At 59.8% G+C, this 57,671-nt stretch carries 52 protein-coding genes, 1 tRNA gene and 1 pseudogene (1 of these 54 only partly in view); 21 read left to right on the top strand and 33 right to left on the bottom strand.

Annotated elements, in window-relative coordinates; translation table 11 throughout:
• Positions 1–70 precede the first annotated feature (70 nt).
• A complete protein-coding gene (locus tag QP904_RS06035; RefSeq protein ID WP_524811225.1) occupies positions 71–3,790 on the top strand; it encodes a multifunctional oxoglutarate decarboxylase/oxoglutarate dehydrogenase thiamine pyrophosphate-binding subunit/dihydrolipoyllysine-residue succinyltransferase subunit in 3,720 nt (1,239 codons plus the stop codon).
• A gap of 419 nt (positions 3,791–4,209) precedes the next feature.
• On the opposite strand, the gene QP904_RS06030 is transcribed toward QP904_RS06035, so the two are convergent.
• Positions 4,210–4,953, bottom strand: a complete 744-nt coding sequence (locus tag QP904_RS06030) for a hypothetical protein (protein ID WP_284835707.1) — start codon at positions 4,951–4,953, stop codon at positions 4,210–4,212.
• Between the two features lie 105 nt (positions 4,954–5,058).
• Between QP904_RS06030 and QP904_RS06025 the strand changes: the two genes are divergently transcribed.
• Positions 5,059–6,189, top strand: coding sequence for an Mrp/NBP35 family ATP-binding protein (locus QP904_RS06025; protein WP_023021827.1), 1,131 nt, complete (start codon positions 5,059–5,061; stop codon positions 6,187–6,189).
• A 3-nt stretch (positions 6,190–6,192) separates the two neighbouring features.
• On the opposite strand, the gene QP904_RS06020 is transcribed toward QP904_RS06025, so the two are convergent.
• The 3 genes from QP904_RS06020 to sigE form a co-directional block, all read right to left on the bottom strand.
• Positions 6,193–6,738, bottom strand: a complete 546-nt coding sequence (locus tag QP904_RS06020; protein WP_239206840.1) for a twin-arginine translocase TatA/TatE family subunit — start codon at positions 6,736–6,738, stop codon at positions 6,193–6,195.
• A gap of 23 nt (positions 6,739–6,761) precedes the next feature.
• Entirely contained in the window at positions 6,762–7,211 is a 450-nt protein-coding gene (locus QP904_RS06015; protein ID WP_284835732.1) for an anti-sigma factor family protein, read from the bottom strand.
• Between the two features lie 84 nt (positions 7,212–7,295).
• Complete coding sequence (gene sigE, locus QP904_RS06010) at positions 7,296–7,925, bottom strand: RNA polymerase sigma factor SigE (protein ID WP_034656442.1); 630 nt, start codon at positions 7,923–7,925, stop codon at positions 7,296–7,298.
• A 151-nt stretch (positions 7,926–8,076) separates the two neighbouring features.
• On the opposite strand from sigE, the gene QP904_RS06005 reads away from it, so the two are divergent.
• Entirely contained in the window at positions 8,077–8,724 is a 648-nt protein-coding gene (locus QP904_RS06005) for an O-methyltransferase (RefSeq protein ID WP_239206838.1), read from the top strand.
• Here the strand turns inward: QP904_RS06005 and glgC are convergent.
• The gene (glgC, locus tag QP904_RS06000; protein ID WP_086588169.1) at positions 8,721–9,938 is read right to left on the bottom strand and encodes a glucose-1-phosphate adenylyltransferase; all 1,218 of its coding nucleotides are present in this window, start codon (positions 9,936–9,938) and stop codon (positions 8,721–8,723) included. The genes QP904_RS06005 and glgC overlap by 4 nt on opposite strands.
• A 109-nt stretch (positions 9,939–10,047) precedes the next feature.
• Between glgC and glgA the strand changes: the two genes are divergently transcribed.
• Together glgA and QP904_RS05990 are read left to right on the top strand one after the other, a co-directional pair.
• Positions 10,048–11,202, top strand: coding sequence for a glycogen synthase (glgA, locus tag QP904_RS05995; protein ID WP_200287766.1), 1,155 nt, complete (start codon positions 10,048–10,050; stop codon positions 11,200–11,202).
• Between the two features lie 12 nt (positions 11,203–11,214).
• Positions 11,215–12,657: a GH32 C-terminal domain-containing protein gene (locus QP904_RS05990; protein WP_284835706.1), complete on the top strand. Its 1,443-nt coding sequence runs from the start codon at positions 11,215–11,217 to the stop codon at positions 12,655–12,657.
• Positions 12,658–12,993: 336 nt separating this feature from the next.
• Here the strand turns inward: QP904_RS05990 and QP904_RS05985 are convergent, their stop codons facing one another.
• Genes QP904_RS05985 through dapE form a run of 7 tightly spaced genes read right to left on the bottom strand, consistent with a single transcriptional unit; the run spans position 12,994 to position 17,749 of the window.
• Positions 12,994–13,860 (bottom strand): methyltransferase domain-containing protein, encoded by an 867-nt coding sequence (locus QP904_RS05985; protein ID WP_284835705.1) that lies wholly within the window; start codon positions 13,858–13,860, stop codon positions 12,994–12,996.
• Positions 13,861–13,869: 9 nt separating this feature from the next.
• Positions 13,870–14,037 (bottom strand): DUF3117 domain-containing protein, encoded by a 168-nt coding sequence (locus QP904_RS05980; RefSeq protein WP_284835704.1) that lies wholly within the window; start codon positions 14,035–14,037, stop codon positions 13,870–13,872.
• A 12-nt stretch (positions 14,038–14,049) separates the two neighbouring features.
• Positions 14,050–14,343: a DivIVA domain-containing protein gene (locus QP904_RS05975; RefSeq protein WP_086588081.1), complete on the bottom strand. Its 294-nt coding sequence runs from the start codon at positions 14,341–14,343 to the stop codon at positions 14,050–14,052.
• Positions 14,344–14,346: 3 nt separating this feature from the next.
• A complete protein-coding gene (locus QP904_RS05970; RefSeq protein ID WP_239206834.1) occupies positions 14,347–15,069 on the bottom strand; it encodes a glucosyl-3-phosphoglycerate synthase in 723 nt (240 codons plus the stop codon).
• Positions 15,066–15,878, bottom strand: a complete 813-nt coding sequence (folP, locus tag QP904_RS05965; protein ID WP_239206844.1) for a dihydropteroate synthase — start codon at positions 15,876–15,878, stop codon at positions 15,066–15,068. The genes QP904_RS05970 and folP overlap by 4 nt, the downstream gene beginning before the upstream one ends.
• Before the next feature lie 14 nt (positions 15,879–15,892).
• Positions 15,893–16,657: an LOG family protein gene (locus QP904_RS05960; RefSeq protein WP_198492838.1), complete on the bottom strand. Its 765-nt coding sequence runs from the start codon at positions 16,655–16,657 to the stop codon at positions 15,893–15,895.
• A gap of 3 nt (positions 16,658–16,660) precedes the next feature.
• Complete coding sequence (gene dapE, locus QP904_RS05955) at positions 16,661–17,749, bottom strand: succinyl-diaminopimelate desuccinylase (RefSeq protein WP_034656440.1); 1,089 nt, start codon at positions 17,747–17,749, stop codon at positions 16,661–16,663.
• A gap of 89 nt (positions 17,750–17,838) precedes the next feature.
• On the opposite strand from dapE, the gene QP904_RS05950 reads away from it, so the two are divergent.
• From QP904_RS05950 to QP904_RS05920, 7 genes and pseudogenes are all read left to right on the top strand, one after another.
• Positions 17,839–19,197 carry an amino acid permease gene (locus QP904_RS05950; RefSeq protein ID WP_200287774.1) on the top strand — a complete coding sequence of 453 codons (1,359 nt, stop codon included), beginning with the start codon at positions 17,839–17,841 and terminating at the stop codon, positions 19,195–19,197.
• Positions 19,198–19,214: 17 nt separating this feature from the next.
• Positions 19,215–20,186: a 2,3,4,5-tetrahydropyridine-2,6-dicarboxylate N-succinyltransferase gene (gene dapD, locus QP904_RS05945; RefSeq protein ID WP_200287775.1), complete on the top strand. Its 972-nt coding sequence runs from the start codon at positions 19,215–19,217 to the stop codon at positions 20,184–20,186.
• Positions 20,187–20,285: 99 nt separating this feature from the next.
• Positions 20,286–21,617, top strand: coding sequence for an amino acid permease (locus QP904_RS05940; protein ID WP_234288193.1), 1,332 nt, complete (start codon positions 20,286–20,288; stop codon positions 21,615–21,617).
• A 376-nt stretch (positions 21,618–21,993) separates the two neighbouring features.
• Positions 21,994–22,089: pseudogene (locus tag QP904_RS05935) on the top strand (type IV toxin-antitoxin system AbiEi family antitoxin domain-containing protein); the annotation flags it as partial.
• Between the two features lie 276 nt (positions 22,090–22,365).
• A complete protein-coding gene (locus QP904_RS05930) occupies positions 22,366–22,839 on the top strand; it encodes an endonuclease domain-containing protein (RefSeq protein WP_284835731.1) in 474 nt (157 codons plus the stop codon).
• Positions 22,840–22,908: 69 nt separating this feature from the next.
• On the top strand, positions 22,909–23,118 hold the full coding sequence (locus QP904_RS05925; protein ID WP_023021845.1) for a helix-turn-helix transcriptional regulator: 210 nt from the start codon (positions 22,909–22,911) through the stop codon (positions 23,116–23,118).
• Positions 23,111–23,593 carry a SoxR reducing system RseC family protein gene (locus tag QP904_RS05920; RefSeq protein WP_023021846.1) on the top strand — a complete coding sequence of 161 codons (483 nt, stop codon included), beginning with the start codon at positions 23,111–23,113 and terminating at the stop codon, positions 23,591–23,593. Before QP904_RS05925 ends, QP904_RS05920 begins: the two co-directional genes overlap by 8 nt.
• Positions 23,594–23,776: 183 nt before the next feature.
• Here QP904_RS05920 and QP904_RS05915 read toward each other — a convergent pair whose 3' ends face one another.
• The 7 genes from QP904_RS05915 to QP904_RS05885 are packed head-to-tail and all read right to left on the bottom strand — an operon-like array spanning position 23,777 to position 29,539.
• A complete protein-coding gene (locus tag QP904_RS05915; protein ID WP_005323549.1) occupies positions 23,777–24,340 on the bottom strand; it encodes a GtrA family protein in 564 nt (187 codons plus the stop codon).
• 30 nt (positions 24,341–24,370) lie between these two features.
• A complete protein-coding gene (locus QP904_RS05910) occupies positions 24,371–25,210 on the bottom strand; it encodes a pseudouridine synthase (protein ID WP_284799327.1) in 840 nt (279 codons plus the stop codon).
• Positions 25,203–26,291, bottom strand: coding sequence for a succinyldiaminopimelate transaminase (dapC, locus tag QP904_RS05905; RefSeq protein WP_259824394.1), 1,089 nt, complete (start codon positions 26,289–26,291; stop codon positions 25,203–25,205). The genes QP904_RS05910 and dapC overlap by 8 nt, the downstream gene beginning before the upstream one ends.
• A 3-nt stretch (positions 26,292–26,294) precedes the next feature.
• The gene (gene fdxA / locus QP904_RS05900; RefSeq protein WP_005323553.1) at positions 26,295–26,618 is read right to left on the bottom strand and encodes a ferredoxin; all 324 of its coding nucleotides are present in this window, start codon (positions 26,616–26,618) and stop codon (positions 26,295–26,297) included.
• Between the two features lie 53 nt (positions 26,619–26,671).
• Complete coding sequence (locus tag QP904_RS05895) at positions 26,672–27,049, bottom strand: hypothetical protein (RefSeq protein ID WP_259824481.1); 378 nt, start codon at positions 27,047–27,049, stop codon at positions 26,672–26,674.
• On the bottom strand, positions 27,049–27,918 hold the full coding sequence (locus QP904_RS05890; RefSeq protein WP_284835703.1) for a PIG-L family deacetylase: 870 nt from the start codon (positions 27,916–27,918) through the stop codon (positions 27,049–27,051). Before QP904_RS05890 ends, QP904_RS05895 begins: the two co-directional genes overlap by 1 nt.
• A complete protein-coding gene (locus QP904_RS05885) occupies positions 27,908–29,539 on the bottom strand; it encodes an ABC transporter family substrate-binding protein (protein ID WP_034656438.1) in 1,632 nt (543 codons plus the stop codon). Before QP904_RS05885 ends, QP904_RS05890 begins: the two co-directional genes overlap by 11 nt.
• Before the next feature lie 88 nt (positions 29,540–29,627).
• Between QP904_RS05885 and QP904_RS05880 the strand changes: the two genes are divergently transcribed.
• Entirely contained in the window at positions 29,628–30,290 is a 663-nt protein-coding gene (locus QP904_RS05880; protein WP_259824397.1) for a GOLPH3/VPS74 family protein, read from the top strand.
• An 11-nt stretch (positions 30,291–30,301) separates the two neighbouring features.
• On the opposite strand, the gene typA is transcribed toward QP904_RS05880, so the two are convergent.
• Positions 30,302–32,212 carry a translational GTPase TypA gene (typA, locus tag QP904_RS05875; protein WP_086588097.1) on the bottom strand — a complete coding sequence of 637 codons (1,911 nt, stop codon included), beginning with the start codon at positions 32,210–32,212 and terminating at the stop codon, positions 30,302–30,304.
• Between the two features lie 275 nt (positions 32,213–32,487).
• Here typA and QP904_RS05870 point away from each other — a divergent pair, with 275 nt between their 5' ends.
• The 3 genes from QP904_RS05870 to QP904_RS05860 are packed head-to-tail and all read left to right on the top strand — an operon-like array spanning position 32,488 to position 34,704.
• Entirely contained in the window at positions 32,488–33,216 is a 729-nt protein-coding gene (locus QP904_RS05870; RefSeq protein ID WP_239208040.1) for an Rv1157c family protein, read from the top strand.
• Positions 33,217–33,753, top strand: a complete 537-nt coding sequence (locus tag QP904_RS05865) for a ribonuclease FAU-1 family protein (RefSeq protein ID WP_284835702.1) — start codon at positions 33,217–33,219, stop codon at positions 33,751–33,753. It begins immediately after the preceding gene.
• Between the two features lie 3 nt (positions 33,754–33,756).
• Positions 33,757–34,704: a DUF808 domain-containing protein gene (locus QP904_RS05860; protein ID WP_284835701.1), complete on the top strand. Its 948-nt coding sequence runs from the start codon at positions 33,757–33,759 to the stop codon at positions 34,702–34,704.
• Positions 34,705–34,728: 24 nt separating this feature from the next.
• Here the strand turns inward: QP904_RS05860 and zupT are convergent, their stop codons facing one another.
• Positions 34,729–35,526 (bottom strand): zinc transporter ZupT, encoded by a 798-nt coding sequence (zupT, locus tag QP904_RS05855; protein ID WP_259824401.1) that lies wholly within the window; start codon positions 35,524–35,526, stop codon positions 34,729–34,731.
• Positions 35,527–35,560: 34 nt separating this feature from the next.
• Positions 35,561–37,498, bottom strand: coding sequence for a BCCT family transporter (locus QP904_RS05850; RefSeq protein WP_200287796.1), 1,938 nt, complete (start codon positions 37,496–37,498; stop codon positions 35,561–35,563).
• Positions 37,499–37,689: 191 nt separating this feature from the next.
• Here QP904_RS05850 and QP904_RS05845 point away from each other — a divergent pair, with 191 nt between their 5' ends.
• Positions 37,690–38,781: a hypothetical protein gene (locus QP904_RS05845; protein WP_284835700.1), complete on the top strand. Its 1,092-nt coding sequence runs from the start codon at positions 37,690–37,692 to the stop codon at positions 38,779–38,781.
• 26 nt (positions 38,782–38,807) lie between these two features.
• On the opposite strand, the gene selB is transcribed toward QP904_RS05845, so the two are convergent.
• The 3 genes from selB to QP904_RS05830 form a co-directional block, all read right to left on the bottom strand.
• Positions 38,808–40,580, bottom strand: a complete 1,773-nt coding sequence (selB, locus tag QP904_RS05840) for a selenocysteine-specific translation elongation factor (RefSeq protein WP_284835699.1) — start codon at positions 40,578–40,580, stop codon at positions 38,808–38,810.
• Complete coding sequence (selA, locus tag QP904_RS05835; RefSeq protein ID WP_051138347.1) at positions 40,581–41,843, bottom strand: L-seryl-tRNA(Sec) selenium transferase; 1,263 nt, start codon at positions 41,841–41,843, stop codon at positions 40,581–40,583. It abuts the gene before it with no gap.
• 79 nt (positions 41,844–41,922) lie between these two features.
• Positions 41,923–42,017: transfer RNA gene (locus QP904_RS05830), tRNA-Sec, on the bottom strand.
• Positions 42,018–42,195: 178 nt separating this feature from the next.
• Between QP904_RS05830 and selD the strand changes: the two genes are divergently transcribed.
• Positions 42,196–43,179, top strand: a complete 984-nt coding sequence (selD, locus tag QP904_RS05825; protein ID WP_023021862.1) for a selenide, water dikinase SelD — start codon at positions 42,196–42,198, stop codon at positions 43,177–43,179.
• Positions 43,180–43,365: 186 nt separating this feature from the next.
• Here selD and nrfD read toward each other — a convergent pair whose 3' ends face one another.
• Genes nrfD through pcp form a run of 4 tightly spaced genes read right to left on the bottom strand, consistent with a single transcriptional unit; the run spans position 43,366 to position 49,438 of the window.
• Positions 43,366–44,481: an NrfD/PsrC family molybdoenzyme membrane anchor subunit gene (nrfD, locus tag QP904_RS05820; protein ID WP_259824407.1), complete on the bottom strand. Its 1,116-nt coding sequence runs from the start codon at positions 44,479–44,481 to the stop codon at positions 43,366–43,368.
• On the bottom strand, positions 44,478–45,536 hold the full coding sequence (locus tag QP904_RS05815; protein WP_023021864.1) for a 4Fe-4S dicluster domain-containing protein: 1,059 nt from the start codon (positions 45,534–45,536) through the stop codon (positions 44,478–44,480). Before QP904_RS05815 ends, nrfD begins: the two co-directional genes overlap by 4 nt.
• On the bottom strand, positions 45,537–48,803 hold the full coding sequence (gene fdnG / locus QP904_RS05810) for a formate dehydrogenase-N subunit alpha (RefSeq protein ID WP_232212583.1): 3,267 nt from the start codon (positions 48,801–48,803) through the stop codon (positions 45,537–45,539).
• 47 nt (positions 48,804–48,850) lie between these two features.
• Complete coding sequence (pcp, locus tag QP904_RS05805; protein ID WP_200287811.1) at positions 48,851–49,438, bottom strand: pyroglutamyl-peptidase I; 588 nt, start codon at positions 49,436–49,438, stop codon at positions 48,851–48,853.
• A 355-nt stretch (positions 49,439–49,793) separates the two neighbouring features.
• Here pcp and QP904_RS05800 point away from each other — a divergent pair, with 355 nt between their 5' ends.
• Positions 49,794–51,155 carry a dicarboxylate/amino acid:cation symporter gene (locus QP904_RS05800; RefSeq protein ID WP_284835698.1) on the top strand — a complete coding sequence of 454 codons (1,362 nt, stop codon included), beginning with the start codon at positions 49,794–49,796 and terminating at the stop codon, positions 51,153–51,155.
• Positions 51,156–51,218: 63 nt separating this feature from the next.
• On the opposite strand, the gene QP904_RS05795 is transcribed toward QP904_RS05800, so the two are convergent.
• The 4 genes from QP904_RS05795 to ychF form a co-directional block, all read right to left on the bottom strand.
• On the bottom strand, positions 51,219–52,148 hold the full coding sequence (locus QP904_RS05795; protein ID WP_023021869.1) for a PRC and DUF2382 domain-containing protein: 930 nt from the start codon (positions 52,146–52,148) through the stop codon (positions 51,219–51,221).
• 512 nt (positions 52,149–52,660) lie between these two features.
• Complete coding sequence (locus QP904_RS05790; RefSeq protein WP_284835697.1) at positions 52,661–53,572, bottom strand: cation diffusion facilitator family transporter; 912 nt, start codon at positions 53,570–53,572, stop codon at positions 52,661–52,663.
• 226 nt (positions 53,573–53,798) lie between these two features.
• Positions 53,799–54,332 (bottom strand): type 1 glutamine amidotransferase domain-containing protein, encoded by a 534-nt coding sequence (locus tag QP904_RS05785; RefSeq protein WP_259824413.1) that lies wholly within the window; start codon positions 54,330–54,332, stop codon positions 53,799–53,801.
• Between the two features lie 128 nt (positions 54,333–54,460).
• Positions 54,461–55,546 (bottom strand): redox-regulated ATPase YchF, encoded by a 1,086-nt coding sequence (gene ychF, locus QP904_RS05780; RefSeq protein WP_200287819.1) that lies wholly within the window; start codon positions 55,544–55,546, stop codon positions 54,461–54,463.
• A gap of 47 nt (positions 55,547–55,593) precedes the next feature.
• Here ychF and QP904_RS05775 point away from each other — a divergent pair, with 47 nt between their 5' ends.
• Together QP904_RS05775 and QP904_RS05770 are read left to right on the top strand one after the other, a co-directional pair.
• Positions 55,594–57,063, top strand: a complete 1,470-nt coding sequence (locus QP904_RS05775; protein ID WP_023021873.1) for an AI-2E family transporter — start codon at positions 55,594–55,596, stop codon at positions 57,061–57,063.
• Between the two features lie 36 nt (positions 57,064–57,099).
• Positions 57,100–57,671: the 5' portion of a DNA recombination protein RmuC gene (locus QP904_RS05770; RefSeq protein ID WP_034656472.1), read on the top strand. It continues 499 nt past the right edge of the window; only the first 572 of its 1,071 coding nucleotides appear in the window; it begins with the start codon at positions 57,100–57,102; the stop codon falls past the right edge of the window.

The raw sequence follows: 57,671 nt of genomic DNA, 5'->3' as shown, positions 1-57,671 counted from the left end.
TCGTACAAAGGCCGCACTAAAGTCGAATAAACGACCATTTTAAAGCAGAGAAATGAGGCGAATACCTGCCGTGAGCACATCGAATATCTTCGGCCCCAATGCGTGGCTGATAGACGAGCAGTTCCAGCAGTACTCCAAGGACCCGAGCTCCGTAGATAAGGAGTGGCGCGACTACTTCGAGGCAAACGGCGCGCCTAAGTCTAAGGCCCCAGCCAAGGAGGCCGCGAAGCCGTCTAAGCCAGCCGCGAAGAAGACTGAGGGTACTACTACCGCCCGCAAGCAGGAGGTCCGCGAGACCAACGTGGATAAGTCCGTGTCCAAGGCACAGGAGAAGTCCGCTAAGGCACAGCAGTCCGTAAAGAAGTCTGAGTCCCCGCTGGACCATATTGCGGACTACAAGGGCGGCGAAGAGCGCCAGCTCAAGGGCATGTTCAAGGCCATTGCTAAGAACATGGAAGAATCCCTGGAAATTCCTACCGCTACCACCGTGCGCGATATGCCGGTCAAGCTCATGTGGGAAAACCGCTCCATGATCAATGACCACCTCAAGCGCACCCGCGGTGGCAAGATCTCCTTTACCCACATCATCGGCTACGCCATGGTCAAGGCCGTGCAGCTGCACCCAGATATGAACGTGCGCTACGAGCTCAAGGATGGCAAGCCTTATGTCATCCAGCCCGAGCACATCAACCTGGGCCTAGCCATTGACCTCCCGCAGAAGGATGGCTCCCGCGCGCTGGTCGTTGCCGCCATTAAGGAGTGCGAGACCAAGTCCTTCTCCGAGTTTGTTGCGGCATATGAGGACATTGTTACCCGTTCCCGCAAGAACAAGCTCACCATGGATGACTTCTCTGGTGTGACCATTAACCTCACCAACCCGGGCGGCATCGGCACCCGCCACTCCATCGCCCGCCTGACTAAGGGCGCGGGCTCCATCATCGGCGTGGGCTCCATGGATTACCCGGCCGAGTTCGCTGGCGCTTCCGCGGACCGCTTGGCAGACTTGGGCGTCGGCCGCCTGGTTACCCTGACCTCCACCTATGACCACCGCGTCATCCAGGGTGCAGAGTCCGGTGAATTCTTGCGCACCATTGGCCAGCTGCTTGTCGACGGCGCGTTCTGGGACGACCTCTTCTCCTCCATGGGCGTGCCTTATGAGCCATTCCGTTGGGCACAGGACGTGCCGAACTCCGGCGTGGACAAGAACACCCGCGTCATGCAGCTCATCGAGTCCTACCGCTCCCGCGGCCACCTGCTGGCCGATACCAACCCGCTGGGCTGGGTACAGCCGGGCCTGCCTAACCCGGATCACCGCGACCTCGACATTGCGACCCACGGCCTCACCATTTGGGATCTGGACCGCACCTTCAACGTCGGTGGCTTTGGCGGCAAGGAGCAGATGACTCTGCGCGAGGTGCTGTCTCGCCTGCGCGCCGCCTATACCTTGAAGGTCGGCTCCGAGTACACCCACATCTTGGACCGCGATGAGCGCGGCTGGCTACAGGACCGCCTCGAGGCTGGCATGCCGAAGCCCACCAACGCGGAGCAGAAGTACATCCTGCAGAAGGTTAATGCCGCCGAGGCATTCGAGAACTTCTTGCAGACCAAGTACGTGGGCCAGAAGCGCTTCTCCCTCGAAGGCGCTGAGACCCTCATTCCGCTGCTGGATTCCATCATCGATACTGCCGCTGGCCAAGATTTGGACGAGGTCGTCATCGGTATGCCGCACCGCGGCCGCCTGAACGTTCTCTTCAATATCGTGGGCAAGCCGCTGGCCGATATCTTCGACGAGTTCGACGGCAACTACAAGGGCGGCCAGCTCGGCGGCTCCGGTGACGTTAAGTACCACTTGGGTTCCGAGGGCCACCACCTCCAGATGTTCGGCGATGGCGAAATCAAGGTCACCCTTGCCGCCAACCCGTCCCACCTCGAGGCCGTGGACCCGGTCATGGAAGGCATCGCGCGCGCTAAGCAGGACATTTTGGACAAGGGCCCAGAGGGCCACACCGTTGTTCCGGTCATGCTCCACGGCGATGCATCCTTCACCGGCCTGGGTATTGTCCAGGAGACCATCAACCTGTCTCAGCTGCGCGGATACACCAACGGCGGCACCGTCCACATCGTGGTTAATAACCAGGTGGGCTTCACCACTACCCCGGATTCCGGCCGTTCCACCCACTACGCCACCGATTTGGCCAAGGGCTTCGACTGCCCGGTCTTCCACGTCAACGGCGACGACCCAGAGGCAGTTGTCTGGGTGGGCCAGATGGCTGCCGAGTACCGCCGCCAGTTTGGCAAGGATGTCTTCATCGACCTCATGGTCTACCGCCTGCGCGGTCACAATGAGGCCGATGACCCATCCATGACCCAGCCAGAGCTTTACTCTGTCATCGACGAGCACAAGGCAGTGCGCGAGCACTACACTAACGACCTCATCGGCCGTGGTGACCTCTCCGCCGAAGACGCCGAAGCAGCCGCACGCGACTTCCATGACCAGATGGAGTCCGTCTTTGCCGAGCACAAGGAAGCTGGCAAGGCTCGCCCGAAGGAGCAGACTGGCATCACCTCCTCCCAGGAGCTCACCCGCGGCCTGGATACCTCCATCACCGCCGAGGAACTCGCCGAGCTGGGTGCCGCCTATGGCAACCCACCAGAGGATTTCGAGTACCACAAGCGCGTGGGCAAGGTAGCCAAGGATCGCGAGAAGTCCTCTCGTGAGGGCGGCATCGACTGGGGCTGGGGCGAACTCATCGCCTTCGGTTCCCTGGCCGGCGAGGGCAAGGTCGTCCGCCTGGCTGGTGAAGATTCCCGCCGCGGTACCTTCACCCAGCGCCACGCCGTTACATTCGACCCACGCAACGGCAATGAGTACAACCCGATGAACTCCGTCGCCGCTTCTAAGGGCAACGGTGGCAAGTTCATGGTCTACAACTCCGCGCTGACCGAGTACGCTGGCATGGGCTTCGAATACGGCTACACCGTGGGCAACCCAGACGCCTTGGTGGCGTGGGAGGCGCAGTTCGGTGACTTCGCCAACGGTGCCCAGACCATTATCGATGAGTACATCTCCTCCGGTGAGGCCAAGTGGGGCCAGCTGTCCAGCCTGGTACTCCTGCTGCCGCACGGCTACGAGGGCCAGGGTCCGGACCACTCCTCCGCCCGCATTGAGCGCTACCTCCAGCTGTGCGCTGAGGGCTCGATGACCGTGGCTCAGCCTTCCACCCCGGCTAACCACTTCCACCTGCTGCGCCGCCAGGCACTCGGTGAAATGAAGCGTCCATTGGTCGTCTTCACCCCGAAGTCCATGCTGCGCAACAAGGCGGCCACCTCCGCCGTGGAGGACTTCACCGAGGTCAAGCGCTTCCAGTCCGTTATCAATGATCCGAACTACGTTGACGTTGACGGTAAGAAGGTCGGCGATACCGATAAGGTCAAGACCATCATGCTGGTCTCCGGCAAGCTGTACTGGGATCTGGAGAAGAAGCGCGAGGCCGACGGCCGCGATGACATCGCCATCGTCCGCGTGGAGATGCTCCACCCGATTCCGTTCAACCGCCTGCGCGAGGCATTTGAGGCTTACCCGAATGCCACCCAGATTCGCTTCGTACAGGACGAGCCGGCCAACCAGGGTCCATGGCCGTTCTACAATGAGCACCTGCGCACCCTGATCCCAGATATGCCTGAGATGGTTCGCGTTTCCCGCCGTGCCCAGTCCTCGACTGCCACCGGCAATGCCAAGGTGCACCAGATTGAGCAGAAGAACCTGCTGGAAGAGGCTTTTGACATCTAGAGCTCTTCGAAATGTTTAAACCCCAGTGAGGACTCCTCACTGGGGTTTACTCATGCGGGCCAACGTTCCTCAGGAACTACGGACTCGGCTCGCTTCTCAACTAGAACTTTCTTCTGACTCGACTCTCCTTGCCTCTCACGTTCTTAGCGCACACTTCACTCCTTTCGCGCTCACGGGGAGTGACCGCTGCGAGAAAGGTGCGTTACCGGTGAGCGCGAAGGGAGGGAGTGAGGGTATTGCTGTGCTATGGCCGACCGCGTTCGCAACAGCACCGTTGATCGGACCTGCTGAATTGTTCGGGAATTGGCATCTAGCGCCGTTCAGATAATCACGAGCTGTCGGGCCCGTTGGTTTTAGTTGACTTGGTGGTTTCCGAGTTGTCGACGCCTGGAAACTTTCGCCTACCTGCCAAAGAAAAACTATTTGGAGCCTCCGGTGAGATCAGACCCACCGGAAGAATCTGAGTCGCCTTCCTCATCGAGCATTTTCGTGCCGGAGCCGTGCAGCCACGTGCGAACCACTTTTGCCACGTCGCCTTTTTGCTCTGCCTCTTGCGCCAATTCAGAGATGTCTTTTCGCGTGATGAACTTCGTCAATGAAGCTATAGATTGACGTTCCTCGCGGTCCAAGAGATCATCCTGGTAGAGCGCCACAAAATTCTCGGGGAGCTTTGGCTCTGCGTCCTCACAGCCAGTGGCGCTGGATGGTTCCACTGCGGCTAGGTCGCCTGGAAGTGCAGACATTAAAGCGATGTGAGTACGCGCCAGGTAGTCCTCGCCGCCGGGTTGGGAGGATTGCTGAGCTTTTCTATAGTCCTTGGATACTTCCCGCGCCTCACCGGGATTGAGAACGCTGAGAAAAGCCCCCGTGCAGCCGACATAAAAATTACCATTGGGGTTCAAATAGCGACCGGACTTAGACTCTTGGAAAATATCCTCCCTAACAAGGGAGGCCTCACGCCCCTGTCTGATCAGCTCTTGGCGAAAGATCTCCGCCAGCACTACTTGGTCGGTCTCACCAGCATCTACCATGATGCCAACGGGGGCACGCTTAACATTATCCGCATAAGGATCTCCATCAAACTGGGAGGAGCAGCCGGTAAGCAGCATGGCAGAGAGCACCACGCCAGCAATGGCGTGGGCAGGGCGGGCACAGCTGCGCATGGCGATACTATTCTCCTTCAGATTGGCGGCGCTCGAGCGTCTAGATGATTCTACACCGAGGGCGTGTTTACCTCCTGTTGCGGCCCGACTAAGATGGCAAGGGTTATGTCTAGCGTTATTACTGAATCCGCCGTACGCGAGGCACTTTCCCGCGTTGAAGATCCCGAAATCGGGCGCCCTATCACCGAGCTCAACATGGTGAAATCAGTTTCTGTCACCGGAAACGATGTAGCCGTAGAAATTTACCTCACCATCGCTGGCTGCCCCATGAAATCCACCATCGAGTCCAATACTCGCGCAGCAGTAGAGGATATCGAGGGCGTAGGAAACGTCACCGTGACGATGGAAGCCATGAGTGATGAGCAGCGCCGCGAGCTGAAAAAGAAGCTTCGTGGCGGCCAAGCTGAGCCGGAAATCCCGTTTGCCAAGCCAGAATCCACCACGCGTGTCTTTGCGGTGGCTTCTGGCAAGGGCGGCGTCGGCAAGTCCTCGATGACGGTAAATCTCGCCGCGGCGCTGGTGCACAAGGGGCTTAAAGTCGGCATCGTCGATGCCGATATTTACGGCCACTCTGTTCCTAATTTGCTGGGCTGCACCGATGGCCCGACCGTTCTCGATGATGAGATGCTTTTGCCCCCGATTTCCCACGGCATTAAGCACATCTCCATCGGGCAATTCGTCGAAGGCAACGCCCCTGTGGTCTGGCGCGGACCTATGCTCCACCGTGCATTGCAGCAGTTCTTGGCCGACGTTTTCTGGGGTGACCTAGACGTTCTCCTGCTGGATCTTCCTCCAGGCACGGGCGATATCGCCCTGTCCGTGGCCCAGCTCATCCCTAATGCGGAGCTACTTATCGTAACCACCCCGCAGGCCGCGGCCGCCGAGGTGGCAGAGCGTGCCGGGTCCATCTCCCAGCAGACGCGCCAGCGCGTGGCCGGCGTGATTGAGAATATGGGCGCTATGGTCATGCCGGATGGCTCCACCATGGATGTCTTTGGTACCGGCGGCGGACAGATTGTGGCCGATCGCCTCGGCGTCATTCTTGGCCATGAGGTTCCACTGCTGGCTTCGGTGCCTCTGGATCCCACCCTGCGCAGCGGTGGCGATGCCGGCACTCCGATCGTTATAGATGCCCCCGAGTCCCCCGCCGCCCAACAGATCCAGGCGGTGGCCGATAAACTGGCCATCCGCTCCGATTCCCTAGTGGGCAAAAACCTGAACTTGGGCGTGAACTAGCCCCTAGGTTACATCTTCCCACATGCCGCCGCCGGTGGATTCTTCCCCACCGCGCGGCGGTTTCTTCTCGGGCGCAGGCTGCTCCGTCGATTGCGGTTGCGAAGCTGCGGCGCGCTGCTGCGGCTGTGGCTGCTGCGGCTGCTCGGCATAAACCTGGGAATAGTCGAAGCTTGGGCGCTGTTGCGGTTTCTGCTGTTCCGGCTCCTTGGGAGCGGTATTGCTCTTAATATCTTCTGCCATCTTCTGGGGATTGAAGTCATCCCAGGCGGATTCGTCGCCGTCAAAAAGCGCCTTGGTGATTGCGCCCTTCGGCCCCAGACGCGTCCACTGCGCGGCTTGGGTAAGCGGGCCACGGATATCATCAAATTCCGAGGTAATAGAGCCCATCTCCCCATTGAGCTCCGCCTTGGCATTATTGATGGCCTTCCGCGCCGCATAGATGGCTGCGCGCACGTCCTTAATCACCTCAGGCATGCGTTCTGGGCCGATGACTATGATGCCCAAGAGCACAATGACGAAAATCTCGGGCCAACCAATGGAAGAAAACACGCTTAAATACTAGTCCCTCGCTCTTAGCCGCGCTGATTGTGCTTGATTGCGCGAACCACCATCTCCACCTTGTCCAAGAAGTCCTGCTGGGGCCGGTGCGCTGGCGTTGCTGCATCGGGCCCCGGGGTTACCTCCTCCGAGGCAATGCCTGCGAGCTTCGCGAGCAAGGACTGCGGCGCCTTGACCGTTGCGGACTCCGCACAGTGGCGCACCCATTCCGAGGCACGACGCTGCTGATGCACATCCGCGCGGCATTCAGCGCAGTGCACCAGGTGAATGCGCACACGGTGCATAAATTTTGGCTCCATCTCACCGTCCACAAAGGCAACAACCGCCTCTGGGCCCAAATGCCCGATGGTATCGCTACGCCGCGCCTTGGCCTTCGCCCTATCGCGAGCCTTGGCTTGGGCGGCATCAAATCCGCCGTTCACGCTCAGCGTGGACAAGGTTCGGCGTCCCCGCAGCGAGTCCATCGATCCCTCCTCCACTAGTTGCTCGGCCTTCATTGACGCGGAAAGTCCCCGCCGGCAGCGGGGACTATGCAGTTTCTCTAAAGTTTAGCGCGTACGCAGCAGCATGCGCGTTTCCGCATTGGTTTGCGCCTCTTTTTCTAGCGCCGCGCGTAACTGGGAACGGCCGCGGTGGATGCGCGAGCGCACCGTACCCATCTTGACACCAAGGGTCTCTGCAATCTCGTCATAGCTCATCCCAACGACATCGCACAGGACCACGGCCACGCGGAAATCGGGAGCCAGCCCGTCGAGCGCGGACTGCAAAGCTGGATCCAGGTTAGCCACGGAATAAGCCTGCTCCGGGGTCATATCCGTACCAGGAACGCGTTCATAATCCTCTGGCAGGGCCTCCATGCGGATCTTGGAACGGTGACGCACCATATCCAAAAAGAGGTTAGTGGTAATACGGTGCAACCAGCCTTCAAACGTTCCGGCTTGATACTTGTCCAAGGAGCGAAAGACGCGCATGAAGGTTTCCTGGGTGAGGTCCTCGGCGTCATGCTGATTGCCAGACAGGCGATAAGCCAAGCGGTAGACCCCATCGGCGTGCTCGGCCACGAGGTCACCCCAAGCGGGCATGTCGCCCGTGCCAGCATCGAATGCTGCGGTACCGGTCAACTCTGCCTCAGAGGTTGCAGGTTGAAGGGATTCGGCATCGCGCTTCATCTTTGTCATGCATGTCATCTTTCTACACTCAGCACAGAAACTCCAGCCATAGTGCTGATAATATCCTGTGAACCCGTCACATTATCCCCACCGACCACAACCTTGCTGGCTAAGCGCGTTTTTGCCACATTGGCGGACACTTTTCCCTATGGTTTATTACGTGACTAATACCGCATACGAAGCACTGCGTTCTTATATCGAGACCACCAGCGAAGCATCCCCGGCCCTAAGTGGCGCACGCGACCACGCCGCAGAGTACGGCTTGCCAGTCCCGGATGAATCCACCGGCCAGCTGCTCACCACCCTGACGGCCGCCTCCACTGGTTCCACCGAGCGTCCCCAAGCTGTGGCCATTACCCCGGCCGCCAATGTAGCGGGCCTCTATGTGCTCGCCGGCATGCCCGATAACGGCATTTTGACCTGCATCGACCCCGAGGCGGAGCACCAGCGCAGCGCCAAGACCGCATTCCGCGAGGCCGGCTATGCGCCATCCCGCGGCCGTTTTTTGCCATCGCGCCCGCTCGAGGTCATGGGTCGCCTCGCCAACGATGCTTATCAGGTCATCTACGCCGACGTCGCCGCGCTCGAGTTACCTGCCATCATCAAGGCCGCGTGGCCACTGCTGCACCAGCGCGGCACCCTAGTCTTGGCTAATTCTTTGCTCGATGGCACGCTTGCCGACGCCTCCCGGACCGACCGCGACACCGCCGCCGCCCGCGAAGCAGACGAGTACCTGCGCGAGCTCGAGGGGGCAAGCGTAACCCGCTTGCCGCTGGGTTCTGGGCTCACCCTCGTGACGAAGCTCTAGACCTTCTGGTTTTTGCCGACGACGACCACGCCGCCGTCAGAAACCTTAAAGCGCTCCTCATCACGCTCGCGGTCCACTCCGATAATCGCGCCATCGCTAACAACGACGTTCTTATCTAGGATCGCGCGGCGCACCACTGCACCGCGCCCGATACGCACGCCAGGCAGGATCACTGATCCCTCAACCGTAGCTCCGTCGGCCACATGGACATCGGACGCCAGCACTGAATTGCGCACAGTGCCGCCAGAGACGATGCAGCCTGGGGCCACCATCGACGACTGCGCGATGCCGTTTTGCACGAACTTGGCCGGTGGGAAATTGGAATCATCCGTCGAGTGGATCGGCCAATTCTGGTTATAAAGGTTGAAAATCGGGTGCACCGAAATCATGTCCATGTGCGCCTCGTAGAAGGAATCGATGGTGCCGACGTCGCGCCAGTAGCCGTGGTCACGCTCAGTAGCCCCTGGCACTTCATTGGCCATGAAATCGTACACATGCGCCTGTCCCCGCTCCACAAAGTACGGGATAATATCACCGCCCATATCGTGGGCGGAGTCCTCGTTCTTTTCGTCCTCCAAAAGGGCGTCGATAAGCGCCTGCGCTGTAAAGACATAATTGCCCATCGAGGCATAGCTCATATTCGGATCATCCGGAGTAGCCGGCGGGTCCGCGGGCTTTTCCACGAATTGCGTAATCGTGCCCATGCCATCGGCTTGGATGCAGCCAAAGGCCGTCGCTTCCGAGCGCGGTACGCGAATACCTGCCACCGAACAATCCAATCCGGTGGCGATATGCTCTTCTACCATCTGTGCCGGATCCATGCGGTATACGTGGTCTGCACCAAAGACGATGACATAATCCGGATTCTCGTCATAGATGAGGTTCAGCGACTGCACAATTGCATCTGCCGAGCCGTTGTACCAGCGCTTGCCGCGGCGCTGCTGGGCGGGCACCGAGGCAATATACTGCGGGGTCGGCCCCGCCAAGTTCCACGCCTGGGAAATGTGGCGGTCCAGAGAATGGGACTTGTACTGGGTCAGCACCGCAATCTTGAGATAACCGGCATTGACCAGATTGGACAAAACGAAATCAACGAGGCGGTAGGAACCACCGAAGGGTACGGCGGGCTTGGCGCGGTCTTCGGTCAGGGGGAAAAGGCGCTTTCCCTCACCGCCGGCGAGGACAATGGCTAGGACATTCGGCAGGCTTCTCACGTTTTCAAACCTATCCGCAAATCCCACATTCCGCAGCAGAACTTTGCACATTTTTACCCCCATATCGGAATTCTGCACATGACAGCAGAGATACGTATTCTGGGTGGGCATGAGAGCCGGAATCTTTTCCAAAGAATACCCGCCGGAAATATACGGCGGAGCCGGAGTTCACGTAGCTGAGCTCACCCGTTTCATGCGCGATATCATCGATGTCTCCGTGCACTGCATGGGCTCCCCGCGCGAAGAAAAAGACGTCTTTGTCCACGGCGTAGATCCCGCACTCGAGGGTGCCAACGGCGCGCTGCAGACCTTGTCCACTGGGCTGCGCATGGCCGATGCCGCCTCCGATATCGACATCGCCCACTCCCACACGTGGTATACGGGCCTTGCTGGCCACCTCTCCGCCCGGCTTTATGATATTCCGCATGTGGTCACCGCCCACTCTCTCGAGCCGCACCGCCCTTGGAAGCGCGAGCAGCTTGGCGGCGGCTATGACATCTCCTCATGGTCCGAAAAGAACGCCATGGAATATGCCGATGCCGTAATCGCCGTCTCTGCCGGTATGAAGGACTCCATCCTCGATGCCTATCCGCGCATCGATGCCTCCAAGGTCCACGTCGTCCTCAACGGCATCGACACCGAGCTATGGCAGCCGCGAGAGGGCGATGTTTTGGACAAGCTGGGCGTCGATAAGCAGCGCCCCATCGCTGCCTTCGTCGGACGCATCACCCGGCAAAAGGGCGTAAAGCACCTGCTGCAGGCGGCGCAGAAATTCGATCCAGACATCCAGCTGGTCTTGTGTGCCGGCGCCCCTGATACGCCCGAAATCGCGGCCGAGACCGAGGCACTGGTCGATGAGTTGCGCGCCCAGCGCGATGGCATTTTCTGGGTCAAGGATATGCTCCCGCGCAACGAGGTCCAGCAGATTTACACCGGTGCCGATGTTTTTGTCTGCCCGTCCATCTACGAACCGCTGGGCATCGTGAACTTGGAAGCAATGGCCTGTGGCACGGCCGTTGTTGCCTCCAACGTGGGCGGCATTCCCGAGGTAGTAGTCGATGGTGAGACCGGCGTGCTAGTGCATTACGACGCCACCGATACCGCAGCCTTCGAGGCCGACCTCGCCGCTGCAGTCAATGACGTCGCCGCCGATAAAAAGCGCGCTGCCGAATTTGGGCGCGCCGGCCGCGAGCGTGCCATTCGTGATTTTTCTTGGGCTACGATTGCCGCCCAGACCGTCGATATTTACCGCAGTCTGATTTAAGGAAGGATAGCCGTGACAACCCACCGCCCCGAACTGCATTTTGTCCCTGAAGACGGCGTCCTCGACGCCCCCGCCGGAATCCTGCGCGATGGCGATACTTGGCATCTGTTCTACCAGTACCGCCCCACCGCGGACTCCCCGGCGCGCTGGGGACACACCTACTCCGAAGAGTCTCCCTTTGACTGGTTGGACTGTGACGATGCCCTCGCCCCCGTCGGCGGCGAGCTCTCCCTGCGCGCAGGTTCCGTAGCCCAAGGCCCAGACGATATCCATCTCTACTTCACCTCCGTGACCGCCGCCGGAATCGCCGTTCACCTCGCCCGCTACGCCAACGTGGACGAGATCTGCGAGGTCTCCGATGACCCACAGGCGCTCGACCCCAATGTCGTTCGTTTTGGCGAAGTCGTGGGCAATACCCGCAACTTCGATCATTTCCGCTCCCCCTCCGTGGTGCCCGACTGGGCCTCAGAGGACCGCGATGACGGCCACGACGGTTGGCTCATGTTGGCTCTCACCGGCCACTCCGACGCCCCGGTTCCCGTCATCCTCGAATCCGCCGACGGCGTGTCTTGGCGCCTGCGCGGCAGCCTCAAGTTCGACGGCGACCCTGGCTTCCTAGAGGGCGAGGTCCCCGCTACCTCGCCCATTCCGCCGGTCGTCTCCCCGCGCCTAGTCCGACTGCGCGATGAGGTTGACGGCAATGTCTACGACGTCCTCTTTGTCACCTTGGAGCGTGGCGGCCGCGACGTCTCCGGCTACCTCGTCGGCCGGCTGGAGAGCACCACCTTTACCGTGGTCTCCGGCTTCCGCCGCGTAGACTTCGGCCACGATTTCTCCCGCCCACGCAGTACCAACACCACCACCGGCACGCTCACCCCCGAGCAGCGCTATGAGCGCGCCGTTATCGTTGGCCTCCTCAACGGCAACGGCCGCGGCGATGACGCCACCAAGCACGCCTCGTGGGAAGCCGAAGGCTGGGCCAATGCCCTTTCCTTACCCCGCCGAGTCACCCTCGAGGGCGGCGTCCTCTACCAAGCCCCCGCCCGGGGCTTGCCCGATGCCGTCAAGCTTTCCGATTACGCCCGCTCGTGGACCGGCGTCATGGAGGTGCCTTCCGGTTCCTGCGTCACCGTCACGCTTCTCGACGGCGCCGGTGACCCCGCCGCCACCATCCGCCACTCCGGCGATGATATCAGCCTCGATCGCTCAATGAACAAGGCTTTCAATCATTGCTTTGCCGATTCTGAGCCCGCCACCGCCACGCTTGCCGAGGGTGACTCCGACACCCTCACCATTATCCAAGACGGTTCCACCGTCGAGGTATTCGTCGATGGTGGCCTCATCGCCATGGCCTCCCGCGTCTACTTCGAGGGCGGTTGCTCTGGGCTGCGCGTCGAAACCTCCGGCGATGCCGTCATCGAGCAGGACTGGCAGCGCTCCGGCTCCAAGCTCTAAACATCACCCGACGCCCCGCTCGGTTCTCCACCCCGCCCTTCGCGCTCACCGGCACGGCCGCCCGCCGCGGTTCCGCCGCTCCCGGTGAGCGGCAAGGGCGGGGTTGTGCGTTTCCGGACCCGCGGCACCCGCGGCACCCGCGCCACCCGCGGTACGGGGCGATGTCACGCCGCGCGCCCTTCGCGCTCACGGGGAGACGCTGGGGCGTCGGAAAGCGTGTGCTGGTGAGCGGCAAGGGCGAGGAACCACCCCTCGCGCTCACCGGAACAACGAAAAGAACCGCCCCACGCGCTGCTGGTGAGCGCGAAGGGCGGGGATGAGGCAGAAGGGCCGGGGCTAAACGGCGCGGAGGCGGTCCAGTCGAGCGCGGGCGGTAACCGTAAGTGTCGGAGGAAGAGCGGCCATGCGCTCGGCGAGTTCTCCGGCGCTAATGTGACGCGCGGACGGGCTCATCCCAACCTGCGCGGCAACGGAGGCCTTATCGAGCTCAATGGGGAACGAAATATCGACTGGATCGGCCGCCTGCTCGAGGCATCCCTCGGCCTGCTCGTACATGCGCTCCACCTTGCCGTCTTCCACGCCGAGGATGCCCAATGGCTCCCGCAGCTCGTCCAAGTGGCCGGCATCAGGGGTCAAGACGATGACCTGGCCGCCTGGGGCGAGCACGCGCTGGAATTCGGCCGGATTGCGTGGGGCGAAGACGACGGAAATAGCGTCGACGGACTCATCACGAATAGGTAGGCGCTCCCACACATCGGCCACGACGGCACCAACGCGCGGGTGGCACTTAGCCAAGTGCTTCGCAGCGTGCGGAGAAATATCGAGGCCAACGCCGCGGGCCTCAGCGATGGAGTCGAGGGTGTGGGCCAAGTAGTAGCCCGTACCAGCGCCCACCTCAAGCAGAGAGGCGGGCGTAGATTCGGCCAACGATGCGGAATCCAGCGCACCTTGGACTGCCCCAGTCACGGCCTCCACGAAGGGCGCGAAATGCCCCATGGCCAAATAGGTCTCGCGGGCGTTGACCATGTCCATGTCATCGCCTTTGTGCTTGAGTCCAGCGCCGGCCGCGAGGGTGACGTAGCCCTGCTTGGCCACATCAAAAGAGTGGCCGGATTCCGAGACGAGGCGAGAGAAATCATCGGCACCAGAAAGCGCGGTGCCATCATTGGGATCAGCCAGAATGTCGACGATATGAGAAAGCATATACCTAGACTAGCTAGAAACCTCGGTCAACAGAGAACCAAGCTCGGCGGCCTCGTCCTTGCTCAGCTCGATGACGATGCGCCCGCCGCCATCGGAGGGGATGCGCATGACAATTTTGCGGGACTCCTCTACTGCTTCCATTTCTCCGCTCGTGGTGCGCGGCTTCATTGCTGCCATAGTGAGTCTCCTTTAGTTAACTTCTTTTCCTTCCAGCTTAGACCTTTTCGGCGTGGAAGATAGTTGCTCTTCTAGTTGTGCGAGGAGATCATCTACTTGGTCCTGGCGGTACCCGCGGGGAACAACCTCGAATTTCACCTGGTCAAGGCGTCCTTCGCGGGCAGCGGCGCGGTTATTTTCGCGCACCTTCTCCGGCTCATCGAGCGGGTGCATAACCTCGCCGCGGCCAAAAATCGACCCCCATACCCAGGTGCCGATGACGGTCAGAGAGAAAAGGACGAGGAGGAGCATAATCCAAGACAGCATGGCTTAAACCTTACCTTTTAGCGGCGGGCGTTGAGCAACGGGCGCAGTAACCCCGGCGCGGGAGAGCAGTGTGCGCGCGACTACCTCGGCCATCGGCGCGAGTTCATGCAGCGGCCGGTTACGGTGCACCCGCGTTCCCAAGTCCACCTGCGCTATTGTGCCCCGCTTGCCGACGTCCACCAATAGCCCTGCTTCCACCCCGTAGCCTTCTACAAAGGGCAGCTCGACGGCGGTGGCGCGGCGCAGAGAGTATTCGCCTCCGAGCGGCTGGTCGATATGAGCGAGCTCTGGGAAAAATTGCTTAATGAGCGGTTTGGCTGTCAGCTCGGTGACGCGGCCGCCGCCGGTGGGCTGGCCGTTGAGGCTGCGGCGGTAGCGGGCCTTGACCATTTCTACCGCGGGGTCGGCAAAGGGATCGGCCAGCGCGGTGACCATGCCGGGCGCAGCGGATTCAAGATCCGCATCGACGAAGACGACTATGTCTCCCTTCGCCGCGGCGACCCCGCGCCAGAGGGATTCGCCCTTGCCGGGGCGCGGTTCTTCTGGCAGGATATCGCGCCAATTGCGTACCTCCGCCCCGGCTGCGGCAGCACGAGAGGCGGTGGCGTCGGTGGAATCGGCATCGATGACCAGCACCTCAAGCGGATTATCGGCAAGGCAGGCACGCACGACGTTCGCGACAGTGTCTTCCTCGTTGAGGGCCGGGATGACAACGGAGACACTCATGCTAGGCCTCGCGTGGTTGCCAATGGTGCCGCCTCGCCTTGGATGGCAGCAGTTATGCGAATGACGTCTGCGGTCTCAGCTACCTCGTGGACGCGGAAAGCGGCCACTCCGCGGGCAGCGGACCACGCGGTGGCGGCTAGGGTACCCGCAACGCGCTCTCCTACCCCGCGGTCTAGCGTCTCGCCCACAAAATCTTTGTTTGATAGCGCCATGAGCACCGGCCAGCCGGTGGCCACGACCTCGTCTATGCGCCGCAAAAGCTCGAGACCGTGGAAGGTGTTCTTGCCAAAGTCATGGGTCGGATCGATGAAGGTCAGGTCCTCCGGGCAACCGAGAGCGGCGGCGCGCTCGGCCAGCTGGGTGGTTTCCGCGATGACATCGGCCACCACGTCATCAAAATGGACACGGTGCGGCCGGGTGCGCGGGGTGATACCACCGGTGTGAGAGCAGACATAGCCCACGCGGTGGTGTCCGGCGACCTCGATGAGCTCGGGATCCCAACCCGCCCAGGTGTCATTTATGAGCCCGGCACCGGCTGCAATGGCTGCCTCTGCCACCTCGCTGCGCCACGTATCGACGGAAATGAGGACATCCGGGTGGCGCTGATGCACCTTCTCGATAGTTGGTACCACGCGCTCGATTTCTTCCGCTGTATCGACGGCCTTACCAGGGCCGGCCTTAACGCCGCCGATATCGATGATCGAGGCGCCGGCCGCAATCACCTCATCGCAGCGACGCAGTGCCGGGTCGAGGTCAAAGGTTGCCCCCTTGTCATAGAAGGAATCCGGGGTGCGATTGACAATCGCCATCACGCGCGCGAGGCTCAACGCGGCTCCCTGATGCGCTTATCGCTCATGACTTGGTGGCGCTGGATGATGTGGGAGAGGGCCTCATCGGGGTCGTCGGTAAGCAGGAAAAGCTCCCGGTCGCCCTCGTTGATATACCCGCTGGCCGCGAGCGTGTTGTCCATCCACTCCAGCAGGCCGGACCAATACTCGGTGCCCATGAGCACGATGGGGTAATTGGTCACCTTGCCGGTCTGCACCATGCACATGACTTCGAAGAACTCATCCATCGTGCCCATGCCGCCAGGTAGGCAAATGAAGGCCTGCGAGTACTTCAAGAACATCGTCTTGCGGGCGAAGAAGTAGCGGAAATTCAGGCCCAGGTCGACGTACTCGTTGAGGCCCTGCTCATGGGGAAGCTCGATGCCCAAGCCCACGGACAGCCCGCCGGCTTCGTGGGCGCCACGGTTGGCTGCCTCCATGATGCCGGGGCCGCCACCGGTGATGACGGCATAGGAGTGCTCGGCCAGCTTGCGGCCGACCTCGACGCCCAGCTGGTAGCTCGCGTCCTCGGGCGTGGTGCGTGCGGAGCCGAAGACGGTGACGGCCTTCGGCAACTTGGATAACGCATCGAAGCCGGCGACGAATTCGCCTTGGATGCGCAGCACACGCCACGGATCGGCATGCTGCCACTCGTGGTCTGCACCGGACTCCAAGAGCCGCTGGTCAAAGGTGGAGGCCTGTTCGCCTTCGGTGCGCAGCAGCATCGGGCCGCGCAGAGTGCGCATCTGCTCAGGAGTCATGGTCTATCCCTTCAGGTATTTCAGGAGGGCGGTGGATACTTCACTAATCTGCGCGGTGGGGACCTGCTCGTCCTTTTTATGCGCAAACCCTGGGTCACCGGCGCCGAAGTTCACGGCCGGGGTGCCCATTTCGGAGAAGCGGGCGACGTCGGTCCAGCCAAACTTGGCGCGGACGTTGCCCCCGACGGCGTCGATAAGAGCTTTGGCTGCAGGCTGGCCCAACCCAGGCTGGGCGGCCGGGGCAATGTCGTCGATGTCGATGGTGACATCTTCTTCCTCGCCGATGATGGATTTCATGTACTCCAGCGCCTCCTCGCTCGTGCGGTCCGGGGCGAAGCGGAAGTTCACAAACATCCAAGCCTCATCCGGCAGCGTATTTGTGGCCACGCCGGACTCGAGGTGAACGATATTGAGGCCCTCGCGGTAAGTACAGCCGTCAATGGTGACGTCGCGGGACTCATAGGCGGCGATGCGGCTCATAATCGGTGCGAGCTTGTGCGCGGCATTGGAGCCGAGCCAGGCGCGGGCCGAGTGCGCGCGGGTGCCGTGTGCGGTCACGCGCAGGCGGATGGATCCCTGGCAACCGGCCTCCACCATGGCGCCGGAGGGCTCGCCCAGAAGCGCGAAGTCCCCCTCGAGCCACTCCGGGTGGTCCTTTTGCAGATGGCCCAAGCCATTAAATTCAGTGGCTACTTCTTCACCCTCATAGGCAATGACGGTGAGATCGTGCTTCAACTCCTCCGACTCGTGCAGCTGGGCAAAGGCATTAAGGTAGATGGCCATGCCTGACTTCATGTCCACGGTGCCACAGCCCCACATAATCTCCACCCCGTCTTTAGTGGTTTCCATGTGATGCGGTACATTTTCTGCCAACGGAACGGTATCAATGTGTCCGGCGAGCACCACGCGGGAATCTAGCCCACGGTTCGTGCGGGCGCACACGGTATTGCCGTAGCGGGCAACCTCGACGTCCAAACCGCGCAGCGCTTCTTCGACGGCGTCTGCGATGGCCTCCTCATGGTGGGAGGGGCTCGGAATATCCACGAGCGCCTTGGTTAGTTCGATGGGGTCTGCATATAGATCTAAAGTCACAAAGCGCCATGCTAGCGCCCCGCGTAGCTCCCCGCATTGTGTAAAGTTCACTTCACTGTAAATATTTCGTCCTCCCTAAGGTGATAACAATGGCCGAAACCGCTCAATTGAAATCCCGTCATCTCACGATGATGGGCCTTGGCTCTGCCGTGGGCGCCGGCCTCTTCCTCGGAGTAGGCCTCGGCATCCAGATTTCCGGCACCTCCGTGCTCATTTCCTATGCCGTGGCCGGCGCGCTCATTGCGCTAGTGATGTGGATGCTCGGTGAGATGGCCGCCGCCCGCCCCTCTTTGGGGTCATTTTCCACCTACGCCGGTCAGGCCTTCGGACACTGGGCACGCTTTACCATGGGATGGATTTATTGGTTCATGCTAATCATGGTCATGGGCGCCGAAATCACCGGCGCGGCCGCCATCATCTCCAGCTGGTTCGGTATTGACCCGTGGATTCCGGCACTTATCGCCGTGGCATTCTTCGCAGTGGTCAATTTCGCGGCCGTGGGCGGATTTGGCGAGTTCGAATTCTGGTTCGCCATCATCAAGGTCGGCGTCATTGTCGCCTTCCTTGCCATAGGCGTGCTCATGGCGCTGGGCGTCCTGCCCGGCATGGATCTCTCCTTGGCCGGGACCAATTTCACCGCTAATTTCCTGCCCAATGGCATGCCCGGCTTCGCCGCCGGATTGCTCGCCGTGGCCTTTGCCTTCGGCGGTATCGAATTGGTTACTATCGCGGCGGCCGAATCCGAGGACCCAGCACATAACGTGGCCACCGCGGTCCGCGCCATTATCGTGCGCATCATGATCTTCTACATCGGCTCCATCGTGGTTATCACCATGGCTCTGCCTTTTAGTTCCATCCAGGATGCCGACGTAGCCGCCGATTCTCCCTTCACCCTGGTGCTTGCGGCCGCCAAGATTCCCTTCGCGGCCGGCTTCATGGAAGCGATTATCGCCCTCGCCCTGCTCTCCGCCTTCAACGCGCAGATCTACGCCACTTCCCGCTTGGTCTTTGACATGGCTAAGGATCACTGCGCCCCGGGATTCTTCCTCAAGCAAAATCGCGCTGGCTCCCCCATCAACGCGGTCATTTTGTCCATGGTCTTCGCCTTCGCTTCGGTAGGCCTGCAATTTTGGAACCCTCCGGGGCTCCTAGCATTTCTCTTCAATGCAGTGGGCGGGTGCCTGCTGGTCATCTGGTTTTTCATCGTGGCTTCCTTTATCAAGCTGCATCCCCAAATGCGCGAAAATGGCGAGTTGACCGAACTGCGCGTGCCTGGCTTCCCGTGGCTGCCGTGGGTCACGGCCGCGGCGCTGGGCGGGCTCACCCTGCTCATGCTCTTTGACCCGGATGCACGCAACCAGGTCATCTCGGTACTCATCCTCGCTGCGATACTCGTCGTCTTGTCCTTCGTATTACCCACCGGCCAGCGCGCAGAGGCGCGGAGGTAGTTGCTAAGCTAGCGGGCATGACTTCTGCATCCGCCCGTGGCCTGGCAACCATTACCCATGACGGCAGCGTCTTGGACGTCTGGTTCCCAGCCGTTTATACCGATAAGACCGTAGAGACCACCGAGACCAAGCGCTTGGAAGAGGTCCCTCAGCAGTTCTCCGCGCTGGCAGGCCCAGATGAGGAGCGCGGCGTGGCCCGCGTTGCCGTCGAGACCTCCATCAAAGATCTGGATGACGCCCCCGTCGATACCTACGATGCTTACCTGCGCCTGCACCTCCTTTCTCACCGCGCGGTCAAGCCGCACGGCCTGAATATGGATGGCATCTTCGGCCACCTCAATAACGTGGTTTGGACTAACTATGGCCCCTGCGCCGTCTCCGATTTCCAGATGGTGCGCGGCCGCCTTGCCTCCCGCGGCCCGGTCGTTGTCTACTCCGTTGATAAATTCCCGCGCATGGTGGACTACGTTGTGCCGTCTGGCGTTCGCATTGGCGACGCGGACCGCGTGCGCTTGGGCGCCCACCTTGCTGAGGGAACCACCGTCATGCATGAGGGCTTTGTGAACTTCAACGCCGGCACCTTGGGCGCCTCCATGGTGGAGGGCCGCATCTCCGCGGGCGTCGTCGTGGGCGATGGCTCCGATATCGGCGGCGGCGCGTCCATCATGGGCACCTTGTCCGGCGGCGGCAAGGAGGTCATCTCCATCGGCGAGCGTTGCCTGCTCGGCGCCAACTCCGGCATTGGCATTTCGCTTGGCGACGACGCCGTGGTCGAAGCCGGCCTCTACGTCACCGCCGGCACCAAGGTCACCGTCTTTGGCAAGGTCGCGGAAGCACTGGGCGTTGATAATGGCGAGAACGTCAAGGGTTCCCAACTCTCCGGTGCCTCCGGCATGCTGCTGCGCCGCAACTCCGTCTCCGGTGCGGTTGAGGCCGTGGAGTGGAAGGCCGAGGCCGTCGCGCTGAACGACGAGCTGCACAAGAATTAATACCCCCGATTCCTATAGACCAATCGGGGAAAATATGATGGAGGAGTGACTGATAACTCCTCCTCCCTCGGTTCTGGTCTGAAGGTCCGCCACCTAACCATGATGGGGCTTGGCTCCACCATCGGTGCCGGGCTATTCCTCGGCACCGGCGTCGGTATCTCCGCCGCTGGGCCCGCCGTGCTCCTCGCCTATATCATCGCCGGCTTCCTGGCCATTTTGGTGATGCAGATGCTGGGCGAGATGGGCACCGTTATCCCCGCCTCCGGCTCTTTTTCCGAATATGCCGAACATGGCATCGGCCGCTGGGCGGGCTTTACCCAGGGCTGGATTTATTGGCTAGCCACCGTCGCCGTACTCGGCGCCGAAATCACCGGCGCGGCCGGATTCATTGGCTCCTGGTTCGACGTCTCGCCGTGGATCCCCGCAGCTATCTGCGTGGTCCTCTTCGGCGTCATCAACCTGCTGCGCGTGCGTAGTTTCGGCGAATTCGAGTATTGGTTCGCGCTTATCAAGGTCGTCGTCATCGTGGCCTTCCTCATCATCGGCGTGCTGCTCATCCTGGGCCTCCTGCCTGGCCATTCTTTCATCGGCACCTCCGTCTTCCTCGAAGACGGCTTCATGCCCAATGGCCTCGGCGGCGTCGCGGCCGGCCTTTTGGCCGTAGCCTTCGCCTTCGGCGGCATCGAGGTCGTCGCCATCGCCTCTGCCGAATCCGAGGACCCCGAAAAATCCCTGGTCAACGCCGTGCGCTCCACCATCTTGCGCATCTCCGTGTTCTACTTGGGCTCCGTTCTCGTCATCACGTTCCTTCTGCCTTATTCCATCTTGGGAGGTGCCTCCACGGCCGCAGAATCGCCCTTCACCATGGTCCTCGAGCGCGCCGGCATCCCGGGTGCGGCCGGCATCATGGAGGTTGTCATCGTCCTTGCGTTGCTTTCCGCTTTCAATTCGCAGATCTACGCCTCCTCTCGCATGATGCACTCGCTGGCCTCCCGTGGCGAGGCTCCACGCATCTTCACCACCACCAATAAAGACGGCGTACCCACCACCGCTATTGCCCTGTCCGTCCTACTCTCGGCCGTCATGGTGGTGCTCAACTACGCCGATACGGGTTGGCTTCTTACCTTCATGCTCAATGCCGCCGGCGCCTCCCTGCTCATCGTGTGGGTATTCATCGCCGTCAGCCAGCTGCGCCTGCGCCGTCAGCTCGAAGCACTCCATCCCCTTCCCATCCGCATGTGGGCCTTCCCCTACCTGACTTGGTTCGCCCTCGCGCTCTTTGCGGCCATCGCGGTGCTCATGCTTACCGACGCCACCGCCCGCACCCAACTCCTCTCCGCCGCCGCTATGTTCGCGGTGCTCGCCGTCGCCGGTGTCATCAACTCCAAGGTTCGCGGCATTGACCCCACCTCCACCCTGCCGTTGACTTAGCCCCTCCCCTCCCCGCTGTCCCTCCTCCCTCTGCCCTTCGCGCTCACCGGCGCGAGAATGGACGTCTCTTTTCGTCTCCCAGTGAGCGCGAGGGGGTGAGGTGCCCAACGCTCCGCCCGCCGCGCTCACGGGGAGCGAATGGGGACGTCGGAAAGCTCTGCCGGTGAGCGCAAAGGTCGTGGGCTTTCCACCGCTCCCCTCGCGCTCACCGTGAACACGGGTCGCTGCCAAAGGGCGGCTGCCGGTGAGCGCGTGGGGCGGTTATCCACAGCGTTCCAGGCCACGCGGCGGAAAATCGAGCCCCGTCCCTGAGTTATCCACAGGTTGCAGCGGGAAGCGTAGCCATCACGCACTGCGGCCGTTTACGTTTATTTCCATGGGGGAATGGACAACCGCGGAACTGCGTGAGCAGGGTTTAAGTAAAGAGGCGATTCGCCGCAAGGTGCGTGAGGGCAAGCTGTACCGCGTGCATCGGGGGATTTATACCGATTCGTGGACGCCCCTGGCGGTGGCGCGGACCTTGGCGCATGGGCTCAGCCGAATCCATTTCACCGGAAAGACTGCACAAGAGATTTATCTCGGCCGGCAGCTAACCTTTCCGTTGGAAGCAGAGGGACCTCGTACATTGAAGGGAAAATGCTTCCGAGTTTCGCACTCGCGTCTCCGGGCCACACACAAGGTCAACGGCCTACCGGTGGTGCAACCGCTATGGGCTGCACGCAGAATTTCGCGCGCATGTAGGCCTTTATTGGAAGACTACTACCAAGGAAAGCACGGCCCCAACCGCCTAGAAGAGGACCGTCGGCGAATGCGGCGCGTCCCGACGCCTCTTAAAGAGGCTATACGACACGCTGCTATAGGCGCGGATAGCTCACCGGAACGCACGCTAAGCAGGCAGCTGCGCGCAGAAGGTATCTTCCCCAAGCACAATGTTCTCATCGCCGGCTACCGCTTTGACCTGAAGATTGGCAAGCTGCTGGTGGAAGTTGACGGCTGGGAATACCACAAGCACAGTGTGGCCTTTCAAGCTGACCGTTCCAAACAAAACGCGGCTGTAGCCCATGGTTATACCGTTTTGCGTTTTACTGCCGACGACATCATCCACCACCTCAACCAGGCCGTTTTGCTCGTCAAGGCCACGTTGGAAGTGCTCAAAGGCGGTAGTCCGCAGCTCCCTACCTCAGCCACTGTGCCCTATTGGCAGTGGCACCTGTGCGTATAACCCTTGCCTTAGTGACAACTTTCCTTTACACTAGGTAATGTAAGAACGACACCCCGTAAAGGAGACCAGATGGCCGAGCACCCCAACATGGTCCGCAAATGGCGCCGCTGGCTCGAATTATCACAAGCTGAACTCGCCAGAAGAGTTGGCGTCTCCCGCCAAACCATCGCCAATATCGAACGCGGCAACTACTCGCCCTCCGTGCACCTCGCGCTGGATATTTGCCACGAACTAGGAAAAACCGTCGAAGAAATTTTTGGAGCTGAACAACATGATTAACGCCATCGCCAATTACTCCCTCAAGGAAATCGATCGCGCGACTCGCGATGAGTTCGAACGCGACACGCTTTATAAGGCCTGCGTAATCGGAATGACCCCAATCTCGTTCCTCGAACTCGTCGTCGCCGCAATTCTCGCCTGGGTCCTTCCTGGCCAAATGTCCATGCTGTGCTTCCTCGCGCTCGTGCCGTCCATCGTGGGCAACTTCATCGGTTCTGCTTGGATGCGCAAGCGCGTGGCCACCCCAATTGTTAGCCGCAATTGGACGGCTATCGCTGTCTACCTCATCCCTCTTATAGTCATGTTCGCCGGCATTGCCTTTAACGCCTACGCGCCTGCCGACGGCCACGACCCCGTCTCCTACCTCATCGGTACCGCAGTCGGCGCCATTGCCGTGCTCGCCCTCACCCCCTTCTTTCGTCGCCGCCAGCACCGTCGCGACCAAGCTCGCCTCGATGCCGAGTTAGAAGACTAGTTTCACTCCGGCACCTCACCCCGCCCTTCGCGCTCACCGCGGACGGCGGGTTTTCTTTGTTTTCGTTCCCCGTGAGCGCGGCGGGAGGTACTGTCTCCTTCGCGCTCACGGGGAGAAAGAAAAATCCCCGCCAACCTGCGCTGGTGAGCGCGGGGGCGGAGAGGAAGAAAATACGGGACCTAGCTAGGCCGGCTCGGTTTCCTCGACAAGTTGCGGCGTCTTCGGCTGCGAGCGGAAGGTCCACAGCTTGTTCAAGATAAAGTTAATCGGCATAGCGACAATGATAGAAATGGCCGATGCCCAGTACACCTTTGTACGCAAACCGGTCGAATCATCCAGAATGTCTGAGGGCAAATGCAGCGGCGAAGTCGGATTCATTAACAGTGTCGCCACAACTTGACTTACGATAAAAGCTCCAATTCCAGCGAGAAGGAATGGGAAGAAACCGCGCAGCCAAGACACCTTCGCCACCGATCGGAAAGTCCACATGCGATTCAGCTGGTAGTTCCAAGTGTTGGCGACCAAAAACGCAATGGTCAAAAACACATGGTACCAACGGATATGGAAAACAGAGCCGAAGAGATTGATGAAGGGATCATCCGCCTCGATGCCGCCAGACCACCAAGTAATCTTTCTGCACAAATAGACCACAAAGAGATTAACCGCGGTACCGGAGCCGCCAACAATGCCGAATTTGAGAAACTGCCCAAAATTGGACACAAAGCGCGCGACGCTGAGGTCTGCCATGGGCCGCCTTTCTAGCCAGTGATTTAATAACTACTCGATTGTAGTTCTTAAGTCCTGCGAACTGAAAAATTGACGCTCGGATTGTGATAGAGGATCTATAAAAGAGATAGCCTCATGGAGTAGGGCGAGCGGGGCGCGAAAATCATAGAGGTCGAGCTTGCGCGGGGCGGGGTACGTGTCGTCCCCGAGAAGCGGGTGCCCCAGATGATTAAGCAGCACGCGCAGTTGGTGGGTATGGCCGGTGCGCGGCCACATGGTCACCTCCCGGCCGGCGGCGCGCACATACGTAGAGGTGGGCGTGCCATCGGAAGCAACGAGCACCTGGCGCGAGCCGCGGGGCTTGTGCATGTGCAGGGTGATTTCCCGATCCACATAAAGCGGCCGCTTGACGACGCCCCGATACCTCTTCACCGCACTCCCCTTGCCAAAGATGCCCTGGTAAGCGGCGCGTGTGGCGGGATTGCGAGAGCAAAGCACAAGGCCGGCCGTCAGGCGGTCTAGGCGATGCAGCGGCACGATATCGTCGTCGCCAAAATCTACGCGCAGGCGGGTTTGCAGCGTTTCGCGTTGTAATCGGCCATTGGTGGTCGTGGGCAGAAAGTGCGGCTTATCGGCCACGATGAGGTCGCGGTCGGCGTAGATGACTGAGTAGTCGAAAGGAATGGGGCGCTCGGCAGGCACAGTGGGGTGATACCAGGCCGGCACGGGACGCGGCAGCTCGGCCCCAGCCGGCAGCAAAGCCCCAGGTGGATAGGGAGAATCGCCGGCGCGAGCGGCGAAGTACTCCCCTTTTTCGGGCACGTGGCCGCGCAGGACCGTCTTGCGCGGGGATATGCCCTCGCGTGCGGGAGGCCTGCCGGAATTAGGCACCGGCGAGGCGGTCTACTGCAACATCGATGCGCTCATCGGTGCCGTTGAGACCAATGCGCACGTGCTTCTCGCCTGCTGGGCCATAGAAGTCACCAGGGGCGGCGAGGATACCTCGCTCGGCAAGCCAGTCGATGGTCTCGCGGCAATTCTCGCCGCGGGTGGCCCAGAGGTACATGCCGGCATCGGAGTGGTCGATGGTAAAGCCGGCGTCGATAAGCGCGTGCATGAGCACCGCGCGACGGGAGGCGTAGCGGTTGCGCTGAAGCGTCTCGGTGTCGTCGTCGTTAAGCGCGGCGACCATGGCGGCCTGAATGGGCCCTGGAACGATGAGGCCGGCGTGCTTGCGCAGCAGTAGCAGCTCGTCGATGAGGTCGTTATCGCCCGCGAAGAAGCCGGCGCGGTAGGAAGCCATATTCGCGGTCTTGGATAGCGAATGCATGGCAATCAGCCCGGTGTTATCTCCATCGGTCACGCGCGGATCGAGGATGGACACCGGCGGATTATCGTCATTCCAGCCCAAGCTCATATAGCACTCATCGGAGGCGATGATGGCGCCGGTCTCGCGCGCCCACGCCACGATGCGACGCAGCTCCTCCACCCCGAGCACACGGCCCGTGGGATTGGAAGGCGAGTTCAAAAAGACTAAAGAGGCGTCGTGGAAATCAGAATCCGCGCGCAGCGGAGTCGCTCCGGCAAGCAGCGCGCCCACCTCGTAGGTGGGATAAGCCACCGAGGGGAAGGCGACGGTCTCGCCGCGCATGCCCAAAAGTGTGGGCAGCCAGGCGATGGCTTCCTTGGTACCAACCACCGGCAGTACGCGATCGACCTGCATATTGTAGCGGCGGGTTAGCGCGGCGGCGATGGCCTCGCGCAGCTCCGGGGTGCCGGCGGTCTGCGGGTAGCCGGAGGCCTGCGCGGCTGCGGTCAACGCAAGCTGCACGCCTGGGGCTACTGGGTCAACGGGGTTGCCCACCGAGAGGTCAACGATTCCACCTGGATGGGCCTGGGCCTTCTTCTTGGCGCCGGCCAGCGAATCCCAGGGGAAGTCTGGAAGCGTCTTTCCTAGCGGTGTGCGTGCCATGTCTTACTCCTGATTCTGTGGTGGAAGCGCGGCAATCATCGGGACGTCAAAGTCCTGTGGCCCAAGGGCCGCCGCTCCGCCTGGGGAGCCCAAGTCATCGAAGAAGGCTGCGTTGGCGTCGTTGTAGTCCAGCCACTCATCGGGAACGTCATCCTCGTAGAAGATGGCCTCGACCGGGCAAGCCGGCTCGCAGGCGCCGCAGTCCACGCACTCATCCGGGTGGATGTAGAGCATGCGCTTGCCCTCGTAGATGCAGTCAACAGGGCATTCCTCAACGCAGCTGCGGTCCATTATGTCAACGCAAGGCTGTGCGATCGTATAAGTCATGGAGATTCCTTGAAACTTCCTGATGTCTCGGATTTGGGATGTTTAACAGTATGTCACTTCTGCTTGAAAAATGGCCAAACGCCCCCGCCTATACCGGCCAAAAGCAGGAGCAGGCTGAGAATATTATTGGCCAAGAGCATGTCTCCTGTCATCGGCACGAGGAGCATGAAGGCAAAAAAGCCCAGGCACCAGACGATGAGCGGGATGGCGCTGACTACCGGCGTCCGGCTCCACAAGCGGGCGGTGCGGGTGAGCACGGAGTTGAACCACCACGCAATCACAATCGTAATGGGAAAGGCTACGCTCGCCCCATTCGATAGCGGGATGCGGGCGGTGAGATAAATGACCTCGAGAAATACCGAAAGCAACGCGCCAATAGCCAACCACACCAGGCCGGTTACCTGCTCGCCGCGGCTAAAATCCGTGCGCATCACAGCCCACCGAGCAAATCATCGGCCGGCTCGCCTTGACCCAGTTGGAAGTATTCGGCAGGCAGCAGCGGCATAACTAGCAGATTGGACAGGCCAAAGGCGCCGGGTACACGCTGAGGTTCATGGAGCGCGGCCACAGCGGACGCGGGATTGGTGCGGGTGGTGGAGCCATCGGCCAACCAAATTTGGGAGGCGTGAGCGCGCATGGCGCGGCGCTTCGCGTCCAGGGCGGCATCAGAGAGAGCGACAGTGACATCAGCCCCCTCGTTGGTGAAATTGTCCAAGTAGTCCTGGCTGGGCTTGGTCCATCCAGATGGGGCATCGAGGGTTTCCAGGCCGGCGTAGTTAGCGGCGCGTTCAAAAATGCCGTACCAAATGCGCACGCTTGGCGACGCCGCCTTCATCACCACCTTATGTACCGCAATGTGATCCGGGTGGCCATATCCGCCATCGGGCCCGTAGGTCAAAATGGCGTGGGGGTCAATTGCTTCGAGCTCGTCACCGAGGGAATCGGCAGCCTCATCGATACGATTGACCAGCGCGCGCGAATTTTCGTGCGAGGGTGAGCCCGCCATGCCGGAGTCACGGAAGTGACCGAAGCCGCCCAACTGGATTCCCTTTACTCCAAGAGCCTCCAGTGCGTTAGCCAATTCGCGAGCGCGAAAGCCGCCGAGCTGATCATGATCGGCCAGACCCTGATAGGGCTCACCAATAACCTCGCCGTCCTCGCCCAAGGTGAGCGTAATAACGGTGACCTCGGCGCCGCGTGCGGCGAGGCTCGCCAGGGTACCGCCCATAAAAAGGGTTTCATCATCCGGGTGGGCATGGACTGCCACCACGCGATAGCCGGTTAAATCCTTAGTCTTCATCTATCCTCCAGCGGGGCGCGGTGATAAGACCCCCGTCCCAATCATCAATGCTTTGGCCGGGGCCTACAATACCCTTCCCGAGCGCGTGGATACGCGTCTCATCCATCAACGGCACGTAGAGCGCTTCTTTAGAGTTCACTTCTCGAATGCGGCCGAGCGCCTCCTTCGGGCTCATGGTCCCGGACAAGATTTCCTCGCGAATCTCGTCCGCATTCTCCGGACAGATTCCGGACAAATCGCCTGCCAGTGGTTGTTTATTATCGCAGCTAAAGATATTTGCCGCGGCCAACGAGTTCAAGGAGATATCTTCCCAAGTAACCACGGCATCCACATCGCCTTCTGGCAAAAGCTTGGAGGTTATTGTGGTCAGGCGCTCGGAAACCACCTCGGCATCTATCCCGTGGGCTTCCAGAACATCGTAGAGGGTATTTGCCGCGGCCAAGGCAGTGGGGCTAGTAGGATCTACCGCAAAGCGAATCGGTTTTTTGCTGGCGCGTGCGCGCAACGCAGTAAGATCCGTGTCTTTGCTTATAGGGTTATGTCCGGGCTCCAGATTGGAAGCGCGGCCGGTGGCCAAGCGGGCGACCTGATCCGTATCAATCAGTGAGGCTAATCCGCGGCGCTCTGCCCTTTCTTCCAATGCGCCTTCTGCAGTAGACATATGCAGGCGCAATTGGCGTGGGCGAGTAAGTGCTTTTTCAGAGACATGTCCTAAAAGACCCAACGCCTCCTCTGAGGTTTGGTCCGGAGTAAAGTCCGCGAATCCGATCTGTCCGGAGCGCAGCATATTCAGCGCTTGGGTGCTATCGCGCACCTCACTGAGCTGGATGACATCCACTTGGGCCGGATTAGCGCCCCAGAACCGATCATTTCGGTTCAAGGTAATGACTCCGCGGCCGCGGTCCACGCTATCGACAAGGAAGCGTCCGGCCGATGCCGGAATCTTATCCGCTAATGCGGAGCCGAAATTATCATCTTGCAATAAGTGCGAAGGCAGTAGGTTATGGAAGAGCAGGTGCCAGTCCTTAACCTTCTGGGAAAAATCCACCGTGACTACGCGACCACCATCAGAGGTATTCACGGCCGAGATGGCGTGGTAGCCAGCGGGATCTCGTACACCGGCGGTCGTGGTCATCTGCTTCCACAAGTAGCTAAAGTCCGCGCCAGAGATAGGCGTACCATCTGACCACTGCGCAGGTGAAGCAATAACGTAGCGCACTCGCTGCGCTACCCCCTTGGGGGCATTTACCTCGGCGGCGGATTCCAGGATATCGGCGTCCCTCTGACCGCCGTGGAAGGTTGAAGGCAACACCAGTTCCGCAATCTGGTCCACCAGCTCGGAATTATTGGCCACCAAGTGCGGGTTTAATCCCGCGCGCAAGGGATCTACGCCCACTGAGATAGTAGGACGCTTGGCGGAATCGGTGTCTTGGGGTGGCTCTTCTTGCTGTTTTGCAGTGGTGGTGGCCTGATCCTCTTGCAGCGCGGAGGCATTATCCTCCACCACCGGTGGAGGGCCAGGGTTAGCCGCGCAAGCGCTTAAGAAAACAAGGCTAGCGGCGCTCAGCACCGCCGCCATTGCCGACGCCGCGCGCCTTGTTGAAGCCGGATTCTTTTTCATCGCGGACTACTTTAGTCCCTCTACCCCGCCGGAACGAAGATATTCGGCGCTAGACTCAGGCTCAGACCGCAACTTTGAGGGAGGCACCATGCTGATTTGCCAAGAAATGTTCCTGCTATTAACTAAAGACAATGGCAAGAAAGAAGACTGGGTGTCCAATAATGAGGCCGCCCTACGCGCTACCGTCCTCGCGGACCTACTGCTGGGCGGGCACGTCGAACTTGCGGAAAAGAAAAAGGTAGTAACTACCACCCAGCGCCCAAAGAACCCAGTTTTGGCCTGGGCATGGGAGGAGTTACAGCAGCACAAGACCGCCAGTACGAAGGAGCTCTTGGAAGCTTCTTGGTTTACCCCACGGGAAATCATCGCCTTGGATTTCCACGCGAATGGCCAGCTCGACATAGAAAAAGCCAAGTGGTGGCAATGGGGCGGCGACCGCTACATCATGACGGACTTGGAATTAGAGCACCAACTGCGCGAGCGGCTGGTCGCGGTGCTGGAAGCACAACGTCCAGCCGAGGTTAATGACGTCATCATCCTCGATATCCTCCGCGAAGTCTCCGGTGCCTATACTCTGCTCAAAAATGATGCGGAGGGTATGAAGCGACGGGAAATGCGGGCACGCATTCAGGAGATCAAAAAGGAGGTGACATATGACAAAACCGCCTCCTCAGCGGTTAAGGCCGTAGTAGAGGAGGCGGCAGCAGTAGCGGCAGTGGTTGCCACTTCAGCGGCAATCACTACCACCTAAGGCGGTGCTCACTACTTATTCATCTGCTTCGCGCGAGCAGCCGCACGCTTGCGGTCGGTAGCGGAAAGCTCTACCTTGCGCACGCGCAGGACGTCCGGGGCGACCTCGACGCACTCGTCGTTGCCACAGAATTCCAGTGCTTCTTCCAAGGAAAGGGTGTGTGCCTTGGCCAGGGTGACCGTGGCCTCCGCAGTAGCGGAGCGCATATTGGTCAGCTTCTTTTCCTTGGTGATGTTGATGTCAATATCCTCATCACGGTTATTGGCGCCAACGACCATGCCCTCATAAGCCTCGGCGCCCGGCTCGACGAAGAAGTTGCCGCGGTCAGCCAACTGCGTCAGCGCGTACTGGGTGATCTGGCCGGTGCGGTCAGCCACCAGGGAACCGGTCGGGCGGGACTTGATATCGCCGGCCCAGACATCCAGGCCGTCAGAGATGGAGTTAGCGATACCGGCACCGCGGGTCTCGGTCATGAACTGGGTGCGGAAGCCGATGAGGCCACGGGCAGGAACGCGGAAGATCATGCGTACCCAGTCGCCCTCGCGCACATCCATGGCCTGCATCTGGCCCTTGCGGGCGGCCAGCAGCTGGGTGATAGCACCTTGGTGCTCGGACGGGGAGTCAATGGTGAGGATCTCGTATGGCTCGTAGGTCTTGCCGTCGATTTCCTTGGTCACAACCTGCGGCTTGCCAATCGTCAGCTCGAAGCCTTCGCGACGCATGGACTCAATCAGCACGGACAGCGCCATCTCGCCACGGCCCTGTACCTCCCAAGCGTCGGGGCGCTCGGTGGGCAGCACGCGCAGGGAAACGTTACCGATGAGCTCTTGCTCCAAGCGGGCCTTGACCATACGCGCGGTGAGCTTATCGCCGCCGCCCTGGCCTGCCATCGGGGAGGTGTTCACGCCGATGGTCATGGAGATGGCCGGCTCGTCTACGGTGATGCGCGGCAAAGCCTCAGGGTGCTCCGGATCGGCGATGGTGTCACCAATCATGACGTCAGAAATGCCGGAGATAGCCACGATGTCACCGGCGATGGCTTCCTCGGCCGGCTGACGCTCGAAGCCGACGGTGCGCAGCAGCTCGGCGACCTTCACGGTCTTGGTGTGCTGGTTGCCATCCTCGTCGTAGTGGATCCAGGCCACCTGCTGGCCCTTCTTAATGCGGCCGGCGTAGATACGCAGCAGCGCGATACGGCCTAGGAAGTCGGAGGCGTCCAGGTTGGTCACGTGCGCCTGCAGTGGGGCGTCGACGGTAGCGGAAGGCTCTGGGAGGACGTTATAGATGACGTCGAAAAGCGGCTGCAGATCCTCGCCCGCAGGGACGTTGCCATCGCCTGGGTTCTCGGTGGAGGCAACGCCGGCGCGGCCGGAAGCGTAGAGAACCGGCAGGTCCAGCAGCTCCTCGGCGGCGGCTGCAGCTTCCTCATCCTCCAGGCCGGCGGCGATTTCCAGCAGGAGGTCCTGGGACTCGGAGACAACCTCGTCGATGCGGGCATCCGGGCGGTCAGTCTTGTTCACGCAGATGATAACCGGCAGCTTGGCTTCCAGTGCCTTGGTGAGCACGAAGCGGGTCTGCGGCAGCGGTCCCTCGGAGGCATCGACGAGCAAGACGACGCCATCCACCATGGAAATACCGCGCTCGACCTCGCCACCGAAGTCGGCGTGGCCTGGGGTGTCGATAACGTTGATGATAAGGTCCTGGCCGTCCTTGCCTAGGCCCTTGCGGTGAATGGCCGTGTTCTTGGCCAGAATGGTAATGCCGCGCTCGCGCTCCTGATCATTGGAGTCCATGACGCGGTCCGTGTGTTCACCGTGGTCACCAAAGGCGCCGGACTGCTCCAGCATGCCGTTGACCAGGGTGGTCTTGCCATGGTCAACGTGCGCGACGATGGCAACATTACGGAACTCGGTATTACTCACTAGTGGGGTTCTCCTTCGGAGGATCTACAGCGCTTGCGCGCGCGAATTTGATCTTGAACGAGCTCCCACGATACCCCCTTAAAGGGCCAAGTGCAGCATTGGGGATGGCTTTACCCCGTAACGCACCGTATAGGGAGAGCGAGAATTCTTATAGATTGCCAAAATACTTGACACTGTCCTTGCCATCACTATCGTTACTGTAGGTAATATTGTTACAAATGTGACAACTGGGGTTTAACTCCCTTTCCCGAGACCGCACCCAAGGAATTGATAACGTGAGCCACGCCCGCACCACTTGGCGCCTGTCCGGCCGTACCGGTTATATCGCCGCTGCCACGGCCGCGCTCATCGGCCTCGCCTCTCCGCTCGTCGCCCCTGCGCAGGCATCCGCACCGGATCTTTCTTCCTTAGTGCAGCAGGCATCGACCCATAGCCCGCTGGACGAGCTCGGCCGCCCCAATCAGGAAACCCAGGACCGCATCCGCGCTTTTGCGGCACAACCTTGGATTCCCGAGGATGTTCGCAACGCTATTCTCTCGGGCCTCGCGTTCTTCGCCGGCGGCGGCGATGGCAAGGGCGGCGTGGCTATGCCGGAGGGCAATAACCCGAATTTCCGCCAGTTTTATTGGCCCACGGTCTCCGCACATTGCATCGGCGGCACCAGCGATGCCATGGGCTCGGCCATTGCCGTACCTGGCCCCACGGAAATGCCAGCACCTGGTGCACAACCCGGCGAGACCGTCTTCCTCTTTACCGCTCTTGGCACCCCTCCGGCCGCGCGCGAGCAGGGCGGAATGAATGTGCAGTGGTTCAACCTAGATACCCTGCGCAGCGGCATCACCCCGCTGAATAACAATGGCATCAACCAGGATGGCCCCACCACCTTGTCCGGCACCGCCCAGACCGGCAAAGGCACCGTTATCGCGCTTCTATCCGGCGGCGTTAATACCCAAGAGTCCCACTGCAAATTCGCCCCCACTGCCGCTTTCCTTGAGGTGAAGTAGATGGCGGTGGACCTCCATCCGGTCAAGCGCGAGACCTTTAATACCATCGATTACACCAATACCGACCCCAAAGGTTTCCTGCGCGAGGTCGATACCTACACCGAAACCGAGTTTGGTCTGTACATGGCCCGCGGCGCCGATCACCCACGCTTTGGTTACCTAGAATCGTGGCTGCTACCCGGCCTTAACCTGCGTGCCAATATCTTTCACTTCCGTCCGGGCGTAGACGTCCACCAAGATTTTTATATCGACGTTGCCGAAATCCAGCGCGATGGTGCGCTCTGGACCACCCGCGATCTTTATGTGGACCTGGTCGCAACGCGCGACGAGCCCATTTCCGTCCTCGATATTGATGAGCTCTCTGCCGCCACCTCCGCTGGCTTGATTACTGCCGAGGAGGCAGAAAAAGCGATCGACACCACCCTAACCGCAGTGGAAGGCATTACTCGCAGCGGTGACGATGCGATGGCTTGGTTGGCACATCAAGGGATAAACTTGACGTGGTCCGATGACATTACCCTAACCCCAGAAGGATAATCTATGGCCGGTGGCCTATTTGCGCTGCTTGACGACGTCGCTTTGATCGCCCGCTCCGCAGCTTCCAGCGTTGACGATGTGGCCGCACTCGCGGGCAAGACCTCGGTGAAAGCCGCTGGTGTTGTAGTCGATGATGCCGCGGTAACCCCGCAATACGTCGAAGGTATTAAGCCGCAGCGCGAGCTGCCGATGATTTGGCGCATCACCAAGGGCTCGCTTATCAATAAGCTCGTTATCATCTTGCCCATCGCGATGATCCTCTCCTGGATCGCGCCGTGGGCACTCACGCCTATCTTGATGTGCGGCGGTACCTACCTTTGCTTCGAGGGTGCCGAGAAGATCTTGCACCACCTTCTTCCCCACCGAGAAAAAGAAACCGAATCAGTCCAGGAAAAGGGTGCCGACGCCGAAGACAGCTTGGTCAAGTCCGCGATTACCACTGACCTCATCTTGTCGTCTGAAATCATGGTCATTTCCTTGAACGAGGTCATCGACCAGCCGTTCTGGATGCGACTCGGGGCCCTCATTTTCGTCGGCATCTTATTGACCTTGGGTGTCTACGGCGCCGTGGGCCTATTGGTCAAGATGGACGATATTGGCATGGCTTTAAATGAGCGCCACAATGGCAAGTCCACGGTGGGCAACGCGCTTGTCAAAGGCATGCCCATTGTGCTCGATATTATCGGCATCATCGGCACCGCCGCGATGCTATGGGTCGGCGGCCATATCGTGGTCAAGGGCCTGCACGAATTCGGCATGAATCAGCCGCACGAATTCATCGTTTCCGTGACCGAAAAGATTTCTAATGGCGCCCTGGCTTGGCTGGCAGAGACCGGCATGTCCATGGTTTGCGGACTGGTTCTCGGCACGGTCATCGCCACCATCGTCATGGCGGTCAAGGCCTCCTTTGGCGAGTCCTCGGCCTCCTCTGCCAAGCAGGCGGAGGCTTAGGCTTAAATCACCACAGCCCAGCAGCTACATAAATAGCATGAGCGATACCGCCATTACGGCCATGCCGGCGATCAGGCCATAAATGGCATGGTGATGCTCGCCGGTTTCTTCGGCGGTGGGCAAAAGCTCATCCAGTGAGATAAAGACCATGATGCCGGCGATGGCGGCGAAGCTGATTCCCATCGTGGCCGGCCCAATAACCGGCATGAGAAGGCCGAAACCAATGAGTGCGCCAATCGGCTCTGCCAGTCCAGACAAGGTGGCCCACCAAAAGGCCTTCGTGCGTGATCCGGTTGCCTCCCGCAGCGGGACGGCCACCGCGATGCCTTCTGGGATATTGTGAATGGCGATTGCCACCGCCACCGGCACCGCGATTTCCTTAGATTCCAGGCCGGATAGGAAGGTCGCAAACCCCTCGGGGAAATTGTGCAGCCCCAGCGCACAGGCGGTAAATACGCCAGTTTTCATCAGCTTTTTGCGGCGGGCTTCTTCAGCCGTCGTAGCCGGCTCATGGGGATTGATCTCTTCCGGCACGAGCCGGTCAATGATGGCGATAACGGCAATGCCAGCAAAGAAGGCACCGACGGCGGCCCAGGTGCCAGCGGTTTCTCCCCCGAGGGCGTCGGAAAGCTGGGACATGCCTTCGGGGAGAATCTCCATGAAGGAGACGTAGAGCATGACCCCGGCCGAAAGACCTAGGGCTGCAGCCATGAAAGCCGGGCCCGGCTGGCGCTTTCCCACCGCCAAGGCTCCGCCAATCGAGGTCGATAGCCCCGAAAGCAGCACCAAGGCGAAGGCGAAAGCAAAAGTACTAAGAGTCATAGCTGGCACCCTACCTGATAATAATTATCAGGTATTAACCCTCATCTTTGTCCTCAGGCACAGGAGAGATAAATTCGCCATTCTTGATAGAAGGATCATTATCCACGTACTCGCCTGTCTCGTAGTCATAGCCCACAGCGTGGCCTTCCTCGTCCGTGCGCGCGTACCAATCGGTCACCTCTGCTGCAGTGGAGTTAAAGTGCGCGCCCGTTGCATAGTCCCCCTCCGTCGGTTCAATGGACAAGGCAAAATTATCGCCATAATCGCGCACGCCACGCACAATCGCATTAGAAACCGCCTCATCCTCGTAGAAGTGACGGATAGAGATTGGATCATGGCGCAGCTCGCGCACCAGCGCGATACACATAAGCACAATGATGACCGCAAATGGCAGAGAGGTAATCGTAATAAGATTCTGCAGGCCCTGCAGCGCATTGCGTCCGCCAGCGAGCAAAATGACCACGGCGATGCCGGCCATGCACACCACCCAAAAGACGGTAACAATAGGGTTTGGCTTGGGGTTACCCCGCTGCGTGAGCTGCGAGTTCACAATGGATGCGGAGTCCGCCGTGGTAATGAAGAAGACAACCAGCATGAGAATGACAATGGGTGCCATCCACTCCGCACCTGGGAAATGGTCCAGGACCTTAAAGAAGATATCTTCTGCCGCCGGCATAGAGTCAATAGTGCCGTCCGGGGCGATATCGCCATCGCGGCGCTGCAGCCAAATGGTGGTGCCACCAAGAATGGTAAAGGCAGCAACAATGATGGCCGATGGAATAAGCAGCACGCCAAGCACGAATTGGCGGATGGTACGCCCGCGCGAAATCTTGGCTACGAAAACACCCACAAACGGTGACCACGATACCCACCAAGCCCAGTAGAAGGTGGTCCATGAGGAGAGGAATGCCACCATATCTTCGCCCTCGCCCATATTGGCAGAGAGCATCTGCGGCATTTCATCGAGATACTCAATCACCACTGCCGGCAACATGTTGATCAAGAAAGCGGTGGGACCTACCACGAAGAAGAACAGCGCCAGCGCAAGCGCTAGCACCAGGTTGATATTTGAGAGCCAACGAATGCCCTTAGCCACGCCCGAAACGGCCGAAAAAATCGTGCCGATAGACAGCACCACGATAATGATCAGCGCCGCAGTATTGCCGGTGGTGGACCAGCCGCTAACCAATTCCACGCCGCGGCCGATCTGCAGCGCACCAATGCCCAAGGTCGCGGCGGTACCAAAGAGCGTGGCAATAATGGCCAGGCCGTCGATGATGCGCGCCGGCAGGGAATCCGTAGAACGATTGCCAAAAAGCGGCATCAAAATGGAACTCATCAGGGGAACGCGGCCGCGGCGGAAAGACACATAGGCCACGCACAAGCCCACGATGGCATAGATTGCCCAAGCATTAAATCCCCAGTGCATTGCGGCCTGAGCCATTGCCCCAAGCACGGCTTTATCGCTAGCTGCCTCGTACGCGCCTGGCCGCGGCGAAAGGTAGTAGCTCAGCGGTTCGAAGGGGCCGAAGAAAATAATGCCGATACCAATGCCAGCACCAAAGAGCATCGCAGCCCAGCTCACCGTGGAAAACTCTGGCTTCTCCCCATCGAGCCCCAGTGGAATCTTTCCGTACTTGGAAAAGGCCAAGATGAGGAGCAAAAACATCAGGAACGTAGCCAAGGCAGTAAAAATCCAACCCAAGTTGCGCATTACCCAATCCAGCGCGGCCGAAGAGGCATCAAAGACTTGCTCGGGCGCAACCACACCCCAAATGACGAAGGCCATGACCAGGCCGCCGACCGCCACAAGGATCGGCTTATCCACTCCATATTTAACCTTCTGATCCTCAATGGAAACGCCCGGCACCAGCGCAGGGTGGATATTATGCGGGTACATAATGTCTTTGAGAATGCGCTTGGCGTTACGGGTGCGTTTTTTACTTTCTTCCGAGCTATTTACCCCGCGCACAGGGCGGGATGAAGAAGACGGTGAAGAAGAGATGGTTCTACTCCTATTCTATTTTCAGGCGTCACTTTGAAAGAGCTGTCTACACATTAATAAAAACTCGCTGGATATAAAGCTGGCATCAGCCTTACCCCCATATGCGTAAAATAGGTCCAGCATTGTTTACCGGCCTTAAACCTTGGGAGTGACTTTCTATGGCGCTTTACCCGCTCGCGACTAGTTACTTCGGCGTGGAGCATGTCGCAGTCCTTGAGCACCCCGTGCTGGGCACCGCGTTGAGCATCCCCGGCGTGGCCGAGCACGCAGCGCTTGTCGATGTCTCCCTAGAGCCCGATACCTACACCAACGGCTGGCGCATCCGCTCAGACTTCGGCTTTTTAGGTTTTTTGGATGAGGTAGAAGCCGCGGAATATCCCGCCCTAGAGCGTTTGAAAAACTCGTTTTCCCAGCCACAGACTAGTGCCACAGTGGAAGTAGTAGACGGCAAGGTGGAGGTTGCCGTGTCCCTCGGCTTGTGGCCGTGGATGGTTCCGGTCAATGACCAGCCCCAAGGAACCGCGCTGCTAGCCGGTGGACGAGGCGTGCTTATCGACGTCGCCGCCGGCGACATTTCCTCCCCCCAGCTTCAGTGCATGGGTACGCAACAATTCTTCGTTACCCTGGAAGACCTTTCCGGCACGGCTGTAGCTACCTGCGACGATATGGTTCTCGGCCCCTGCGGCGATATCGCCTCGCTGCCTGGTCTGCGTGCCGCATTCGAGGCTGCTAGTGCCTCCGGAGCGGGGCTGTCCGCCCGTGCCTACACGAGCCACGGCATGCTTGCAGTCGATATCCCCGCTGATACGGCCACCACCGAGGAAATCTTCTCCCCCGCCGTCCCACCATTGCGCGTGCCTGCTCCCCAACCTGCAATTCCTGCCGCCGCACCTGCATCCATGCCCACACAGCCCGAAGTCTGGGATCACACAGTATCCGGCGAGACCATCGTCACTGCACTTCCCACGGGCTCGCGTCGTCCGCAAGGACCGCACGCGCAGCCAGCCGCACCCGCTGCGCCTTCCCAGACGGCTTCGCCACAACAAACTGCTCACTCGGCCACGCCGCCTAAAGCCAGCGCCAAGCTTGCAGAATTGGTCTCCTCTGTCCCAGGCGAGCAGAGTTTTAGTTGGCGCGTGCTCCCGGTAGCCGAGGAACCAGGCCGTTATTCTTCCGAATCCGCGCGCGTGCGGGCTCGGCGCGTAGCACGCGAGACTTCCCACCACCGCGGAGGAAACCACCGCAAATAGCTACCGGCCCCGCCAAAGTGTCCTTGCTAGCGCAAGGTTCTGCAGCCTCCCTCCCCGCGGCGAGTAATCCGCTGGGCATCTAAATATTCCAGGAGCGGAATGGCTACCCGTCGCGTCGTCCCCAAGGCCCGGCGGGCAGCAGAAAGCGTGAAGGGCTGTTCCAGCTCGGCCAAGTACCGACGCGCTTCCTCTGGTGCCGAGGGCAAAAGCACGATGCTGTGCTGAAGACGCAACAGGCGCCCGGCGCGCTCAGCGGCAGCAAGCGACTTGGTACCCAGACCCAGCTCCGCTAAATCATCTGCCTCTGGTGCCGCAAAGGGTGACGCTTTAAGTCTCTTCTCGATAACAGCAATGCCCTGCTCAGCCGCGCCGAGATCCACCCGTTGCCCAGGCAGACGAAGCACTCCCTCACTGCTTTCTGCCTTCGCAGCGGCGATCGCAAGCCCTAGCAATCCTTCGTCGCGCATGCCGAGGGCATCCATGGCCGCCTTGCGAGGCATTCCCGGTGCCAAGGGATATGCGGCAGCGTGGGCATGCAGAGCATCGTTGAGTGCTTCCTTCCACCGTGTTACCTGGGAAGCGGCTATCCACCACTCACGGAAGGCAATGATGCCTGCGGGTGGCGCGGCAGTATCGAAGCCATCGCGGGCGAGGTCATCTAAGCGGGCGTAGCCGACGCGCCGCAGATAGGATGCAGGATCCCTAAATGACTCCTGCGCGCTGAGTTCTTCTGCGCGACGGCGGGCGGCACCGCGACGGTTAAGTTCCGGCGGGCGAAGATCTACTGCTTCTACCCCGGCGACGACGTGGCGACCGCCGGGGCTGCGGACGACGAAGCGGTCGAGGAGCTGAAGGGGCAGCGGATGAGCCAAGCTAAGGCGCGCGAACTCGGGCGAAAGGGGCCGCAAGTGGCCCTCTACCCCGGCGGTGCCGGTATGGACGACGAGGTTATCCGGCAGCCCATCGAGCTCGGCGCCAAAGGTGCGGCGAATATCGAGGTGCTCCACCAGTCGCCATGCGCCTGGGCTCAGCACTACGTCGCCGCGATGAATCTCGGCGGCATCTACTCCCCGCAGGTTGACGGCCGCGCGGGTGACAGGGCCAAGGGATTCCTGTGCGCGATTCTCGCTGTGCAGTCCCCGAATCTCCACCGTCTTTTCGCCCTCAGCTGTCACCACCTGCAGGCTATCGCCTACGCGCAAGCTGCCCGCGGCGAGTGTTCCGGTGACCACGGTGCCCGCTCCCTTTACGCTAAACGCACGGTCGACCCACAGGCGCACTGGAGCCTTAGGATCGGGAGCAGGTACCTCGGCTAGCACATCATCCAGCGCCCGCAGCAGCTCTGCAATGCCTTCGCCGGTGGGGGCGGAGACGGGGATAATGGGGGCGTCGGCAAGCGGGGTATCTGCCAGCTCCGCACGGATCTCGGCGGTGCGATCTACGGTGGCGCGGTCGCTGCGGGTAAGAGCGATAATGCCATGCTCTACGCCCAGTGCCCGCAAGGCATCGCGATGATCGGTGGACTGGGCTTGCCACCCCTCATCAGCTGCCACCACGAAAAGGACCACTGGGGCTGGGCCCACGCCGGCAAGCATATTGCCCAAGAATTTTTCATGGCCGGGCACGTCCACGAAAGCCACATCTGCACCAGAGGGCAAGGTGGTCCAGGCAAATCCTAGGTCAATGGTGAGCCCGCGGCGCTTCTCTTCTTCCCACCGGTCCGGGTCCATCTCCGTAAGTGCGCGCACCAAGGTGGACTTGCCATGGTCTACATGGCCGGCGGTAGCAACGACGTACACCTAGCCCACCGCCTTAATCGCGGCAATGACCACGGCGTCTTGGTCTGCGGGAACGCAGCGTATATCCACTAAGCAGTTGCCCTGATGCACCCGGGCTACCACCGGTGGTTCGTGGTGGCGAAGCGCGTCCGCAAAGTGTTCTGGCAGGCTAACTGCATAACCGGGTAGCGGGTATTCGGGCGCCCCGCCACCGCCTACGCGGCCATCGTGGGGCACTACGCGCGCACCGACTGCCTCCGCTATCGCTTCCGTGCGCGCGCGATGGGTCTCCCTGTCCAGATGCAATGCATCTTGCACCGCATTCGAAGGCGTGGAAATGGCAGCCTCCAAGGCGTTGAGGCGCAGCTTGTCTATACGCACGGCGCGCGCAAGTGGGTGCTTTTTCACCGCAGCAATCGCCTCCTTGGTACCGAGCAAAATTCCTGCCTGCGGGCCGCCGAGTAGCTTATCGCCGGAGGCAATGACGATATCGGCGCCGGCGCGCAGCTGGGCCTGAATATCTGGTTCCTCTGGCAGCGCGGGATCATGATTTAGTAAACCAGAACCCAGGTCCACAATGAGCCGCGTATGGTGCTGCGCTGCTAGGCGGTGCAGCTCATCCACGCCGACTGCGGAGGTAAAGCCCTCAATGCGGAAGTTAGAAGGGTGCACCTTCAAAATGGCGCCGGTATTTTCCCCCAGCGCGCGCTCATAATCGGCCAGATGCGTGCGATTAGTCGCGCCGACTTCCTTGAGGCGCGTGGCCGTAGACTCGATGAGCTCCGGCAAACGAAAGCCCGCACCGATCTCAATAAGTTCGCCGCGCGAAATGATGACGTCTTTGCCCGGGGCGAGTGCGGCAGTGGCCAAGAGCAAGGCACTGGCGCCGTTATTGACCACGAGGGCATCTTCTGCACCGGGACAGGCCGCAAGCAGCGCAGCCGTGGCGCCAGCTCCGCGGTTTTTCGAGCGCTTGCCAGAATCAAGGTCCATTTCCACGTCGGTATAAGAGGCGGCGTCATGAAGGGCCTCTACTGCGGCTCCCGGAAGAGGGGCGCGCCCTAAGTTGGTATGGATGATGACGCCGGAGGCGTTGATGACCGGCCGCAGGGAATGCACCCTCTGCTGCCCCAGGCGTTGCGCAATTTCTGTGGGGATATCGTTGATAGGCAGCTCGCCGCGGCGTGCTTGGGCAACTGTGCGCTGAACAATTGCACGAATGGTGTGCTCGGCAAGGCGCTGTCGCGCGGTTTCTACTTCTGGCAGCTGGAGCAGCTCATCCATGCGGGGAATATTCCGACGGGGATCGGGGCTGGCTGCAGGGGTGGGCGTGGGCACTGTGGCATTCCTCCTTGCGCGCGAATGGCGGAGACGGACAGGAATCGAACCTGCCAGACCGAGATGCTCGGCCTCACCGGTTTTGAAGACCGGGGCGCCCACCAGGACACGTACGCCTCCGTGTGCTCACCTTACACGCGCATTCCCCGGCGCCAATACACCTGTCATCCCTACGTCCACCAAGCCCCTCGAAGGCGAAACCTCGGCGCCCTCTGTCCTATCGCCACACGCCGCCGCAAGCGGGTTCCCGCCCTAGCTTTGCAGCCAGATACTCTCTGGAGATGAGTAAAATGGCGCTATGACCGAAGAAATTAAGCTCACCTCTTTCGCCGCAGGCGGCGGTTGCGCCTGCAAGATTCCCGCTGGCCAGCTTGAGTCTGCCGTCGAGGGCCTGATAGGCAAGGCCGACCCTAATGTACTGGTGGGCCTAGATGATGGCGATGATGCTGCGGCAGTCAAAATCCAGGATGGTCTAGCAGTTATTTCCACCGCGGATTTTTTCACCCCGATGCTCAATGACCCCTACGATTGGGGGCGAGTGGCTGCGGCCAACGCGCTTTCTGATGTCTATGCCATGGGCGGCACCCCCGTTACCGCCATCAACCTCGTAGGCTGGCCCAATGAAAAGCTCGGACTGGACGTACTACGCGAGGTCCTGCGCGGCGGCATGGACGTAGCCACCGAAGCCGGCATCTCTGTTACCGGCGGCCATTCCATTACCGCCCCTGAACCACTCTATGGCATGGCCGCCACCGGTATCGTCGCGCCCGAAAAGCTCATGCGCAACGACGCCGCCGAGCCCGGCCTGCCCATTACCCTCACCAAGCCCATCGGCGTAGGCATCCTCAACAATAAACACAAGGCCACCGGCGAGGTATCCCAAGCCGCAGTCGATTCCATGACCACCTTGAATCGCGAGGCCGCCCGTGCCGCGGTGGAGGCAGGCGTGCGTGCGGCCACCGATGTCACCGGCTTCGGCCTGCTCGGCCACCTTTATAAGATGTGCCGCGCCTCTGGCATCGCCGCGGAGCTCGACTTTTCCGCCGTGCCCACCATCGACGGCGCGAAGGAGGCCTTGGCGGAAGGATTCATCCCCGGTGGCTCCCGCCGCAACCTCGACTGGGTACGCCCACACCTGGAAACCTCCTTGAGCGAGGAAGAGCTGGTGCTGCTTGCCGACGCCCAAACTTCCGGCGGACTCCTCCTCATCGGCGAGGTCCCCGGCTACCCCGTCATCGGCCACACCACCGAGCGCACGGGCGATGCTTATATCAAGGCCTAAATTTTCTCCTCCCCAGCGCCCCTAGCCGCGCTGGGGTTGATGGGGTGTGCAACCGAGGGGGCATCGCCAAGCGCATGCTCCCCTCCCATTCGGGTCCACCGACCGGCACTTTTATTGCTCCGCAGCCGAGCAACAACGCAGGGAAGATATCGGCGCGGAACTCGCTCCCGCCCTACAGGAGGTGGACTAGTCCGAGCTCACCACATCGTGGTCGAGACCCTGCTCGCGCCGGCGCTTTTCCGCCCGGCGCTTTTGCGGGCCGATGGTAGTCTCCGGATTTTTCACTGCTTCTAGGCCGGCGTTGAGCACACCAAAGCGGGTGCACGCCGATCCTGCCAATAGCGATAGCCCCGCGGCCACCGATACCGCGCGGGACTTTGTGGCCGCAGCCAGCATGCTTCCCACGCCACCGGCCGCAATGAGGCATTCCGAAGCCTTCATCAGCGTGCCCGGCTTTCCCTCGTGCAGAGCCTGGCGCGGCTCCGGCTCCATGCCTTCTTCCAAGACCTTGGTCGCCGCTAGATCGCTGGCCGCGGCGGCCATGCCCGACACGCGGGCAGGACCTGCGTGCTCGACCGGGGTGGTCACCATAGCCATTCCTGATGACGCCGCCGCTGCCGAGGAAACAAAGACATACGGCAGGTGCTTTTTCATGTCATTCCACACCGGATTCGAGGTATTCGACAGCAATACCGCGGTATATCCCGCCAGCGGACCGCCGAGCACTCCCGCGACTGCGCCTGCCGGTCCAGCAGCTTTCTGCAGCGCCGTGCGCACGAACTTAGGCAGGGGCAGCTTATGTCCAGTCGCTGCATCCACTTCCGCTGCGGCCGGCAGCGCGGCCGCGCTCGCGAAGCCCGACAGGATCCACGATCCCAGAGACATCGGCGAGGTCACCTTGAAGACGCGGAACATATTCAGCGCGCGCTCCGGGCGGCCCAAATCCAGAATCAAAAAGACTGATCCCGCGGCCGCCGCGCCAAAGGCAGAAAGGCGGGTGGTACGACGCAGCGGTGCATTGCCCACGGCCTGTGCGCCGGCGGCCAAAAGCCCTGATCCGCCACTGACGCCGCCCAAGAAGAGATACGCACCGATTGGCCATTCCCACGGCGGCGCCTTAACCACTGGCCGGCCGTAGTAGGACGAGAACTCGAAATCCTGCGCCATGCGCTCTTCTTTGGAACCATCCTGCGCGCCCGCGCCTGGGCGCTTGCGCTTCTTTTTAGGCTTGGTGCCATCAAATTTCCGGTAGCGGTTACGACGCTCCGGCTGCGGCGGGCGGTACTCATCAAAGTTGCTCATTTACGTCCCCCAATCAGGAAGGAACCGGCCACGGCCAGCGCCATACCGCCGATAGCCTTCACTGCGGTCTTATACATCTGCGGCAAATCCGCCGTCGGCACGCGTGGATCAGGCGGAAGCCCATAGACCTCTGGCGAATCCAAAAGCAAGAAGATGGATCCGGTTCCACCGACACCATCGTCTTGATTAGCACCATAAAGCCGGGCCTCGGTAATCCCCTGCTCGTGCAGTACCCGCACGCGTTCCTTGGCGGCTGCCACCATCTCCTCATAAGGGCCAAACTGGATGGAATCGGTCGGGCAGGTCTTAGAACACGCTGGCTGCTCGCCCTGCTTCAAGCGGTCATAGCACATAGTGCACTTCTGGGCCACGCCCAAGTTCTTGATCGGCATCGCCTCGCCCGGTGTATGGTCCGGGCCTTGCGGGGCAAGCTGCTTGAGCTTTTTCAACACGTTGACGCCAGCATGGGAATTATCGACGTAATCCACCGTGGCGGTCTTGTCATATTTCAGCGCCACACCGCCATCATCGCGGCGTTCAATGACACCGAACGGGCAACCGGCTACGCATGTCCCGCAGCCATTGCACACGTCATCTTGCACTACCACAGTGCCAAATTCGGTGCGAAACAGTGCGCCGGTAGGACAGACATCAAGGCAACCTGCATGCGTGCAGTGCTTGCAGACATCCGAGGACATCAGCCACCGGAAGGTATCGGTATCTGGCGGAGTGGTATCAACTTCTTGCGGCTGCGCCCCGACCGAAGGCATGCCCAAAGAAATGAGCTTCTTTCCCTCCTCGCGGGCGTGCTCGATACGGTCATTATTTTGTTCCACGAAGGCCACGTGCCGCCAAGTATTAGCGCCCAGCGCACCGGTGTTGTCATAGGAATCGCCGGTGACGTCATAGCCTTCTACCGGATTGCGGTTCCACTCCTTGCACGCCACCTCGCAGGCCTTACAACCAATACAAATGGAGGTATCGGTAAAAAAGGCCATGCGGCGGTACTTATCGTAGCCGTGCCGGCTCGCGTTCTCGGTCAGTAGATTTGTCATTTACTTACCTTCTTCGCTTTCCTCGCCCTTCTCGCCTGGCGTGTCCGCATCCACGGGCTGCTGCGGCTCTGGGTTATAAGTGAAGGAATCATCCACAGTGAGCAGATCATTACCGGAATCCAGATTCAGGTGCGCACGCTTCTGGTACTCCTTGAGCATCTCCACACGGGCCTCACCACGAGGACGACGCCCCGGCTGGATATCGCAGGCGCCAATCTTGGAATTCTGAATGAATACGTTCGGCTCCAGCGTGAGGCCCAGCAAATCATTGGCACCATCGCCAGCTACGGCTGTGGAATCGGACTCGCCATAGTGATACGGCAAACCGATTTGGTGGAACTCCTCACCATTGATCTTCATCATCTGCATGCGGTCAGTGACCAAGACCTGCGCCTCAATCACGCCGCGAGGCGAGACGATCGTGGCCCACTGACCATTTTCTAGCCCACGCTTTTCTGCCAAGGCCTTATCAACCTCGCAGAATAGGCCTGGCTGCAGTTCCGCCAGATACGGCAAACGGCGTGACATCGCACCCGAGGTATACATCTCCGTGAGGCGATACGTAGAAAAGACGAACGGGAAAACCTCCGCGCCCGGCTCGCCCGGCTCTGGACGCGACAGGTTATCTGGACGCTTAATAGTCAGACGCGTCGGCGACTGCTGCTGCTTGTACAGCACATTGTGTACCGGGGACTCGTGCGGCTCATAGTGGGTGGGCAAAGGGCCGTCGGAAAGCCCGGTCGGCGCAAAGAGCCAACCGCGGCCATCAGCCTGCATGATGAAGGCATCGGTGCCATCGAGGGCGTCCGGCCCCACGGCGTCGACCGGAGCCTTGTAGTCAGGGGCCTTAGTAACCGGGAAGTCCGGCACGTCATCGCCAACCCACTTTCCTTTGTCAGCATCCCACCACACATACTTCTTGCGCTCCGACCACGGAGTGCCATCCGGCTTCGCCGAAGCGCGGTTGTAGAGCAGGCGGCGGTTTGCCGGCCACACCCAGCCCCACTCCGGAGCAACCTCATTTTGCTCCGAACCAGGAACCTTGCGGGCGGACTGATTAATACCATCCTTAAACACGCCAGTGTAGATCCAGCAGCCACCCGAGGTGCTGCCATCATTTTTCATCTCCACGAAGGCAGGCAAAAGCTCGCCCTTCTTCGGGCCCTCAAGGTAATAACCATTGATCTCCTTGAGGACGTCCTCAGAATTCGGCTCACCTTCCTCGGTTTCCACATAATCCCACGTGACCTTCTGCAAAGGCAGATCTCGCGGATCAGTGGAATCGCGCAGACGCTCCTTAACCTTCTTGCCCAACTGGTAGAAGAACCACAGGTCACTCTTGGCATCACCTGGCGGCGGTGCCGCCTGGAAACGCCATTGCAACATGCGCTGGGTTTGGGTGAAGGTACCGGCCTTTTCCACGTGGGTTGCCGCCGGCATCAAGAAAACCTCGGTACCGATATCTTCGGTCTTGAGCTCGCCGTTTTTAATCTCCGGCGAATCCTTCCAGAACGAGGCAGTCTCAATCTCCTGGAAATCGCGCACAACCAGCCACTTTAGCGCCGCCAAACCACGGCGCTGCATGCCGCCATTAGACTGCGCCACTGCCGGATTCTGGCCGAAGACAAAATAGCCTTCCACCTGCTCATCCAGCATTGCCATGAGCGTTTCATAGGTCGAATGCGCACCAGAAATACGCGGCATGAGGTCATAACCCCACCCGTTTTCCTTGGTCGCTGCATCGCCCCAGTAGGACTTCATCAGCGAGACCGCATAGTTCTCTCCGATCTGCCAGAAGCCCTTCTGCGACTCATTGCGGATGCCATCTACATACTCAGGCCAGCTTTGCTTGTCGACGCCCGGCATAGGCAAATACCCCGGCAGCGAATGGAACAGCGTCGGAATATCGGTAGACCCCTGAATAGACGCGTGTCCACGCAACGCCATAATGCCCGAGCCTGGTCGGCCCACATTACCGGTCAGCAGCTGCAAAATTGCCGCGGTACGAATGAACTGCGCACCCAGAGTGTGCTGAGTAAAGCCCAAAGCATAAGCAAAGCACGTGGTGCGATCCGGCGTGGAATTCTGCGCAATCGACTCCGCAAGGTAGTAAAAGTCCTCTTGCGCAATACCGCAGGTCTCCTCCACTATCTCAGGCGTATAGCGTGCGTAATGGCGCTTGAGAATCTGGAAAACCGAATTGGGATGCTCCAGCGATTCATCGCGTTCCACATTCCACGACGCACCCTCGGGCTTCTGCACGTACTGCCACGAATCCGTGACGTATTTTCCGGTCTCTGGGTCATAGCCAGAGAACAAACCATCTAGATCCTCGGTGTCTTGGTAGTCCTCCGAGATAATCATCGGCGCATTGGTATACGCCACCACATAGTCATGGAAGTACAGCTCATTTTCCAGCAGATAATTAATCACTGCACCCAATAGCACTACATCCGTGCCGCCGCGAATACCAATATGGCGATTCGCAAACGCGGACGTACGCGTATAGCGCGGATCCACGTGAATGATGCGTGCCCCACGCTTTTTGGCCTCTACTACCCACTGGAATCCCACTGGGTGGCACTCGGCCATATTAGAACCCTCAATGACGATGCAGTCCGCATTCGCCATATCCTGCAGCGGTTGGGTTGCGCCGCCGCGGCCAAACGAAGTTCCTAGACTAGGAACGGTGGCGGAGTGTCATATGCGCGCCTGGTTCTCAAGCTGTATCGCACCGGCCGCGGTAAACAGCTTCTTAATGAGGTAATTTTCCTCATTATCCAAGGTCGCACCGCCCAAACCGGCGATGCCCATCGTGCGATTGAGGGTGCGGCCCTCATCGTCGACATCCTGCCAACCGTTGCGACGCGCCTCCAAGAAACGATCCGCAATCATCTCCATCGCGGTATCTTCATCAAGGTCCTGCCACTGCGAAGAATAAGGCGCGCGATATTTAATCTTGGTCAGGCGCGTAGCGGAGTTAATGAGCTGCTCCGACGCAGATCCCTTCGGGCACAATCGCCCACGAGAAATGGGCGAATCCGGATCACCCTCTACCTGGATGACACGGTCATCTTTGACATACACGCGCTGCGAGCAACCGACCGCGCAGTACGGGCACACTGACTGCACCACGCGGTCCGCTTCCACGGTGCGTCCATGTTTATCCTTGCTCTTTTGAGACTGCGTATTGACGTCCCTGCCAAAGGGATCGCCGCTGCGCAGCTGGCGCACAACCGGCCAGTTGAGAGGGCTAAAGCGAGACATATCCATAAATCTATATTTCGCTGGTTCAAAAAGCCACAAAGGCTACCCTAACTAGCCTGCACCGCCCAGAGTGCCTGCTTTATCCCCTCGACTATCTCAGCTAGCGCCATCATGGGCTTATCCGCTTTGTTCTGCTCCTGAATATAGGGAACATGCACAAATCCCGCGCGCACTTCCGTCCCCGCGAAGTGATGCAGGAGACCATACAGGAGCTGATTGCACACGAAAGTCCCCGCCGTATTCGACACCCGCGCCGGACAATCATCCATCGCCGCGACCATTTCCTTTACCGGTAGCGTGGAAAAATACGCCGCTGGGCCACCCTCCACGACCGGTACATCCACTGGCTGATAACCCGCGTTATCAGGAATCTCGGCATCCATCACATTAATGGCGACTCGCTCCGGGGTGATATGTTTCCGGCCGCCTGCCTGTCCCAAGCACACAATTGCATCGACTGATGATTCCTCTGCGAGTGCAATTACTCGGCGCAGGGATTCCCCAAACTTGGTCGGAATCACCGTCTTGACAAGCTCCGCTCCCCCAACCTCCTCTGGTAATAGCTCCAGCGCTTGTTCTGTAGGGTTAATGCTTTCTCCGCCGAAGGCGTCAAATGCAGTCACGAGGATTTTCATGCCGCCAGTATTCCAGAAATCGCAGCCCCTCCTCGCTCTGCACCTCGCGCTCCGCCCTTCCCCCCTCCGCCCTTCGCGCTCACCAGCAGCGTAAAGGTGATGCTTCCACCCCGCTCTGGTGAGCGCCGAGGGCGCACACCGCAATTCCTCCTCCCCCTCGCGCTCAGTGGGAAAAGAACCCCAGGTATTAAGAAGCCACCCGGTGAGCGCGAAGGATGAGGTCGCAGCCACGGGAGAATCCCCACGTCTTGTGCCTAAAGACGTCGAAGGAATAAACTGAGCGAAGTTGAAGTTGAACAGGACAGTATCTGAAAACTAGTCCGATCTGTCCATTTTTATTTTCAAAGGAACCTTTATGTCTCAACAGGAATCTCCGCGCTCTAGGCTCCCAGGCTGGGCCACAGGATTCGGCGCGCAAGTTATTGCCGGCCTTATCATCGGCCTCATCTTGGGTTTCATCGCCTCCGGCATGGATACCGACCCAGACAATCCCGGTTGGTTGACCACCCTGCTCACGGGAGTCGGTAGCGCCTACGTCCAGCTGCTCAAGGTGATGATCCCGCCGCTGATCTTCGCCGCTGTTGTTACCTCTGTCGCCAATTTGCGCAAGGTAGCTAACGCTGCTTCCCTGGCGATTTCCACACTGGTGTGGTTCGCCATTACCGCATTCTTCTCTGTCTTGATGGGCATTTTCGTTGCCGTCATTATGAAGCCGGGCGTCGGCACGAGCGTCGATGCCGCCACTGCACAGGATCCTTCCCACGTCGGCTCGTGGACCGCGTTCTTTGAGCAGCTTCTGCCGCAGAACTTCGTAGGCCTTTCTGCCTCGCTTTCCGACGGCGAAGTATCCCTCAGCTTTGGCGCGCTACAACTGCTTGTCATTTCCCTGGCCATCGGTATCGCCGCGGTCAAGACCGGCAAGTCCGCCGAGCCATTCCTGCACTTTACCGAGTCCTTCCTCAAGGTCATCCAGGTCATCTTGTGGTGGATCATCCGCCTTGCACCGATTGGCACCGCCGCCCTTATCGGTAAGGCAGTAGCAACCTACGGCTGGGACGCCTTGGGCTCGCTGGGCAAGTTTGTGCTGGCCATGTACGTGGGCCTTGGTCTGGTTTTTGTCGTGGTCTACCCCGCCGTACTGAAGTTCAACAAGATTCCAGTCATGGGCTTTTATAAGCGCGTTTGGCCGGTCACCTCGCTGGGCTTTGTTACCCGTTCTTCCATGGGTGTCATGCCAGCTACCGAGCGCTTTAGCGAAAAGGCCATGGGTGTTCCTTCTGAATACGCTTCCTTTGCCGTTCCGCTAGGAGCGACCACCAAGATGGACGGCTGCGCCTCCGTATACCCGGCCATCGCAGCCATCTTTGTTGCCCAGTTCTACGACATTAACCTCGACTTCACCCAATACCTGCTCATCATCTTTGTTTCCGTCATTGGTTCCGCTGCTACCGCAGGCACCACAGGCGCAACGGTTATGCTCACGCTGACGCTATCTACACTTGGCCTTCCGCTGGCTGGTGTCGGTCTCCTGCTGGCCATTGAGCCGATTATTGACATGGGACGCACTGCACTCAACGTCACCGGACAGGTACTGTGCGCCACCGTCGTTGCTAAACGTGCCGGCATCCAAGACAAGGCAACCTGGGACGCAGCAGAAAGCGGCGTCAAAGACATTATGGATTCTGACTCGGCCGCAGCCATCGGTGCCAAGGCTTAAATAAGCCCTCAAACATAATAAACGCCCGCAAGGAAAACCTTGCGGGCGTTTAGCTATGCGCTTTTACTTCTTGAGGCCATCAACACCATCGGTGTCGATCTGCTCCTTGCGCAGCTCCTCGGTGTGAGTCTCGGTGTCGCGAACGGTGTCCTTCTTCAGGTTGATCTTCTCAACCGGAACGGTTTCCTTGTTCACGTTAACCTGCTCCTCGTGCAGGGTGACGGAAGCTTCCTCAGTGTCACCGGAGATGGTGCCGTTGTAGTTCTTGGCATCTTCAGCGCTGATCGGAGTGCGCTCAACGCTGACCTCTTCGCGCTCAACCGGAACCTCAACGGTCTCGGTGTCGGTTACAACGTACTTGCGCAGGCGAGCCTCGCCGGTAGCCACACGCTCCTTATTGACGTTCATCTGCTCCTCAGAACGGATGAGCTCGCCGTCATTGTTGGTGTGCGCAGCTGCGGTGTTCTTGGAAGCAGCGTTATCGGCAACGCCAGCCTTACGCTCAGCAGCAGCCGCATCAGTGGTGTGGGTAGCTTCCTTCTTCTCGTTAGCGTGTGCACCAGCAGCGCCTGCACCAGCGCCAGCAACGCCGGCACCTGCGGCCAAGTTGTGGTCCTTGTCAGCGCCAGCCTGAACGTCGCGCTTGGAGTCCAGGTTGGAGTCCTTGTAATCGGTAACGTCCTGTGCATTATCCAGGCCGTAGTGCTTGAAGATATCGGACTGTGCCTCTGGGGTCAGCGGCTTATCGGAATCGAAGTCTGGGGCGTCCTTGATGCGGTCCTTGGAGAAGCCCAGCTTCAGGTCATCGCCGGAGAAGTCGTGACCGCGCAGCGGAACGAGGCTGGAGTTCATACCGAACAGGCCGTGGTTAACCTCAACGAAGGTAGGCTGGCCGGACTGGTCATCAACGAATACCTCGTTAACGTTGCCCAGCTTCTCGCCGTCCTTGTCGTATGCGGTTGCGTTAAACAGATCCTTAATGTTCTTACCCATTGTCAGTAAATCCTTTCTGCTATTGGTATAGCTCTCTTCAGCCAATCAAAAGGACATATTCTTGCCCCCACATGTGGAATGCGGGGGTGAGAATCGCTATTTGCTTGGTGTGACAACCACCATACGGAGAATTCAAAATTTTTCGACCGCCAGCAAGAAATTTTTGCCGTTTTATTCACCCAGAGAAGACTTCATGCAGCTCAGAGCAATCAATAACATTTTCATAACGTTAAGAATTCTGCACCATAAATGGCCCGAATCTAAAAAATAGATGTCGTTTCACGACCCCGCAGCGCCCTAGTCAACACCCTCGACTTTCTCCAAATCATTCAAGACTTACCCCACCCCCAAAAGGCGGTGCCACTAAACCCACAGAGTCCTTTCAGAAGGGTGTATGCTTTCTGCGGAAAAGCACAGGTTATGTACAGGCCCTATTCACTCGAACGGGTCTACACACATGTCGGTCGAAAAATCAGCCACAGTGACCGCCCGAAAACTTAGAAAATTAAGGCCTAGCGAAATAGGTACGGGCGGCGGTTTTCCACGCCCGCCGGCTCCACGTGAATGAACGCACTGCAGCCTGGATACAGCTCATCTAGGGCGATTTCCACGGCGTCAGCAACCTCGTGGGAATGCATAACGCTCCACTCTCCTGGCACCTCCATGGTCAGGTAGACCAAGCGCTGACGGCCGGAAGCGACAGTACGCCGGTCCGTGAAGGTAACCGATTGCTCCTTTTCCAACCGGGCCAGCAGCTGGCGAATCTGCTGGCGCTCATCCGCGGGAAGTGCTTCAGAAAGCAAACTGCTCACGGAATCGCGCAGGAGGGTGTAACCAGTCCACAAGATATTGATACCCACAGCGAGGGCTACTACAGGGTCTAGCCACATCCAGCCAGTTAAATAAACGGCGGCGATACCGACAAGGACGCCGACGGAAGTCCAGACGTCGGTAAGCAGGTGATGCCCATCCGCATCCAAGGTGGCAGAACGGTAGCGCTTGCCGGCGCGGATGAGCGCGATACCCACCGCCAGGTTAAGCACAGACGAGAGCGTAGATAATGCCAAGCCCCAGCCTGCCTCAGCAATCGGCTGCGGAATAAAGAAGCGCTGGATGGCCGTATAGATGATCATGCCGGCCGCAATGAAAATCATCGCGCCCTCCACCAAGGCGGAGACGTACTCCGCTTTGCCATGGCCAAACTGGTGGTTATCGTCGGCCGGCTTGGCAGCAATCCGGAGGGCATAAAAACCGGCGACGGCCGCCACGAGGTTCACTACGGATTCGAGAGCATCAGATAGGAAGCCCACCGAGCCGGTAAACCACGCGGCCAAGGCCTTAAGGATGATGGTAGCCACAGCGGCGGCGATGGATAGCTGCATGAAGCGCTCAAGAATGCGCTGCTCTGAGCCCATGGAGGACATAGTCACTTCTCCCTTCGGTTCGGTTGCGGACCGAAGGTCTCGTTCACGGCCGCGGGCACTGCGGGCGCTGGCTGGCCGGGCTAAACGCCAGTATGTCGACCAGTCATCTCGGAATTAACCGAGGGAACTACTCCCCTTCAGGAAACTAAAACCTTATAGGGGTAGGAACTCTGGCGCAAGATCAAAAAAGCCACGGGTGATACCCGTGGCGTGTAACCGAGGAGCTTTAGTGCTGGCCCTCTGCAAACTCCTCAACCAGCTTGGCATTAAAGGCTGGCAGGTCATCGGGAGTACGGGAGGACACCAAGCCCTGATCGCAGTGGACTTCCTCATCTACCCACGTGGCGCCCGCATTGCGCAGGTCGGTCTGCAAGGAGGGGAAGGACGTCAAGGTACGACCCTTAAGAGCTTCAGCATCGGCCAAGATCCATGCACCGTGGCAGATAGCACCAAGCGGGAGATCCTTGCTCATGTGGTTGCGCACGATTTCTACTGCGGCCTTGTCCAAGCGCAACAGGTCGGCATTGTCGGTACCGCCAGGCAAGATAATGCCATCGAAAGACTCGCCGGTTGAATCAGCGGTAACGGCGTCAACGGAAATCTCCGTGCCCTTCTTGCCGGTAATAGTACCGGACTTAGGGGCGATGACACGCACGGTAGCACCAGCGTTCTTCACGGCCTCCAGCGGAGAAGTCAGCTCAGAGTCTTCGAAACCATCGGTAGCGATAACAGCAATAATCTTGTTGTCTAGTTCAGCCATAATGTGACCTCCTATTATTTGAGTATGCCGCCCACAATAACGCGGAAGATTCTCAATCGCTACAATTTCTCCGCCTGCGCGGGCAGTGCCTTCTCCGTTAGGAGGCCCAAGACTTAGAAGACGCGGAATTAACCGCCGATCTTAAAGTCGCACACGTCGCCGTCTTGCATGATGTAGTCCTTGCCTTCTTGGCGGACCTTGCCGTGAGCGCGAGCTTCGGCCATAGAGCCAGCGGCTACTAGGTCATCATAGGAAACGATTTCGGCCTTGATGAACTTCTTTTCAAAGTCAGTGTGGATAACGCCGGCAGCTTGCGGGGCGGCAGAGCCCTGCTTGATGGTCCACGCGCGGGCTTCCTTCTCACCGGCGGTGAGATAGGTCTGCAGGCCCAGCGTGGCAAAACCCGCCTTGGCCAAAGTAGCCAACCCCGGCTCATCTTGGCCCACGGACTCAAGCAATTCGCGCGCTTCGTCTACTTCCAGCTCAAGCAGCTCAGTTTCTGTCTGGGCGTCAAGGAACACGGCCTCGGCCGGGGCGACGAGCTGGCGAAGCTCTTCCTTCTTTGCGTCGTCGGTAAGCACGGCCTCGTCCGAGTTAAAGACATAGAGGAAAGGCTTTGCCGTCATCAAGTGCAGATCGCGCACGAGCGAGAGGTCAATCTCGCCCTCCTTAGCTGCTGCGAAGAGGGTGCGGTCATCTTCTAGAATCTCCTGCGCCTTCTTGGTGGCTTCCACCTCAGCAGCCAGGTCCTTATTCTTGCGCGCATCTTTTTCAAGGCGCGGCAGAGCCTTTTCGATGGTTTGGAGGTCCGCGAGGATGAGCTCGGTATTAATAACGGAGATGTCATTGCGCGGGTCAACTTTGCCATCAACGTGGATGACATTGTCATCGGAAAAAGCGCGCACCACCTGGCAGATGGCATCTGCCTCACGGATATTGGCTAGGAAGGCGTTACCCATGCCTTCACCCTGCGAAGCGCCAGAGACGATACCGGCAATATCCACGAAGGACACGGTAGCGGGCAGGATACGCTCCGAGTTAAACATTTCCGCCAGGTGGGTCAGGCGGGAGTCCGGCAGCTCCACCAGGCCCACGTTGGGCTCGATGGTGGCAAACGGGTAGTTCGCCGCCAGGATCTCGGAACGGGTCAGGGCATTAAACAATGTGGACTTGCCCACGTTGGGCAGGCCGACGATTCCTAGTGTAAGACTCACGGGGCCAATCCTAACTCACCCACCTTCTTTTAAGGCAAGATGGTGGGGTGAGTTCTGATAACCAACCGCTGCCCGAGGCTCCCAAGACGGGCCTGGGCGATAAGTTTGATGAAAGCTTCGATACCAGCAAGCTGGAGGATGTATCGCCACATCCACCGGGCGATCAGGTAGATCGCTCTGTCATTGCCGGCGAGGTAGTTAAGTCTGCGTCCCTATGGGCGGTCCGCCTGCTCATCATCTGCGTTTTCCTCTACGCCCTCTACCGCTTGCTCGGCAATTTCTGGCAGGGCATCTTGCCAGTGCTTTTGGCCCTCATCATCTGCACCGTCCTAGCCCCAGTGGCTAAGAAGTTGCGCAGCATTGGCCTCCCCGCCGCGTTGGCGGCTGCCGTAACCATTTTGGTTTCTTTCACGGCAGTGGGTGGACTCATTTCCTTCGTTGCCCCGGACTTCATGCGCCAATCCCGCTCTTTGTACTTGCAGACGGTCTCCGGCATCCAAAGCCTGCAGCTCTGGGCACAGGGCCCACCCCTCAACCTCGATAGCGAGGATATGAGCAGCTACATCGATGAAGCGGCTTCCTGGCTGCAGCAGCGCGCTGGCGCCATCGCGGGTTCCGTCTTTACCGGTATCGGCACCGCTACCTCCATCTTGGTCACCCTCTTCATTGTGTTGGTGCTGACCTTCTTCTTCCTCAAGGACGGCGCCAAGTTCCTCCCCTGGCTGCGCGATGCCACCGGTAAACGCGCCGGCTGGCACCTTACTGAGCTACTCACCCGCGCATGGACCACGCTTGGAGGCTTTATTCGTGCGCAGGCAGTTGTCTCGCTTGTCGACGCCGTCTTTATCGGCATCGGCCTCGCCCTCATCGGCGTCCCCCTGGCCATGGCTTTGGCAATCATCACCTTCATCGCCGGCTTTATCCCCTTCGTCGGTGCAATTGTGGCCGGTGCCCTTTCCGTCACCATCGCACTGGTGTCCCTTGGTATTACCAAGGCCTTGCTCGTTCTTGGACTGGTCTTGCTGGTCCAACAGCTGGAGGGAAATGTCCTTTCCCCTTGGCTGCAGTCCAAGGCCATGGACCTGCACCCCGTCATCGTCTTGGTTTCTGTGACCGTAGGCTCTGCGCTATTTGGCCTGGTGGGAGGTTTCCTCGCGGTTCCGGCAGCCGCGATGTTCGCGGTGGCCTATCGCTACAGCCAAGATATGATGAAGCTCCAGTCGGGCGAAAAGACCGCCGCGGAGCTGGACTTTTCCACCGTAGCTGGCTACCTCATCGGCCGTTATACGGAGGAACAAGGGCGCTATAAGCGCGAGGCGTGGCTTAAAATGCCGGACTACGCAGCCCCAGAAGGCGCAGTGGCGGACGTAGCCGCGGACGGCAACTCCAATTCCCTCGACGCTGCCCTCAACGTGGAATCCACCCCGAAAGAGCATGAGAAGCCCGGCGTGCGCTCCAACCTGCGCCGTGCCCGCGATGCCTTCGAGGGCCTTTTGAACGGAGATTCGAAAAAATAGTGGGCTGTGTCGGCTGTACGTGCCATGCTGGGTTCCATGACTTCCACATTGCCCGTGCTGCTACTTTTTATCGGCCTCACCCTCGGCGCGGTAATGGGTTGGTTGGCCCATTCCTACTCCGCTGCTCGTTCGGCGCCAAGTGCCGAACACCGCGCGCTGCAAGAATCGCAGCGTCGCCAAGCTGAGCTCCAGCCGCTGGAAAAGGCCATGGACCGCTTGGGGTTTCAGCTCCAAGAAATTGAGGAAGACCGCACCGCGCTGCTCGCTTCCCTTTCTAGCCAGGTCCAGGCGGTAACCCGTACCTCCTCTCGTCTGACTGAACGCACTGACAAACTTGTTAGTGCCTTGCGCTCGCCCAATACCCGCGGTCGTTGGGGCGAGGTGCAATTGGAGCGGGTGGTTGAAATAGGCGGCATGACCAAACATGTGGACTTTGACTGCCAGGTTTCTGCTCCGCTGGGTGGTCGCATCGTTCGCCCAGACATGGTTATCAAGTTGGCTGGTGGCCGCCATATCATTGTCGATGCCAAGGTGCCTTTTACTTCTTACCTCGACGCGCTGGAGACCGATGACCCAGAAGAACACGCCGGCTTCTTGCGCCGCCACGC

It is taken from the genome of Corynebacterium nasorum (assembly GCF_030229765.1).
Lineage (GTDB): Bacteria > Actinomycetota > Actinomycetes > Mycobacteriales > Mycobacteriaceae > Corynebacterium > Corynebacterium kefirresidentii.
The sequence above is the reverse complement of the archived record's forward strand: the minus strand, read 5'-3'. Positions and strand labels throughout refer to the sequence as shown.

Bases quoted from the DNA above. Each gene is read 5' to 3' on its own strand.
- QP904_RS05795 (WP_023021869.1), bottom strand. From the start codon at position 52,148: ATGGGTAAGAACATTAAGGATCTGTTTAACGCAACCGCATACGACAAG.
- QP904_RS05845 (WP_284835700.1), top strand. From the start codon at position 37,690: ATGGCGCTTTACCCGCTCGCGACTAGTTACTTCGGCGTGGAGCATGTC.
- dapC (WP_259824394.1), bottom strand. From the start codon at position 26,291: ATGGCACGCACACCGCTAGGAAAGACGCTTCCAGACTTCCCCTGGGAT.
- QP904_RS05865 (WP_284835702.1), top strand. From the start codon at position 33,217: ATGGCGGTGGACCTCCATCCGGTCAAGCGCGAGACCTTTAATACCATC.
- QP904_RS05975 (WP_086588081.1), bottom strand. From the start codon at position 14,343: ATGCTGTCTTGGATTATGCTCCTCCTCGTCCTTTTCTCTCTGACCGTC.
- selA (WP_051138347.1), bottom strand. From the start codon at position 41,843: ATGGATGAGCTGCTCCAGCTGCCAGAAGTAGAAACCGCGCGACAGCGC.
- QP904_RS06025 (WP_023021827.1), top strand. From the start codon at position 5,059: ATGTCTAGCGTTATTACTGAATCCGCCGTACGCGAGGCACTTTCCCGC.
- QP904_RS06030 (WP_284835707.1), bottom strand. From the start codon at position 4,953: ATGCGCAGCTGTGCCCGCCCTGCCCACGCCATTGCTGGCGTGGTGCTC.
- QP904_RS05985 (WP_284835705.1), bottom strand. From the start codon at position 13,860: ATGCTTTCTCATATCGTCGACATTCTGGCTGATCCCAATGATGGCACC.
- fdxA (WP_005323553.1), bottom strand. From the start codon at position 26,618: ATGACTTATACGATCGCACAGCCTTGCGTTGACATAATGGACCGCAGC.
- sigE (WP_034656442.1), bottom strand. From the start codon at position 7,925: ATGACAAAGATGAAGCGCGATGCCGAATCCCTTCAACCTGCAACCTCT.
- QP904_RS05895 (WP_259824481.1), bottom strand. From the start codon at position 27,049: ATGCGCACGGATTTTAGCCGCGGCGAGCAGGTAACCGGCCTGGTGTGG.
- pcp (WP_200287811.1), bottom strand. From the start codon at position 49,438: ATGAAAATCCTCGTGACTGCATTTGACGCCTTCGGCGGAGAAAGCATT.
- QP904_RS05860 (WP_284835701.1), top strand. From the start codon at position 33,757: ATGGCCGGTGGCCTATTTGCGCTGCTTGACGACGTCGCTTTGATCGCC.
- QP904_RS05950 (WP_200287774.1), top strand. From the start codon at position 17,839: ATGGCCGAAACCGCTCAATTGAAATCCCGTCATCTCACGATGATGGGC.
- QP904_RS05890 (WP_284835703.1), bottom strand. From the start codon at position 27,918: ATGAAGACTAAGGATTTAACCGGCTATCGCGTGGTGGCAGTCCATGCC.
- folP (WP_239206844.1), bottom strand. From the start codon at position 15,878: ATGGCGATTGTCAATCGCACCCCGGATTCCTTCTATGACAAGGGGGCA.
- QP904_RS05800 (WP_284835698.1), top strand. From the start codon at position 49,794: ATGTCTCAACAGGAATCTCCGCGCTCTAGGCTCCCAGGCTGGGCCACA.
- dapD (WP_200287775.1), top strand. From the start codon at position 19,215: ATGACTTCTGCATCCGCCCGTGGCCTGGCAACCATTACCCATGACGGC.
- nrfD (WP_259824407.1), bottom strand. From the start codon at position 44,481: ATGAGCAACTTTGATGAGTACCGCCCGCCGCAGCCGGAGCGTCGTAAC.
- QP904_RS05925 (WP_023021845.1), top strand. From the start codon at position 22,909: ATGGCCGAGCACCCCAACATGGTCCGCAAATGGCGCCGCTGGCTCGAA.
- QP904_RS05880 (WP_259824397.1), top strand. From the start codon at position 29,628: ATGCTGATTTGCCAAGAAATGTTCCTGCTATTAACTAAAGACAATGGC.
- QP904_RS05920 (WP_023021846.1), top strand. From the start codon at position 23,111: ATGATTAACGCCATCGCCAATTACTCCCTCAAGGAAATCGATCGCGCG.
- glgA (WP_200287766.1), top strand. From the start codon at position 10,048: ATGAGAGCCGGAATCTTTTCCAAAGAATACCCGCCGGAAATATACGGC.
- selD (WP_023021862.1), top strand. From the start codon at position 42,196: ATGACCGAAGAAATTAAGCTCACCTCTTTCGCCGCAGGCGGCGGTTGC.
- QP904_RS05790 (WP_284835697.1), bottom strand. From the start codon at position 53,572: ATGTCCTCCATGGGCTCAGAGCAGCGCATTCTTGAGCGCTTCATGCAG.
- QP904_RS05785 (WP_259824413.1), bottom strand. From the start codon at position 54,332: ATGGCTGAACTAGACAACAAGATTATTGCTGTTATCGCTACCGATGGT.
- QP904_RS05960 (WP_198492838.1), bottom strand. From the start codon at position 16,657: ATGACTCCTGAGCAGATGCGCACTCTGCGCGGCCCGATGCTGCTGCGC.
- QP904_RS05940 (WP_234288193.1), top strand. From the start codon at position 20,286: ATGATGGGGCTTGGCTCCACCATCGGTGCCGGGCTATTCCTCGGCACC.
- QP904_RS05815 (WP_023021864.1), bottom strand. From the start codon at position 45,536: ATGACAAATCTACTGACCGAGAACGCGAGCCGGCACGGCTACGATAAG.
- zupT (WP_259824401.1), bottom strand. From the start codon at position 35,526: ATGACTCTTAGTACTTTTGCTTTCGCCTTCGCCTTGGTGCTGCTTTCG.
- QP904_RS05915 (WP_005323549.1), bottom strand. From the start codon at position 24,340: ATGGCAGACCTCAGCGTCGCGCGCTTTGTGTCCAATTTTGGGCAGTTT.
- QP904_RS06015 (WP_284835732.1), bottom strand. From the start codon at position 7,211: ATGGACTCGCTGCGGGGACGCCGAACCTTGTCCACGCTGAGCGTGAAC.
- QP904_RS05970 (WP_239206834.1), bottom strand. From the start codon at position 15,069: ATGAGTGTCTCCGTTGTCATCCCGGCCCTCAACGAGGAAGACACTGTC.
- QP904_RS05885 (WP_034656438.1), bottom strand. From the start codon at position 29,539: ATGAAAAAGAATCCGGCTTCAACAAGGCGCGCGGCGTCGGCAATGGCG.
- QP904_RS05980 (WP_284835704.1), bottom strand. From the start codon at position 14,037: ATGGCAGCAATGAAGCCGCGCACCACGAGCGGAGAAATGGAAGCAGTA.